The sequence below is a fragment of the Faecalimicrobium dakarense genome (genome assembly GCF_000499525.1).
Lineage (GTDB): Bacteria > Bacillota > Clostridia > Peptostreptococcales > Peptostreptococcaceae > Faecalimicrobium > Faecalimicrobium dakarense.
Window position 1 is genome coordinate 1 of record NZ_HG529270.1, and the last position, 57,671, is coordinate 57,671.

A 57,671-nucleotide genomic window follows, 5' to 3' on the forward strand; every position below is an offset into this window, starting at 1 on the left:
CAAGATGATTTAATAGATGCATTGACAGTAGGTGTGCTAGCATCTAAAGTAGATTCTCCAGTAGTTATAGTAGGCAATGATTTAAATGATAAGCAAGCAAGTTCATTATCTAAAAAACAGCCTAAGGAGATAACTCAGGTTGGTGGAAATGGAAATGAAAATGCATTCAATAAATTAGTGAATATGTTTAAGAAATAATCTGGAGGTACTATTATAATTGTGGGTATTATTTCTATGATTAGTTTCCATCATTGAAAGACATTGGGATAATAGTATATAGAGAGTACATTGAAGTGATATTCAATGTACTCTTTTATTTTGTTGATAAAAAATAATAAAATAAATCAAAAAAATACAAAAAATAACAATATTTATTGTGTATAATAACAGTATGTATGCAATAAGTTAATTATATTTAATTTATTATAAATAGAGGGAGAGTAATATGAAAAAATACAATAAAAATAGGGGGATTATATTATCGGTAGCAGTAATAGCAGCTAATCTACAAATCACAACGCTGTCACACGCATTAGAACCTAATATAAACCAAACTACACTAGAAAAAAACATAGAAGAACACGTTCCACAGACTTCTGATGATACAAAATCAGAAGTAGTAGCAGTAACAAATAGAATAGAACTAATATCAGCATTAGAAAATGAAAATGTAAAAATAATAGATATAAAAAATGACATAGACTTACCTGAATGGACTATTATGTATATAAAAGGAAATGGAAAAGAAATAAGAGGAAATGGGAACGAAATAAGAACAGTTAAAGATCGCGAAAATAATTTTATAGAATCATCACGTATGTATGTAGAGACAGATACGAAAATAGATAATTTAAAATTGAATAAAATACAGATAAGAGTAGAACATTATGAAATAAGTTTAGATATAGTAAATAATAGTGAAATAAATAATGGACATGTTCTTTTTTGGGGGGATATAACATTAGAAAATGTAAAGGTAAATAGTGGATCAATATATGGTTATGGAAATATAATTGTGAATTCAAATAAAATGAAAAATAGCTCAATAACATATATTGGAGAAAAAGGAAAAACACTAAAGATAATCAATACTGAAATGAATGGTAAATGGTATAGTATTGCACCAATACATTCAGAATCCGGAAATATTGAATTAGAGAATGTAAAAATAATAAACCCGGGAAATCACGCAATATATACAATGGGAAGTAAAGACTTAGGGACCAGTATAAGAATAAAAGGAACATTAGAGATAGATGATGCAAAAAAAGACGCAATAGTTTTGACTAGAGATTATGATTGGAACACAGAAAATCCACCAGAATTAAATAAAAATCCATTAGAACTGTATATAGACGGAGATATAAAGCAAAAAGGAGATACATACACAATAAAGGCAGAAGAAGGACCATATACTAAGATATATTATGATGAGAGTAAAATAAAAAAAGTAATTGATAAATGGTCACATGTGTATTATAGCACGAAAAATAGAGAAGGAAATGAACCACAATCTACTGTACATACAAATAAATTAGTGGGAGAGGATAGATATCAAACAGCTATAAAAATAAGCAATGAAAAATCTGGAGAGGCAACGCATGAAGGATGGATGGGAGCACGAAATGTAATAATAGTAAACTCAAATTCAATAGTAGATGCACTTAGTGCAACACCATTTGCAAATCTTAATAGTGCACCAATACTTCTAACAGAAAAAAACAAATTAAATAGTGAAACTAAAAAAGAAATATCAAGACTTGGAGCTGAAAATGTCTATGTAATAGGTGGGGAGAGTGTTGTATCAAATTCAGTTATAAATGAGTTAAAAGCTATGGATATTACTGTAGAGAGAATAAGCGGAAAAGATAGATATGAGACATCTTTAGAAATAGCTAAAATACTAAGTGATTATATAAGACCTATATCAAACATAGCAGTTGTAAATGGAGTAACAGGACTTCCTGATGCAGTAAGTATTGCACCAATTGCAGCTAATAAAAATATGCCAATAATATTGGCATCACCAAGTGAAGGAACTAAGTTATTTGATCAATACATAAAAGAGAATAATATAAAAAAATCTTACGTTATAGGAAATAAAGCAGCTATATCAAATGAAATAGCTAATAAACTCCCAAATCCAGAAAGATTAGGTGGAATAGATAGAAATGAGACTAATGCAGTTATATTAGAAAAGTTCTATACAGATGATAAATTAGAGAATATATTCATTGTTAAAGATGGAATGAAGAAGCAAGATGATTTAATAGATGCACTGGCAGTAGGTACGTTAACATTTAGAGGGAATTCTCCTGTAGTTATAGTAGGAAATGATTTAAATAATCAGCAAGAAAATTTTTTATCTAAAAAACAGCCTAAGGAGATAACTCAAGTTGGTGGAAATGGAAATGAAAATGTATTTAATAAGTTAGTAAATATGTTTAAGAATTAATTTGGATATACTATTATAATCGTGGGTATTATTCCTATGATTCGTCTCCACCATTGAAATCCACGAATACTCATATCCATTGGATATGAGTATTTTTAATGTGTTTAAAATTTATTAAAAATTAAAGTACAATACATAAAATTAGAAACATTAAATCGAATTATATTTTACATTTTGGAAATAATAAAATAGATATTTATTAAGGAGGAAAATAAAATGCAAAGAGGGAATTTAAAATGTAATGCAACTGATTGTGCGCATAACCTAGATTATGACTGTAAAGCAGGTGCCATACATGTAAGTGGACTTGGTGCAGTATCGATTGAAGGGACTAGTTGTACAAGTTTTGTAGATAGAGATAGTAGCAGTCTTGTAAATAGTCTAGCGGGAAGTCCTGAAGAGAAAGAATCATTCTTTAATAGTTCTAATAGCAGTTTTGTAAATAGTGTAGGTGATTCAACTACAAAACCATGCGATATAAAATGTGAGGCTCATAATTGTATATATAATGAAAATAAAGAATGTCATGCAGAAAATGTTGAAATAGATGCAGACAATGCATATTGCGAGTCTTTTAATTATGAAGAACATGTTTAATACTATAACAAAATACGCTTCTTAAAAATATTGATGGAAGCGTATTTGAATACTTGTATTTAATTTATTTAAATAAGTTTATCTTGAACAAAGGTACGTCCGTTGTCATATTTGTAGCTGCGTATAGATAAAGTTATAATTTTATCATCTGTTGTTACTTTTATATCTGATTTAATTAGAAAAAAGAATTAATGATTTAGAAAATAAATAGTTCTAAATTTTGATATATCATAAGCTAATATACATAAAATTCGAAAATAACTATATATAAGTATTAATATTACTTATATATAGTTATTTTTTATAATATATTTATCATAATATTATATAACATAGTATCAAATTATATAATATTTTAATAGCCCAACAAGCAAAATCACAATTATGATATTAAGTAGGTAGCTATAATAATTAGCTGAATATTTAAGTATGATAATAAATGAGAAGTTATACTAAAAAGAATATTAGTGAAGAAATGTTAAATAATATTAGAAATAAAATTGCAAAAGTTAATAAGGAAATATAAAATAGATTAAATACTGTTATGAATAGTATAGTAAATAATTTGCTAAAAGAGACGTTAGATGAATTGGAGCAAGATAAATTAAACCATAAGTGAGTTATCAATAGAAAGAACAGATGTAGAAGAAGTAATTGTAATAGAAGAATAGACAATTACATTAGGTCTTAGAAGATTTATCGGATCAAGTGTGTGTAGCAAATTATATTCTTTAATAAATATATAATTTAAGCATTAGTTAATCGTGGTTATGATTGTAGTGAATCGTCTCCACCATTGAAATCCACGAAAACTCATATCTAATAGCAGATATGAGTTTTTTACTTGTCAAAAAAAATATATTGACAAAAACAAAATAGTAGGATTATAATAAAATAACAATTTAAAGAATGGAGGAAATATTATGAAAATTACAAATTCGAAAACAACAATAACATCACAATTTAATAGAGTACTCTTGTTAGTAGCCGACTTAATTTAGCAATTGTGTTTATTGATATATAAATTTATATTTATTACTGTCATAGATGCAATTGCTACATTAGATAATTGTATCTATGACGGCTAATTTTTATTTTACATAAAGTAAGCCTCATAGAATTATTATGAGGCTATTATTATATTATTTTTGATAAAATAAGCCTCATAGATTAATATGGGGCTTTAATTATATCCTAGGTGTAAAGCTCTATATATAACTATGGGGCTTTTATTTTATATTATAGCAAAACTTTAGCAATGGACCTATATAGGCTGTTGACCAAATAGTTATGCTAAATGAATAAATTTAACTTAGGAGGAAATAAAATGCAAGAAGATAGAGAACAATGGGGAACTAAAATTGGATTTATACTTGCTGCAATTGGATCAGCAGTAGGTTTAGGTAATATATGGAGATTTCCTTATGTAGTATATTCAAATGGAGGAGGCGCATTCTTAATACCGTATTTATGTGCCATATTTACAGCAGGAATACCACTTTTAATATTAGAATACGGAATGGGACATAAGTTTAAAGGTTCAACACCACTTTCTTTAGCAAGAGCAAACAAAAAATTTGAATGGATAGGATGGTGGCCGATAATTAGTTCGTCGGTTATATTATGCTATTACTCAATGATACTAAGTTGGGCAATTAAATACATGACTATGAGCTTTACTAAAGCTTGGGGTCAAGATTCTAATTCATTTTTTTATAATGATTTCTTAAACTTATCAGATTCACCGCTTAATTTTGAAGGAATAGTTTGGCCGATATTAATAGGTATTGCGATAATATGGATTATAAATTGGTTTATATGTTACAAAGGAATAAAATCAGGGATAGAAAAAACTAGCAAGATATTATTGCCATCTCTATTAGCAATAATGATAATAATTGTTATAAGAGGTGTTACTTTAGAAGGTGCAAGTGTTGGGTTAAATACATTATTTACACCAGATTGGGATAAGGTAAAAAATCCTCAAGTTTGGATAGTTGCATATGGACAAGTATTTTTCTCATTAAGTATAGGTACTGGTATAATGATGACATATTCAAGTTACTTACCTAATAAGACTGATATAAATAACAGTGCATTTATGACTGCATTTGCTAACTGTGGATTTGAGTTTTTATCGGCTATAGGAGTATTTGCAATACTTGGAGTAATGGCTACAAGCCAAGGTTTACCTATGGAAGAAGTTGTTACAGGTGGAATAGGGCTAGCATTTATAGCTTTTCCTAAGGTATTTACAATGATGGGGATATGGGGAAATATATTAGGAGTTTTATTTTTTTCTTGTCTAGTGTTTGCAGGTATAACATCATCAGTTTCCTTAGTAGAAGCAATATCATCAGCTATAATGGATAAGTTTGGTGGGGAGCGTAAAAAAGTTGTTACATGTATGTGTTTAATAGGATTTACTGCAAGTATAGTATTTGCAAGTAATGCAGGTTTATATTTACTAGATATTATGGATAACTTTATAAATAATTATGGAATAGTTGTAGTTGGATTATTAGAAGCTTTTGTTATCGGATGGATAATTAAGCCTAAGGTTATAAGAGAACATACAAATAAGATATCTTATTTTAAAATCGGTAAGTGGTGGGATATAATTATAAAATATGTAACACCTACTTTATTAACAATAACCTTAGTTCAAAGTCTTATAAATGAGTTTAAAAGTCCTTATGAAGGTTATGATTTAATATCTTTATTATTATATGGCTGGGCTGTTATAGCCCTTGGAATTATAGGTGGATTATTAATTAGTAAAAAACCTTGGAAGAATAGTAAGTTAGAGAATATAAGTAGTAAGGAGATAGTGTAAATGACAAGTGTATCAATAGGATTTTTTATATTAGGAGCAACAATTCTTTGGGGTGGATTTATGGTAACTTTAGCTATAACTATTAAGAATGAGAGAAAAACAAATTAAGTAATATACTAAGATATAGTAGTATTTTTTTATTTTATTTATATACAAAAATATAGAATTTCATGAGTATATAGATTTTAAATATTTGTATAATTATGAAGTATATAATAAATAAAAATTAAATAGAAGGAAAATCAAGCTTTGCAGATTCCTGCAAAGCTTGATTTTTTATTATTCAGCAAATTCTTTTACTTCTTCATAGCATTTTAAATCTGTATAAAGCTCACCTTTATATGGATTGATTTTTGTTTTTCTTACTTTGTAGATCATATAAACAAATAATGCTACATTAGCAAGAAGTGCAATTAAACTTACAATAAATAATGCAGTTGGATTTTGTGTTGATTTAACAGCAAATTGTGATTCATCAATAAATGCAGGGTATGTCATTGCAAACATACACCAAAGAGCAAGTGTTTGTGCACGATGTTGTAACCAAGCACCTTTCTTAAGTGTAAAAGCAGTTACAGTTGGTGCGATTAGTAATGCAATACCACAGTACCAAGCATGGTCACCTAAACAGTTATAAGTATATGCAAAGTTCCAAAGATCATAAGCGATAATCCAGAACCAGCACATATCTGGCCATAACATATCCTTGCTCTTATCTTTACTAATACAGATTCCTACCCAACCTGTGATTGTAATTATATTTAAGATACCTGCAATACCATTTAAGTAGTTCCAAGAACCACTATACAACATTATTCCTTCAAATACTTCTTTTGTAAGGCCTAGTGAGCCAATTTGGAAATCACGAGAAACAGCCTCGAGAATATTAATTGCAAGAATTAATGGAGGAAAATATAAAACCCATTTATGACTAGTAGCATCTTTTAAGTGACGCATTAGCCAAAAACCAATACATCCTGCTAAAGCAGAATAAACTTTTGCGTAGTGGAACCAGTCATTTACACTAGTACCCTTAGTGGTATTAGGCCATACAAATAATGTGAGAATGATTGGTAATATTATAAATAGTGCAACCCCACCCCATTTATAACGGCGTCCAATTTCGTTTAATATAATTAATAAAATGAAAATTAAAAATAACATAAGCCAATTAGTAATTGGTTGTGATTCAAATAAAAACATAGTGTTACCCCCCTAATTAAATATATAAAGTATTGAATCAGGATTATTGTAGCATTATTAGTTAGAAAACGAAACATATTGTTAAAAATTTGATATTTATTGAAAAGTGTGAATTTTTAGTGTTTATCATGTTCAGATAAATATTTGAATATTCAAGGATAGGGGGATAAATAGTAAGAGAATTTATGTATCTTTTAATTTGATGTATTAATATAGATTTGGTGGTATGCGCCATACTATAATTAATAATACTTTGATAAAAATTAAAAAAGTCGCCTCATTAGCGACTCTTTCCATCTAGTTTTGAGTTTTGAAATTAGAAAGAACTAAGTTTAATTCAAATTCCATTCTAGATTTAAGATTATAACTTCCCTCATGAAGACACCAGTCAAATATGGTACCTCTAGATATTCTCATAATTATCATAGTCAAATCTAATGAAGAAATAGAGCCATTCAATTCACCATTTTTTAGTGAATCTTCCACAATAGATTTAACTTCTAGTGCTATATAACGGTCAGGTTTAGTAGAGTACTTTCCTTCTATTGAAAGTAAGTTTTTATATATTTCACTTACAAATACCCAGCCAAGCTCTTCCATCATATTAGCACCTTCACCTAATAAAAATAATAATTTATCAAGGTTTGAACAAAAATTTCTTGTTTCAAGTCTATCCATTACCAGAATATCAACTTGCTCATAAGCTGTATTAATTATTTCTGCTTTTGATTTGAAATGATGATAAAAAGCTCCTATTGAAATTTCTGCAACTTGACAGATATCTTGAATTTTCACACTATCAAAGCCATTTAATTTAAAAAGTTCAGTGGCTACTTGTGTAATTCTAAGTTTGGTTGCAATAGCTTGTTTTTGTCTACTAGTTAATTTTTTCATGACAAATACCTTTCTATAGCACTGCAATGTTAATACAGTAAATTATATAATTATTTAGTATAGCATAAAAAGGCAAATATATAATGAAAAGTTGTGAAAGAAAATAAATGAAAACTGTAAGTATATATTTACAAAATATGCTAAAACTGCTATATTTTAATTACAGAATAAGATTCGGTGAAATTAATTCTGTATAAAAATGTTATAAAATTAACAAATAGATGATGTAAAATTAAGCAAAATCGAATGGTCCATTAGAAATATTAAGGGGGGAATTTTATGGAAAAATATAAAGTGATTGAGATAAAGGAAAGCGTTTTTGAAAACAATGATAAACAAGCAGATTTGCTTAGAGCAGATTTAAAGAAAGATAATACTTTTTTATTAAATTTAATGTCTTCTCCAGGTTCGGGTAAGACTACAACAGTTTTAAGAACTATTGAAGCATTAAAAGATGAAATAAAAATAGGAGTTATGGAAGCTGATATAGATTCAGATGTTGATGCCAATACCGTTTCAAAAACAGGAGCAAAAGTAATACAGCTACATACAGGTGGAATGTGTCATTTAGATGCAGATATGACCAAGCAAGGTTTAGTAGAACTTGGAACAGAGGATGTAGACTTTGTAATATTAGAAAATGTGGGGAATTTAGTATGTCCAGCAGAATTTGATACTGGTTCTTCAAAAAACGCTATGATACTTAGTATACCGGAGGGGCATGATAAGCCTCTCAAATATCCACTAATGTTTTCCATAGTGGATGTGGTTTTAATAAATAAAATTGATGCTATGGAGTATTTTGATTTTGATTTAGGTTTAGTTAAAGAATATATTAAAAAACTAAATCCAAATATAAAAGTTATAGAAATATCAGCCAAAACTGGCGAAGGTATGGATGAATGGGCAAATTGGATAAGAAAAGAAATAAATGTATGGAATCAGTAATATAATATAAAATTTTTTGGGGGGAGATTACGATGGGAGTTAAAGAAAAGGTTCTTCAATTTGCAAATCAAGTTAGCGGAAAAAAACCAGGATCTAGAGGGTACTTTGATGAAAATGATGCACGTTATAGAGTTTTAGAGCCAGTTGTAACAGATGAAATGGCAGAAGTTTTACTTTGTATGAAGATTAGACAAAAAACAACAGCTGAGAAAGTGGCACCTTTATGTGGAAAAAGTGTTGATAGGTGCACAGAGTTATTATTAGAACTATCAGAAATAGGGGTAGTTTTTGTTAATGAAATAGATGGTATAGATACTTTCTGGTATGAAACTTGGGTACCAGGAATTATGGAAATGATGGTTAATAATAAGGAGCAGGCTAAAAAATATCCCCAAATTCCTAAGGCATTTCATGATTATGGTGTGGAAAATGGACCAAAATCTACAGGAAGTTTTCCTCCAGGTGTAGGACTTATGCGTGTTATTCCAATAGAAACTGCCATAGATGGTGAAACAAGAAGAGCCTCATATGAGGAAATATCAAAATATCTAAATGATAGTGATAAATTCTCTGTATCAGATTGTTCATGTCGTACAGCAAGAGAAAGTATGGGAGAAGGATGTGGTCATTTAAAAGAGGATATGTGTATTCAATTAGGCCATGCAGCTGAGTACTACATAAGAACAGGAAGAGGTAGAGAAATAACTAGAGAAGAGGCTTTTGAAATAATAAAAAGAGCTGAAGAAAATGGGTTAATGCACCAAATACCAAACTTAGATGGTTCAGGAAAAACTCATGCCATATGCAATTGCTGTGGATGTTCTTGTTTAGCGCTAAAGGGTGGAAATATGTTTGCAAATACAGACATGGTACGTTCTAATTATGTATCTAAAGTAGATAAAGATAAGTGTGTTGCTTGTGGTGAATGTGTAGTAAATTGCCCAACTAATGCTTTGAAACTAGGACAAAAACTATGTTCCAATAAACCTATTGTAGATAAAATAGAAAGAAAAGAGACACCAAGAAATACTAATTGGGGACCAGATAAATGGAATGAAGATTATAGAACTAATAGAGAAGACGTGGTAGAAAGTGGAACAAGTCCATGTAAGACTGCATGCCCTGCTCATATAGCTGTTCAAGGATATATTAAACTTGCATCACAAGGGAGATACAAAGAAGCTTTACAACTTATAAAACAAGAAAATCCATTCCCAGCTATATGTGGTCGTATTTGTCCTAGAAAGTGTGAATCAGCATGTACAAGAGGAGATATAGATTCACCAATTGCCATAGATGAAATCAAAAAGTTTATAGCTGAACAAGATTTAAAAGAAGAGCATCGATTCATTCCTAAAAAGAGACATAATTATGGTAAGAAGATTGCCATAATAGGTGGTGGACCTGCTGGACTTTCATGTGCTTATTATTTATCAATAGATGGATACAAGGTAACAGTGTTTGAAAAACAAAAAGCTCTTGGTGGTATGCTAACTTTAGGAATTCCTTCTTTCAGATTGGAAAAAGAAGTAGTTAATGCTGAAATAGAAATACTAAGACAAATGGGAGTTGAGTTTAAAACAGGTATAGATGTAGGTAATGATATTACTTTAGATGAATTAAGAAAAGAGGGGTATAAAGCTTTCTATTTGGCAATCGGTGCACAGGCTGGTAGAAGATTGAATATAGAAGGTGAAAATGCAAAAGGTGTTATCTCAGGAATAGAATTTGTACGTGATGTCAATTTAGGAAAAGATATAAAACTAAGTGGAAAAGTAGTAGTTATTGGTGGAGGTAATGTTGCTATAGATGTGGCAAGAAATGCAACGAGAGTAGGTGCAGATAGTGTAGATATGTTCTGTTTGGAAAATCGTGAACAAATGCCTGCTTTAGAAGAAGAAATAAAAGAAGCTTTAGAAGAAGAAATAGTAATAAACAACTCTTGGGGACCTAAGAGAATAATTGTAGAAAATGAAAAAGTAATAGGCGTAGAATTTAAAAAATGTATTTCTGTATTTGATGAAAATGGAAAATTCTCTCCAACGTTTGATGAAAATGATGTAAAAGTGGTAGATGCTGATTACGTTTTAATTTCAGTTGGTCAAAGTATTGACTGGGGTAATTTACTTAAAGGAAGTAAGGTAGAGTTAAATCCTAACAATACAATAAAAGCTGATGGATTTACTTATCAAACAAATGAGTCAGATATATTTACTGGAGGAGATTCATATACTGGTCCTAGATTTGCCATAGATGCCATAGCAGCAGGTAAACAAGGAGCTATATCAATTCATCGTTTTGTTCAACCAGGACAAAGTTTAGTAAATGGACGTGACAGAAGAGATTATCATGAATTTGATAAGGAAAGCTTGCAATTAGAAGGATATGACAATATGCCAAGACAAAAACCAAATCATAAATCTGATGTAGAGACAAAAGAATCTTTCAAAGATATGCGTCTTACTTTTACAGAAAAACAAATGAAAAAAGAGACAGAAAGATGTTTAGGTTGTGGAGCTACTATTGTAGATGAATATATGTGCGTAGGTTGTGGTCAATGTACCACAAAATGTAAGTTTGATGCCATATCATTAGTAAGAAAATATGATGCAGAAGGTTTAGCTTATGAAGATATGAAACCAGCAGTAGTTAAAACAATTATAAGACGAAAAGGTAGAATAATAACAAAGAAAGTTAAGGATGTATTTGTAAAATAAAAATATAATAGATACGAGGTGCATTATGGGAATTTTATATGAAAAAATGACCTTTGAAGGATGGGGAATTTTCCTATTTGTATTACTTGCATTGATGGCATTCAATGAATTTGGAAGATCAACAAAATGGGCAGGTATATTATTATTTTTAATAGTACCTACATTTTTAACTATTTATGTCTGGCCAACTACAGCAGCACCAGGCAATGAATATGGAACGGGAACTTGGTTTAACTGGGTGAAAACTTATTCAGCACTGGCTGGGTGTATTTGGTTTATGGCTCTTAGATATATTCCATCATTACAAAAGAAAAAATGGGCATTAATTCTTCCAGCAGTGATTTTAGCATTAAATATATTTGAAGCATCTATTAGGGACTTCCAAATTTTTACTTATGGGTTAACTGATGGTGGAGTTGTAGATAATCTTTGGACAATATCTGGACCTTGGAATATTATGAATGGTATAGCAGGAATATTAAATATAATTACAATTTGTGGTTGTTATGGAATATTTATATCGAAAGATAAGACAAAGGATATGATATGGCCAGATATGATATGGACATGGATTATAGCTTATGATGTATGGAACTTTGCTTATACTTATAACTGTATATCAGATCATTCAATTTATTGTGGTGCAGCTTTATTACTTTCATGTACTATACCAACTTTCTTTATAAAAAGAGGAGCATGGTTACAACATCGTGCTCAAACATTGGCTCTTTGGATTATGTTTGTTATGACTGTGCCTCAATTTGCTGATAGAATAGCGCCAGTTGCCACAACGCATAACAAGACAGCGTTCTTTGTAGTAAGTTTAATATCTTTAATTGCAAATGCAGCTTTAGCGATTTATCAATTTAGTAAAATAAGAAAAAATAAACTTAATCTAATAAAAGATGAAATTTACACAGATACTAATGCTTATAGAAATGTGCTTGCTGAAAATAAGTAGATGTAAAACAGGAGTAGGTGAAAATAGTGCACGAGCTAGGGGTAGTTATAGAAGTTGTAAAAACAGTGGAAAAAGTAGCGTTAGAAAATAATTTAACAAAAATAGATAGCGTGGTATTACAGATAGGAGAGTTATCTTCTATGATACCTAAATATATAAAAAGCTGTTTTCCAGTAGCAGTAGATAATACAAGTTTGCAAGACACGAAGCTGAAAATAGAAGTTATACCTGCAAATGGTATGTGTAAAAGTTGCAATAAAGTATTTAATGTAAAAGAAAATAATGGGCAATGTATTCATTGTAGCAGTAAAAGGTGGGATTTACTCAGTGGAAAAGAGTTTATAATTAAGGAAATAGTAGCCTATTAAATAAAATGTAGTTATTAAGTATAAAAACTTAGTAACTACATTTTTTAATAGGAAGATATAAAGTCAATATTGAAATCCACGAAAAGGATATTGATTAATCAATATCCTTTTTTGTATTTTTTTAGTAATAGATTGATTAAATAACAATAGCGAGAATAATAAAAATATATACAATATACGGTAATATTATGATAAAATATGTAATAAAAAGGGGCTAAAATAAATCATTTATAAGTTGGTAAGAAGGGAATAAAAATGTTATCTATATATAATAAAATTAGTGACTATATAATAGTATTAAATTGTACGGGGGAAATAATTTTTTGTAATGAAAGCTTTTTAAAGCGATTAAACTATAATCACGAGGAAATATTAAATTTAAATATAGTTAAAATAATAAGCGAAAATAATAATATTAATAATATAGTAAAAGAATCTGGGGAAAAAAACGAAACTTTAGAGTTTTATTCAAAGTCAAATGAACTAGTCAAAATCAATTCAAATATAATCATAGAAGATTTTAATAATGATAAAAGTATTTTTATTATAGGTAAAGAAGTACAGTCAAAACAATATACGATGGAAATGTTAGAGGATCTTTTAGATAATATTGATACTTGTGCATTTGTTGTAGATGATTCTGGAAAGTATTTATATGCAAATAAGGTTCTTACTAATTTACTAGGCAAAAAAAGAGAAGATATTATTGGAAGTTATAATAGTGATAATTGGCATTATGATATTTATAAGGAATTTGAAAAAAATGATAGAGAAGTATTTAAGAATAAAAGCCCAAAGATATTTAATGAAAAATTATTATATGATGATATTATTCATTGGTATAAAAGCTACAAAGCTCCAATATTTGATGAAAATGAAAGGCCTAAATATATTGTAGCAACATCTAAAAATATTGATCTATCAAAAGCCATATCAGAAGAGTTATATAAAAACTATAATAAAGTAACAATTGAAAATGACTTTAATGAAAATAGTAAAAAGAATGTGGATTTAAATAAAATATTAAAAAATATTGGAGAACATATACTTGATTATACAAAAGCAGATGGTCTTTCTATATTACTTTATGATAGTGATAAAGAAGGATTAGTACCTGTTATAAAATTAAAAAATGCTAATATAAATTTTAAAAATATAGAATTTATTTCATTTAAAAAAAATGATTTATATTCACATATATATAGAAGATATTTTAATTGTATGTTTAAAAAAGCTAAAATGCCTAATTTAGCAAGAACAAATAATAACCGTATGGATAGATTAGATTATGCTGGTAATTATGTAATGGAGTTAAATAATGAGCTTATTGGATTTATAGGTTTAAGCTATAGCAATGGCAATGCTCCTAAATTTAATAGCGATGAGTATATGAAATATGTATGTAATAAAATAGCCATGATGATTAAAAATATCAGACTTTCAAATGAGGTATCTATTGAAAATAAAAAACGTAAATATACAGAAAAAGAGCTAGAACGGTATTTAAATGTTTCAGTTGATTTAATAGCTGTAGTAGGAAAGGATGGATATTTTAAAAAACTAAGTTGTAATTGGTGTAATGTTTTAGGATGGACAGAAGAAGAATTATTATCAATGCTAGTTGTAGATATTATTCATCCTAAAGACTTAGAAATCTTTAGGAGCAGAAAGCAATCAGAGTATATAGAAGGTAAAACTGCTAGAGATATTATTCGATATAGGCATAAGAATGGAAACTATATTTTTCTTGAATGGAGTGGTGAGTATATAGTTGATGAAGAAGTATATGTAGCAACAGCAAGAGATATTACAAGAAAGTTAGAAATAGAAAAAGAAAAAAGAACATTAGAAGAAGCAGTCCAGCTAGAGGTTGTAAAAAATGAATTCTTTTCAAATATATCTCATGAATTTAGAACTCCAATAAATATTATATTAGGTACTATGCAAGTGATTAACAAAAATATAGAAAAAAATAATATACAAATAAATAGCTTAAAGAAACATACTAACTACATAAAACAAAACTCATACAGATTATTAAGGTTAGTAAATAATCTAATAGATATAAGTAAAATGGATATAGGAATGTATGAGCTTAGATGTTCTAATCAAAATATTATAAATATTATTGAAGATATAACTCTATCTGTAGCAGATTATACAAAAAATAATAAAATAAATCTTATATTTGATACAAATAAAGAAGAAGTTATTACATACTGTGATCCAGATAAAATAGAAAGAATAATGTTAAATATTTTATCTAATGCGATAAAATATACACAAGAGAATGGTTTTATAAAAGTTAAAATTAACTCTACACAAGATGAAATAATAGTTTCTGTAAAAGACAGCGGAGTAGGGATATCAAAGGATAAATTAGATATTATATTTGATAGATTTGGACAAGTAGATAGTTCGTTTAATAGAAAATGTGAAGGTAGTGGCATTGGACTATCACTAGTGAAAAACTTAGTAGAAATGCATGGAGGGGAAATACATGCAAATAGTGAAGTTAATGAAGGCTCAGAATTTATATTTAGTATTCCGATTAAGCTAAAAGAAGAAGATAATGATAATGAATATGATGTTGATAGAAAATGTAAACATGTAGAACGATGTGATATAGAGTTTTCAGATATATATAGTATGTAAAAATTAAGAAATTATATAGTAAAGGTAAAATTGTGGGTATGATTGTTGTGAATCGTCTTCCCATTGGAATCCACGAAAAAGTATTGATGCTTTTATCAATACTTTTTTTAGTTATCAGATACTGAATTGATAATATTATTAGGATAGTATTATACTATTGAGATAAAAATAAATCATAAATGGGGAAATAAATACATGTTTATGATAATGATAATAGATGATAATGAACATTTCAAAGCCTTGAAATTTAGTCAGATTGTACTGATATATATCCATCTAGGTGCAAAAAATAACCATTGAGACAACAAGTATTGCTCATTTTTATCATTAATGTTATCTTATTTGTAAAATCTAGACAAATTTTTATGACCATTTTAAACTATCTTATTTATTTAAATACTAAAGGGATACGAAATATATTTTTATATAGGAGGAAGTTATGAAAATAGGATATTATGCTGTTTTTAATTATGAGGAATATGATAAACATGAGAAAGAATATGGAATAGCCATAGAATTTCCTGATATACCAGAGTGTATAAGTTGTGCCAGGTCAGAAAAAGAAGGCCTTTTTATGGCAAAAGAGGTATTAGAGCTTGTAACCGTTAATATGAAAGTTTATGAACTACCAAAGATGAGTGAGCTTTCTGATATAAGTTTGAAAGAACAGGAGAAAGCTTTTTATATATCATATAATACGGAAGATATAGACTTATCAGAATTTACATTCTACGATGATTAAAAATTAAAAAACAACATCGAAGAATAAATATTTATATGCTGGGGTTAAAATATGATTATAGATTTTATAAGGAGAATACTTGACAGTGTCAATTATTATAGATATAATTGACACTATCAAATATTAAAGGAGTGACTTTCATGAACAAATTAGAAATATTTATAAATGAATTATGTGGGGTTTTTAATAATGAAGATCAAATAAAACAAGAGTTAGAATCAGGACATCAAGTTCACCCTAAAGCAAAGCATATAAATGGTATTTGTAATAGTAAAATAACTAACTTGCCTGATAATTTTGATGGATATTTTGTTATAGAAGAAAGTTATTATGAACAAGGAAAATTTAAAAACATTCTTCCTCATCTATTCTTATTTACACTTAATGAGAATAATGATATCGTGTTAACTTCTTATGAAATTCCAAATAATATTTCAAAAGAAGACTTTAGAAATGATAATGAAAATTTAATTATGGACTATAAAGAACTTAAAACTTCTTCTAAGTTTACACCTATGGTATATAAAGAAAATAATGGTGTATATGAAGGTGAAAGTATAAGTCATTTTACTGCTGAAACAGAATTTACTTTAAAAGAAAAGATAGAAAGTGGTAAAATGTATGTGAGTGAAGTATTTAGAAAAAATGGTAAAATAACATTTGGATTTGTTGATCCTATAATTTATCAAAAAATAGATTAAGTTAGAAAAGAGGAATTTGATTGTCATATAAAATACTAGGTAAATATTTATCAGATTTAAACAGAGACTTTATAAAACATCTTGATTTAAAGTTACAAGAATATAAATTAACTCTTAACATGTGGCGTTGTATGATAGTAATAGAAAAAATAAAAGTTGCAATTTAAAGGATATAGCTGAAGCATTAAATGTAGATAATGCAATCATTACTCGAAATATAAAAAAGCTTGAAAGCTTGAATTATATTATAAAAGTAAAAGGAAATAATGATAATAGATTTTTTGATTTATGTATTACAGAGGAAGGTCTATCTATTCTTAAATCACTTAACAAATATCAGGATAGATGGTATGAAAAAATAACTAAAAATTTTAGTAGTGAAGAGTCTGAATATTTAATTAGTTTACTCCAAAAGCTTTGTAATAATATCTAAGTAAATAATATTTTATTAAATATTATTTACTTACTTTGTTTTTTTATGTGTAACTGTAAAGTAATAAAATAAATAAAAATAATCTCATTTCAGACTCTTCTTCATCTTCAAAATTATTTTAATCCTAGATCTGAAAGCATCTGAGATATTCCATATATCTCATCATATTTAGAATAGTAGTCCTTAAATACATCTTCCACAGATGAATCTTGATATACTTCAAATTCGATACCTTTAAATTCAGCTCTAATACACTTTAGAGTAGTATCATTTAAATAGTTTTTTAATCTTAATATATAGTCTTTTATATCATCCTGGGGTAAAACTTTTAATTCATCAATATTTTGAGCAACTATATATGCAGATTGGTTTATTTCTTCTAAAGAAATACTTTCATTTAATTGAGCCTTTAAATGCTTTAGCTCTTCTTCAGTAAATTCTAAATCATCTATGTTTTTGCCTTCTAAAATCTCCTGTATTTTATCTAAAATCATAGAATCATTCCATGCATACTTACTAGAATTATCTTTATTGTTAAATTCATCGTTCATTTTACAAATCTCCTAAGTTTAATTTAATGATATTATATCAAAATTATAGCATTTTATCATCATTATAAATATATAATAAGCTTGTTATGACTTAGGTTATGTGTTAACATTAGAAATAATTAATATCAAGCTCTTATACTTCTGAGTATATGAGCTTTTAAACTATGGAGGAAGAATGAATAATAAGCCAAAGATAGAGATCGGATTAAAATACAATAAAGCAAAAAAAATGGACAAAAACTTTATGTATCAAGACTTAAGAAGAAGTAACTGCTATAACACTGATTTTTCAAATTCAAACTTTAATTTTACAAGTTTAAGAGGAGCGCACTTTAAGTCTTGTAACTTTTACGGGTGTACATTCAAATCAGCAGAAATAATAGGGGCGAACCTGAAAAGAAGTAAATTTAAAAATGCAAAACTTGAAAATACTATATTTGAAGGAGTTAATTTAGAAGAAGTAGATTTTTCTGGTGCTAAGTTTAAAAACGTAATATTTTTAAATACAGATATAACTAAAGCTAAGAACCTTGATATAAATTCACCTCAGATAAAAGTATTTAAGGAAATGCCTGTTATAGATATGAGTGAAAGACTAGAAAATGCAATAAAATTTGCAATGGAAAATAAGTACGTTAAAAAATCAAGAACTTTAGATACTAAAGATGGTGGCATTAACTTTGTAAGTATAATGATACTTTTAGAAAACTTTAAAGAAAAGCAATTAATAGATGGATTGATGTTAATTGGAGAAAGAATAGATAAGGAATTTTGTACATTAAGTTATATAATAAAAAATTTAGAAGTTTATAAATCTGAAGGTCTATTATAATTTATATTAAAATATAATCATTGATATTATTACTGTGGTTTGTCTTAACCATTGGAATCTACGAAAAACTCATATCGAAAGGATATGAGTTTTTTTTTAGTTGAAAATTGCAAAATAAAAATGAGAAAACGTTGACATGAAAAAATAAATTTGATACTATATAAGAAAGAACAGGATAAAAAACTGAATGTAAACGGATAGTGATTGTTTAAGTACAAGCTAAACCTATTTATTACCCAGGGCTCATGGGAGTCTGTTTAATGTGTAATGAATAGGTTTTTTTTAATGCAACAAATCATATTGTGATAGAATAAATACGGATTATAGTTAATATTAAGAAATGAGGAATAATGATGGTTATTGAAAAAATACTTAATAACAATGTAGTTATTACAACTGACGAAAATAATAAAGAAATAGTAGTTATGGGAAGAGGTATAGCTTTTAAAAAGCGTACAGGAGATCATATTCCGAAGGATATGATAGATAAGGTATTTAAACTATCTGACCCAAATATGTCAGACAAGTTTAAAGAATTAATAGCTGAAATTCCTTTAGAGTATATGAAGTTATCAGATGGAATAATTCTACATGCAAAGAAAGAACTAGGAAAAAGATTAAATGATAGTATTTATATTTCTTTAACTGATCACATGCACACAGCAATAGAAAGATCTCGTGAAGGAGTAAATGTAAAAAATGCCCTACTTTGGGATATAAAAAGATTTTATAAAAAAGAATTTGAAATAGGATTATTAGCTTTAGATTATATAGAAGAAAAATTTGAAGTAAGACTACCAGAAGATGAAGCTGGATTTATAGCACTACATATTGTAAATGCACAAATGGATCAGGATATAAAAATTATTTATGAAATAACACAAATAATGCAAGATATCACAAATGTTGTTAAGTACCATTATGGAGTAACATTTGATGAGGAATCAGTATATTACTATAGATTTATTACACATCTAAAGTATTTTGCCCAAAGATTTCTTAGCAATAAATTACATGAGGAAAATGAAGATGATTTATTAGATGTAATAAAAGTCAAATATAAAAATGCATATAATTGCATAGAAAAAGTAGCTGAATTTATAAATAAAAAGTACAACTATAAGTTAACAGATGAAGAAAAATTATATTTAACTATTCACGTTGAAAGAGTAGTAAGCAAAAGTATTAAGTAAGATATAAATCCTAAAATTAGGTTTATATATATTGGATGGTGACATTTAGTTGGCCAAACCTTCATATTTCAAAAAGAAAATGGAGGATAAAAACATGAGAAAGTATGAACAATTAGCAAAAGACATTATAGCTAATGTGGGAGGAAAGGAAAACATCAATAGTTTAGCGCATTGTGTAACTAGACTACGTTTTAAACTAAAAGATGAATCAAAAGCAAATGATGATGTATTAAAAAATATGGATGGTGTTGTAACTGTAATGAAAAGTGGTGGACAATACCAAGTAGTAATAGGAAATCATGTACCAGATGTTTATGCAGTTGTATGTGATTTAGCTGGACTTGGAGGAGATTCACAAGAAGAATCTGATTCACCAAAAGGATTACTTAATAAGTTTATAGACTTAATATCAGGAGTTTTCCAACCAGTTTTAGGTGTAATGTGTGCAGCAGGTATGATAAAAGGATTTAATGCACTTTTTATAGCATTTGGATTATACTCAATGACTGACGGCACATACATGATGTTAAACTCAATTGGAGATTCAATATTTAAGTTTATGCCTGTAATATTAGGTTATACAGCAGCTAAGAAGTTTGGAGCTAAGCCGTTTTTAGGACTAATTATAGGGGCAGCTTTATGCTATCCAGATATTCAATTAAGTACATTATCAAATGCAGGAGATCCTTTATACACTTTATTTAGTGGTACGATTTTTGAATCACCAGTATATATGACATTCTTAGGATTACCAGTAATAGCAATGGATTATACTTCAACAGTAGTTCCAGTAATATTAATTGCATTTGTAGCTTCTAAGTTTGAAAAATTCTTTGCAAAAGTTGTACCAGATGTAGTAAAAAATTTCTTTGTACCAATGTTAGTTTTACTAGTGTCTTTACCACTTGGATTTATAGTTATAGGTCCAATAGCAACATTTGCATCTAACTTTGTTGGAAATGCATTTTTAGGATTATTTAAATTTTCACCAATAGTATGTGGTATATTACTAGGTTTATTATGGCAATGTCTAGTTATATTTGGTCTACATTGGGGATTAATACCAATAGCTATGGTAAATATGATGACAACGGGTTCTGATCCAATACTTGCAGGTATGTTTGGAGCATCTTTTGCTCAAACAGCAGTAGTAGGGGCGATGTATTTTAAATTAAAAGATAAGAAAGCTAAAGCGTTGTGTATTCCAGCATTTGTATCAGGTATGTGTGGGATTACAGAACCAGCAATATATGGAATAACTTTACCTAGAAAAAAACCATTTATACTTAGTTGTATAGGTGGAGCAGCAGGTGGAGCTGTAATGGGTCTTATGGAAGTTCAAAGTTACACTATGGGTGGATTTGGAATATTTGGTGTTGCTAACTATATAAATACAGCAACAGGAGACTCTAGTGGAGCTATTGTCTCACTTGTATGTATAGCAGTATCAATGGTAGTAGGATTTTTATTAACATTATTATTCTGGAAAGATGATACTGTAGCAGAAGATGTTAAAGCAAATAATACACAAAATAATGATAAAAAAACTCAAAGAGAAGTGATATACAGCCCAATAAAAGGTGATGTAAAGCCTTTAGAACAAATAGAAGATGCAGCATTTTCATCAGGAGTATTAGGTAAAGGAGTTGCAATAGTACCTAAGGAAGGAAAAGTAGTTGCACCATTTGATGGAACAGTAATGACTTTATTCCCTACAAAACACGCTATTGGAATAGTATCTGAAAATGGATGTGAATTATTAGTTCACATAGGATTAAATACAGTTCAATTAGATGGAAAATATTTTGAGACTTTTGTAAGCCAAGGTGACAAAATCAAAAAAGGTCAAACTCTAATTACCTTTGATATAGAAAATATATTAAAAGAAGGATATTCTTTAGACACTCCAGTAGTTGTTACAAACTATTTAGACTATGTAGATGTAGTAGAAAAAATGAGCAAATCTATAAATAATAATCAAGAATTAATAACAGTTTTAGCTTAAATAAAAATTCATATTTGAAGATAAAAGTATGTAATTACTTTTATCTTCAATAATTTAATATACAAGATATTATTGGAGGTAAAGTTATGGGACTTAGAAAAGATTTTTTATGGGGTGGAGCAACTGCTGCAAACCAATGTGAAGGTGGATACAAAGAAGGTGGTAGAGGTTTAGCAAATGTTGATGTAGCGCCACATGGAAAAGATAGATTTCCAGTTTTAGCTGGTAAAATGAAGATGTTTGAATGTGATGATGAGCATTATTATCCAGCACATGAAGCTATAGATATGTATCATAATTATAAAGAAGATATAAAATTATTCGCTGAAATGGGATTTAAATGCTATCGTTTATCAATAGCTTGGACTAGAATATTCCCAACAGGAGAGGAAACTACTCCAAACGAAGAAGGATTAAAATTTTATGAAGATTTATTTAACGAATGCTTAAAGTATGGTATAGAGCCATTAGTTACAATATGTCACTTTGATGTTCCTATGCATTTAGTTGAAAAATATGGAGCATGGAGAGATCGTAAGTTAGTAGATTTATATGTAAAATATTGTGAAGCAATATTTAATAGATACAAAGATAAGGTAAAATACTGGTTAACATTTAATGAAATAAATATGATACTTCATTTACCATTCATAGGTGCGGGGCTATACATTGAAGAAGGTGAAAATGAAGAACAAATAAAATACCAAGCAGCACATCATCAATTAGTTGCAAGTGCATTAGTTACGGAATTAGCTCGTGAAATAAATCCTGATTTTAAAATAGGATGTATGTTAGCTGCTGGAAATACATATGCAAATACTTGTCATCCAGAAGATGTATTTAAGTCAATGGAAAAGGATAGAGAAAATTACTTCTTTATAGATATACAATCTCGTGGAGAATATCCAGCATATGCAATAAAAGAATTAGAACGTAAAGGAATAAATATAGTAATGGAAGAAGATGATAAAAAGATACTTAAAGAAAATACAGTAGATTTTATATCATTCTCATACTATTCATCAAGATTAACAAGTGCAGACCCTGAGGTTAATGCTCAAACAGAAGGAAATGTTTTTGCAACTCTTAGAAATCCACACTTAAAGGCAAGCGAATGGGGATGGCAAATAGATCCATTAGGTCTTAGAATAACAATGAACTCTTTATATGACCGTTATCAAAAACCATTATTTATAGTTGAAAATGGATTGGGAGCAGTAGATACTCCGGATGAAAATGGTAATGTATATGATGACTACAGAATAGATTACTTACGTGAACATATAAAAACTATGATAGATGCTGTTGAATTAGATGGAGTAGACTTATTAGGATATACTTCTTGGGGATGTATAGATTTAGTAAGTGCAAGTACTGGAGAAATGAAAAAGAGATATGGATTTATATATGTAGATAAAGACAATGACGGAAGTGGAACTTTAAAGCGTAGTAAAAGAAAGTTTTGATTGGTATAAAAAAGTAATTTCATCAAATGGTAAAGATTTAGCTTAGGGGGATAAAAATATGGTATTTAAAAAAGATTTCTTATGGGGTGGAGCAACTGCTGCCAATCAATTTGAAGGAGCATGGAATGTAGATGGAAAAGGTCCATCTTGTTCAGATATGTGTACTGGAGGTTCTCATACAGTAAGTAAAAGAATAACTAGAAAAATAGAAGAAAATACATTTTATCCAAGTCACGAGGCGATAGATTTTTATCATAGATATAAAGAAGATATAGCTTTATTTGCCCAGATGGGATTTAAAGTATTTAGATTCTCAATAGCGTGGAGTAGAATATTCCCAACTGGAATGGAAAGCACACCAAATGAAGCAGGTCTAAAGTTTTATGAAAATGTAATAGATGAATGTTTAAAATATAATATAGAGCCTTTAATAACAATATCTCACTATGAAGTACCATTTGGAATAACTAAAAAGTACAATGGATGGGCTTCAAGAGAAGTAATAGATTTATATATGAATTACTGCAAAGCAATATTTAATAGATACAAAGGGAAAGTAAAATATTGGTTAACATTTAATGAAATAAACTCAGCTACTATGCCTATGGGAGGATATTTATCTCAAGGGATATTGAATGAAGGAACTACAGATTTTATGACTCAAGTAGATATACCAAATCTTAGATTCCAGGGATTACATCATCAATTTTTAGCAAGTGCCAAAGCTGTTAAGCTTGCTCATGAAATAGATTCAAACTATCAAGTTGGATGTATGCAAATATATGCAACGATGTATCCTTATACTTGTAATCCAGATGACATGGTAAAAACTCAAAGAGATAGTAGAGTAATGAATTACTTCTGTGGGGATGTTCAAGTTCGTGGAGAATATCCAACTTATATGAACAGATATTTCAAAGAAAATAATATTGATGTAAAAATAGAAGATGGAGATTTAGAAATCCTAAAAGAAGGTTGTGTAGATTTCTATACATTTAGTTACTATATGTCTATATGCGTAAGTAGTGACCCTGAAAAAGAGAATACGAGTGGAAATATATTAGGTGGAGTAAAAAATCCATATTTAAAAGCTAGTGATTGGGGATGGCAAATAGATCCTAAAGGACTTAGATATACATTAAACGAAATTTATGATAGATATCAAATACCTATGATGATAGTTGAAAATGGTCTTGGTGCTTACGATAAAAAAGAAGCTGATAAAAGTGTAAATGATGATTATCGTATAGAATACTTAAAAGAGCATATAGAACAAATGAAAGAAGCCGTAGAAGATGGAGTAGATTTAATAGGTTATACTCCATGGGGATGTATAGACTTAGTAAGTGCATCTACTGGTGAAATGGCTAAAAGATACGGTTTTATATATGTAGATAAATATGATGATGGAAGTGGAGATTTATCTAGAAGTAAGAAGAAGAGTTTTTATTGGTATAAGCAAGTAATAGAATCTAATGGTGAAAATTTAGATAATATAGAAACTGTTCTTGCTTAGAAAAGTAGCAATTTAGATAGCTGTCCATTTATATGGTTAATATAATCATATAAATGGACAGCTTTTTTTATAAAATATATTTTTATTGTAAAGCGATGTAGTGGTTTATAAATTATAGTATAATTATTTTACTTATTGGCGAAAAATTTAAAAGTAGACATAAGGGGAGGTGACTTATATTGAATAGTGTACAAGATTTATCTGTAGAATTCTCCGTTTTAGCTAAAAATAAAAAGTATGAATGGATATATAGTAATAATTTAGATTTAGAAGAGATGGATTATCTATATAATAAATTAAAATATATAGATTTAGACAAATTGGTAGATGAAGATGCTAAGAAAGCTTTTTATATAAATATATATAACGGATTAGTTAATTATTTTATTATAAAAATGAGGTTAAAAGATTTTATACCTAAGGGTAAATCATTTTTTAGAAATCAAAAGGCTAACATAGGCGGTTACATGTGGTCATTAGATGATATTGAACATGGTATTTTAAGAAAAAATAAAAGGCCATTAAATTCATTTAGGTTATTAATAAAAGATGATGACCCTCGTAAGAAGTATATATTAGATAATGAAGATTGTCGTATTCATTTTGCACTTAACTGTGGTGGGAAATCTTGTCCAGCAATTAGAGCTTATACTAGCGATAATATTAATAATGAACTAAATATTTCAGAAGAAGTGTTTATTAATTCTGAAATAGAAATTGATGATGTAAATCGTACTATAGTTACTTCTAAACTATTTAAATGGTATAGGAAAGATTTTAAGAATAGATATATATTTATTGACGAGTATAAGGGTTATAGAATTATTTATAGAGATTATAGTTGGAGTTTAATATAATAATCTCTTATAAACTAAGTAATTAATAGAGAAATATTTTATTGAAGGTATTATCAGAATTTGTGATAATACCTTTTTTATGTTTGCCCATAATAGGCAACAACTTGACTGTTAAAGTCTACAAACTACATTAAAGAATTTCAGAAGTGGACGAATTTGCCTAATAAAATAAAGTGTGACGCTATACGAATTTATAGCAGTAAATGTAGCAGATATATGAGATTTAGTCTATTTTAAAATATAAATATAAAAAATACTTAATATATCAGAAAAAAAGCCGATAATATAAGTTATAAATTTAAAAGGCAAAGCTTTAAAAGATATGACAGTAGAAGGAGGAGCAATAAATTATGTCTGGTTTAATTTTTTTAGTACTAAGTTTCGTTTTTTTAATACTAGGTTTTTTAGGTGAAGGTGGCCATGCAGCATCACTTATTTCATGGACTTCGTTTGTAATTGTTTTTGGAGGAACGATTGGTTCTCTAGGTACATCTTTCACTATGAAACAAATAAAAAATATAGGTAGAGTTTTAAGTGTAGCTTTTACTGGAAAGTCAACAGATTTAGTAGAGCTAATTTTTTATCTTGATCATGTACTAGGTAAAGTAAGAAAAGAGGGTTTTTTAAGTCTTGAAGGTGAATTACAGGAAGATGAAAGTATGAATCCTTTTATGAAAAAAGGACTTCAATCGGCAGTTGATGGAGTGAATCCTGATGATATTAGAAATATGTTAGAAATCGAATTAGAAATGAGTTCAAAGAGACATAAAGTTGGTGCGGCTATGTTTGATTCTGCTGGAGGAACAGCGCCTACTATGGGTATCGTTGGTACTGTATTAGGATTAGTGCATGTTCTTGGAGGACTAGCTAAAGCAGATATGAATGCATTAGGTGGGAGCATATCAGCTGCATTCTTAGCTACACTTTATGGGCTTAGTAGTGCCAACTTAATATTTCTTCCAATAGCAACTAGACTTAAAAATTTAGCTAAGCAAGAACAATTAGAAAAAGAAATTATAATAGAAGCTATATCGTTAATTCAAGAAAATGTAAGTCCAACTATTTTAAGAGATACACTTAAAGGTTTTTTAGATAAAAAAGATCAAACTAAATTAGAATCTAGATATTTTGGGGACCTAAACAAGGAGGAATCAAACAAGGAGGAGACAAAGATTGCATAAAAGAAAAAAGCATGTAGAAGAAGAAGAACATGAAAATAATGAACGTTGGTTACTTTCTTATGCAGACTTTATAACACTGTTAATGATTTTCTTTATAATAATGTATGCAATGAGTAATTTAGATAAAGGAAAGTATGAAACTCTTACAACAGCTCTAAATCAAGCAATGGGTGATGGTAGTGCTATTGCAGATACTGGAAGTAAAATGGGTGGAGAAATAGGTAATGGATTATCTGAAGACGAAAAATTAAAAAAAAGTAAAAGAGAATTTAGATAAATATTTAAAGGATAACGACCTTTCTGGTAGTGTTAGCACTACTATAGAAAAAAGGGGATTAGTTGTTAGTTTTAAAGACTCTTTATTTTTCGATAGTGGTAAGGCACAAGTAAGACCGGAACAAGTTGATAAACTTATTAAGATATGTGAAATTATAAATCAGTCTATAATAAGTGATAGCTATATAAGAGTTGAAGGGCATACCGATACTGTTCCTATGCATAATGAAGTATATAAATCAAACTGGGATTTATCAGTAATGAGAGCTAGTAATGTATTACAAATTTTAATTGATAAAGCAGGGATGAAACCAGAAAGAGTATCAGCAACAGGTTATGGAGAATATAGACCAAAAGTTGACAACAGTACAGCAGAAGGTAAGTCAATTAATAGAAGAGTAGATATATTAATTATGAATTCACAGTTTAATGAAGTTGAAAACAATAAAAAATAAAATATATATAAAATACCATGTTGAAATAAAACTTAACAAAGAATTGATAGTGATGAATTACTTAAATAAGTGTCTGTACAAATATGTATAGATACTTATTTTTATGTCAAAAAACACTTAAAAAGTTTATTGACTAATTTAGTCACAAGCAATACAATGACAATATGACCAATATAGTCATAAAAGTGAACAAGGAGGAGTCGTATTGAATAAGACATTTGAAAACCTCAACAAGGAGAAAAAACAAAGAATAATAAACTCAGCAATAGAAGAATTTGCAAACAAAGGATATAAAAATGCAACAATAGATAATATAGTATCAAAAGCAGATATCTCAAAAGGTTCTATATTTCAATACTTTAAAAATAAGGAAAGTTTATACATATATATTTGTGACTACCAAATAAATATTATTAAAGATGAAATATTTAATCAAAAAGAAATTAATGAAACTGATTTTTTTGAATTATACAGACATGCAGCACACATTAAGTTTGAAATACTGAAGAAAAGTCCATATATTTTTAAATTTTTTAAAAATTTATACTCAGACGATTCAGAAGTAGCAAAAAAATGGCTAAATAATATATTTCAAAATAAAAATCAGTTAATGCTAAATTTTATGGGGGACTATGACAAAACAAAATTTAGAGATGATATAGATATTGATATGGCAGTAAAAGCTATCGAACTTACCTTTGATGGATTGTCAATGAAATGGATGGAAAAACTATCGTATGAAAATTATGAAGAAGATTTAAAAAGTTTATTTGATGAAGTAGAAGATTATATAAACTTTTATCAAAAACTATACTACAAGGGGGAAAATAATGTTTATTGAAATCAATAACTTATGTAAGTCATATAAGACAGAGGATATAGAAACTATAGCGCTAAAAAATGCAAATATTTCAATTAACAAAGGAGAGATAGGTGTAATACTAGGTCCATCAGGAAGTGGTAAATCTACTTTAATGAATATACTTGGAGGATTAGATAGTGCTGATAGTGGTGAGGTGATTGTAGATGGTATTGATATTGCTAAATTATCAGATGATGAATTAGTTGAATATAGACGTGAAAAGACTGGTTTTATATTTCAGTCATATAATCTTATGCCACATTTAACAGTATTAGAAAATATAGAAATAATACAAAATATTAGCAAATCGCCTCTTGAGATAAATGAAGTATTAGAAGCAGTAGGACTACTTGATAAGAAAAATAGATTCCCAAGAGAATTATCTGGTGGTCAACAACAACGTGTGGCAATTGCAAGAGCTGTAATAAAAAATCCGGCAATATTACTTTGCGATGAATTAACAGGTGCCCTAGATTATAAGTCTGCTATTGATGTACTTTCTCTTGTACAAGAAATAAATAGAAAGTTTAATACTACAATTTTAATAATTACACATAATGCAGCCATAGGTGAAATGGCAAATAGAATATACAAATTTAGAAGTGGAGAGGTTAAAGATTCCATCATTAATAATAACCCTATTGATGCAAGGGGAGTGGAGTGGTAATGAGACTAAATAAAAGTATACTACGTGTAATGAAAGAAAACTGGGGGCAATACATAGGAATGTTATATATGCTGATACTATCAGTATTTCTGTTTGTTGCTTTAACTATTACAGCTCAAAACTTAAAATACAATAAAGATATGTATGTAAAAAATAATGTTCAAGAAGATTTAGAGTTTTATACTACTAATAAAATTGATAATATAAGTAAAATAGAAGATAAATTTGATTTAAAGTTGCAAGAAACACTTGTAAAAGAACATGAATATGGTGATAAAACATTAAGACTATTTACTCCAAATGAAAAAGTAAATATTACAGCAGTACTAGAAGGTAGTATGCCACGTGTTGGAGAAATCGCACTAGATCCTCAGTTTGCTAAAGTTAACAAGTTAAATATTGGTGAAATATATCATATTGGAAATTCTTCTTATAAAATATCAGGATATATTGGTATGCCAAATTACGCTTATATACTTGAAAAAGATGGAGATATGGTTAATAACCCAAAGACATTCGGTATAGGTATCTTAAATAAAGAAGATATGGTAAGTGGAACTTATCTGTATTCAGTGAAATATAATAACGAAAATAAAGATGTATATGAACAGTCAAAAACTCTTAAAAGCTACTTAAACAACAATGGAGTAAATATAATTAACTGGATTTACGCTAAGAACAATATGAAAATATCAATATTAGATGTTGAAGTAATGGCAATAAGCGCTTATTCAATTATTTTACCTACAGTGATACTTTTAATAACAGTTGTACTAATAAGTATCGTTTTAGGAAGAATGATAAAAAATGAAATGGCCAATATAGGTACTTTATATGCCTTAGGTTATAGAAAAAAGAAATAATGAGGCACTACATGAACTATCCTATAATACTCTCAGGTGCTTCAGGAGTAATTGGTGGGATAATCGGTATTATAGTACAGAAATATATATTTGATTTATTCCTTTCATTTTTCCCAATACCAGTAGAAAAAATATCATACAGCCCTATTTACTTTATATTAGGTATAGTTTTATGTATGATATTTTCAATTATTGGAAGTTACTTATCAATTAATAAGGTACTAAAATCATCACCAGTATCACTAATGAAAAATGAAGAAAAGAAACAGAAAGTAAATATAATTGAGAGAAAACTAAGTTTAAATAATCTTAAATTTAAAAATAAATTTGCTATAAGAGAACAGTTAAGATCAATGTCTCGTTTAGCATTTTTGGTGATAGGAGTTTCTATAGCTACAGTATTTTTAATGTATGGATTTATTGCTAAATGTTCTATGGATTATATGATAAATCAAGAAGGAAATGATGTATTTAGCTATAAATACGAATATATATTAAAGCAATTAAGCACAGAAAAACCACCTACAGGTGGAGAAGGAGTATCAGGAGCTAAGTTTGTACTTGATAGTGAAATGAATAATGACTTTGAGTTAATAGGTGCAAATAAAAATTCACAGATGATTAGCTTAAAGGATAAAAGTGAAAATAAAATAAGTATAGGTGATGATAAATTTATTGTTACCTCTACAATGGCAAAAAAGTATAAACTGAGTATAGGTGATGAATTATCTTTTATTAATATAGTTGATGATAAAGAACATTCTATAAAAATCACTGATATTGCAGAGTCTAATGCAGGAGATTATGTATTTACGTCCTTAGATAGCTTTAATCAAATAATGGGACTTAAAAAGGGTGCATATAATGCAATTATGTCAAAAACATCTATTGAAGTTAATAAAGACTTAGTATATATGATAAACACACCAAGTAACATAACTAATATGTTAGAAGACTATATGCAATTAATGTCAGCATTTATATACGGAATAGCATTTGTAGCATTTATTATAGGGGTAATTATAATATATGTAATTGCATCTATAAGTATAGATGAAAATAAAAATCATATAGCTCTTATGAAGGTGTTTGGATATAAAAAGAAAGAAATAAACTCAATGATGCTAAATGGTTCAAGAATTTATGTAGTACTTGGATATATTATTGGAGTTCCTATTGGATATTCTATAATAAAACTAATATTTAAAATCTTTGAATCATTAGATATAGCTTTAGAAGCAAAACTTAATTTATCTTATGTACTAATAGGTTTTGTTATAATAGTTCTTACCTTTGAAGTATCTAAATTTATGTGTGCAAGGAAAATTGATAAAATAGCTTTAAGTGAAGCTCTTAAAACACAAAAAGAATAGTAAAATAAATAAAATAACCTCTTTTGAAATATACCATATGCATGATTTCAAAAGAGGTTATTTTAATAATTAAGCGATAAAAGAGATAAATAGAAGAGCGTAGATTTTTCTACGCTCTTTTATTAATTAAATATAGTTAAGAATTGATATAAATCAGTTTGATTTTTTTTCGCTATAACCCGAATTAGTTATATCACGTAATATTTTAGAAACTTTTGCTAATAAAAACTTTTCTTTAAAATTATTTGTTGTCTTTATAGCTTTTGCTATTTTAGATTCCATAACATCTACACTACTAGAAGTATCTGCACTTTTCTTTATAATAGCTAGTGCATTATTATAATCTACACTGTATTTTTCTAACAAATAGATTTGATATAAGTCATTCACTAAAATTTTATTCCTATTTATAAAAGCCTTATCCATATTTAAACCATTTTGCTTTAGGTAGTCTATTCTTAAATCTATTAAAGATGGAACTAAAGATAAAATTCCTATTACACTTGCATTTTTGTTACCTTCATTAAATAGAACTTCTTCTATCATATTTTTAGAAGCTTGCTCTTGAATATTGTTTAAGTTTTCTTTTTCATCTGAAAGTTTACGAGAAAATACGAATTTATTAGCTATTAAAGATATAGCTATACCTATAACAACAAATACTACTCTATTTATTATAATAAAGTTAGGGTTTACAACATATAATGCAGCTGAAGCTATAGAAGATATCGTAACAAATATTACTAAATCTCTATAATCAGACATATATGACATTAAGTAACCTGCAGCGATTAACATTATAGTTCTTATTTCAGTATCAGTTATTAGATTAAATAATATAGCTATTATTACTGCTCCTATTACAGTACCTATAATTCTTTTCTTAGATTTATATATAGTGTATTCTGAGTGTGGTTGTGACAATGCGAATACTGTATAGACTGCCCACTCTCCATACTGTATGTTAAAAAAGTCGACAAAAAAGAATGTTAATGCAACTACTAATCCTAATCGTATACCATAAGCGACTCTAGTAGACTTAAGATTTATAAGTCTCTTTTGAACATGTAGGCTTTTAAATTCTTGGGGAATAGATAGTTCATTTTGTATATCTTTTTGCTTATTAGGTACCTCATCATACCCTCTCATTTCTATATTTAAAACCTTAATTGTGTTAATAAAATCATATTTATCTATAACATCTTCAATATCTAATAAATATAGATTACTTTCTTTATACTTATCCTCTAAGTAAGATACATTGATATCATGATTTTTATCTTTTATATCTTTTATAACTTTAGATATGGAATCTAAAAATTCTGAGTCTATATCTTTATCTTTCATGTTGCTTAATATCACATTTATTTTTTCTAAACAAGACAATATACTGATTGTATTTCTTCCGCACTCTGTAAGGTGAGATTCACTTTTCCCGCTATCAAATATAGTTGATTTTAGTTGGTTTATATACATAGTTAAAGCATCATCTACTTGTATAGTGTCTTTATTTGATTTTAACAAATCTACTTTCAGTAAAATAGCATCTAATATACCGTTAATCATTTTCTTTCTTGATTTAATTAACTTATTTTTATTAGCTAATAATTGCACAGCCATTATCATAAAGACTCCTGCAACTAAAGATAAAAGTCTCAGCGGTAATTGTGATAGTGTTATTGGATTTGCTATCATCAATATATAGTGTAAGCCTATCATCATATTAATAGGATTTTTTAGCTCATAACTAAAATAGTATCCTATGAATGCCATTATAGCAAAGTTAAGTATTAATCCTAATAATACATTTTGTGAAACTAAGAAAGCTGATAATCCAAGTATTAAGTTGAGTCCTATTAATCCAAATAAGTTTTTAATAGGATTTATGGTTAAATCCATTTGTAGTAATACTAACATTAATACGATACTTGTAACCCCTATTAGTGAGTTTTCTGGTTTAAATATACTTTTGAATATACTTACTAGTAAAACAATAACCATAAATATTAAAGTTTTAGATAAAATAAGTGATACAAGTTCTTTTTTGCTTCTCTTCATTGTCATTTAATCCCCTTTATTTTTTTAGATATTTATAAATACTATCATATGTTTTTTATTAACTCAAATTTTTAATACGGGATTTAATTGAATGATATTTATTTTAAAACGATGATAGTTCGAATTTTGATGTAGTATATGCATGTTTTTAATTTTTATATTTCGATTGATTGTGTACAAATATTGTAAAAAATAAAAAAACATAATATATAAAAAATATTTTAATATAAAACAATTTGACATTTAAGCTTTCTAAGCGTAAAATTCCTCAATGCAAATTAAATTTGCAATTTTAACTAATTCATATTATTTGCAAAAATAAGATAACTTGATACGTTACGATTATTATTTTAAAGGAAATATAAAAATTTTACGTATATGAAAGGAAGTGTTAAATATAGGAAATAGACTTAAAAACTTAATGAAATCAGAGATGTTTACCAGGCGGATTACTCATAATCTCAACATTGATATCTTTAGCAATAGCAAATAGCCAATATGGAGAGGAATATCATCATTTATTAAGTTCAATTCCAATAATAGGAAAATTTAATATACATATGATAATAAATGAGTTTTTGATGGCCATTTTCTTCTTATCTGTAGGACTTGAAATCAAACATGAAATATTGCATGGTAATCTTTCTAGCTTTAAAAAAGCTTCATTCCCTATAATAGGGGCTATCGGTGGAGTGTTAGTACCGGCAATTATATTTTTAATATTTAATGCTAATATAGAATTTTCAAATGGAGTAGGAGTATCTATATCAACAGATATAGCTTTTGCTATAGGTATATTTATGATATTAAAGAATAAGCTTAATCCTTCATTAAAAATATTCCTATTATCTTTAGCTGTAGTAGATGATTTAATATCAATACTAGTAATAGGAGTATTATATTCCTCAGGGATAAAGGTGGAATTTTTATTACTTTCAGCTATTACATTAAGTGTACTAGTTCTTATGAATAAAAAGAAAGTAGACAATATTGCTTCATATATTATACTGGGGATAGCATTATGGTTTTTTGTGTACTCTAGTGGAGTACATGCTACTATAAGTGGTGTATTGGTTGCAATAGTAATACCATCTAAAAAATTAAATAACTCAAAAGAAGCGATGCTAGAAAGGTTAGTGAACAAATTAGCACCTTTATGTAATCTAGTTATATTGCCTTTATTTGCTTTAGCTAACACAGCTATAAATTTAAATTTAGATATAGATTTTAATTCGGCTAATACGCTAATAACAGGTATAGTAATAGGATTAGTAGTAGGTAAGCCACTTGGAATAATGTTATTTACTTGGCTAGGAACTAAGCTTCAAATAACAGAAAAGCCAGATAATATAGACTGGTTATCTATATTATCAGTTTCATTACTAGCAGGTATAGGGTTTACAATGTCTATATTTGTAGCAGAAATAGCATTTGAATATAGTGCTACACTTGTTAATATATCTAAGATATCTATATTATTAGCATCTGTAATATCTATTGTTGCTACTTACATTGTAGCCGTTACAGTTAATACTTATAAACAAAGAACTCTTAATTTAGATGAAGTTAGTGTTTACAAAAAAGGTATTTTTATGAAATAGAAATGTCAAAGTATAATAATACACGTTAAATAAAAATACATCCTTAATATTAGGATGTATTTTATATTAATAGTATACCAGTAGCTCTACCGATAGATTTCTTGGGAGAAGGTTGTTGATTGATATCTTCATTTATAGAAACAATTTTCGTACTATGTGGACTTCTGAAAAGCTCCTTTTTATTATTTACATAAGTGAGTATCAAATTTTAAATCAACTAATTTATTATAAGCATCCCAAACATTATCTGGAATATTTTGCTCAATTTGAAAACCATTTTTAGAATATAAATCAATTCTTTGCAAGTCTCCAACCATAATACTTATAAATTCATTTTTAGATATTTCACTCTTAGAATAAAACTCACAGTATTCTTCATAAGAATACATAGGTGATGTTATAACAAAATCTATCTCGGGCCATTGCTTCTTTAAAGTAGCATAAGTTCTTCTTTCTTTATAGGGTTTATCAACTATAATAAAAGATGAAGGATGAAAATTCATATTTTCCAATAGTTCCTTAGTTTTGCTAATATTTTCACCTGTGTTACTAGCTTTATTTTCAAGGATAATTTTACCTTTAGGAACACCCATATTAATAGCTATTTGTGCAAATTTATCACACTCAGCCATATTCCATAAATTCTTAGTGACTCTACCAAATCCACCAGTAAAAATAATTTTATCACCATATCCATCTAAAAAAAGTTGAGCGCATCTTTTGGCAACGTTTATATCATGACTGCCAAACCCTAAGATAACTTCAGCTTTTTCAATTTTTTCATTTAGTCTACTGTAAGACCATAAGGTTTTTGCGTAGTAATCTATATTCATAATATCTCCTTATTATTGTATATCTATTTTTATTTCCTTATCTAGTATATAAAAAACGATATGAAGATATCAATTATATTTTTTATAAGTGGTGTAGTGATTTATAAATTATAGTGTAATTATTTTATTATAAAAATGAGGTTAAAACATTTTATTGAGTGTAATATAAATACCATGTTGAAGGATTATTTAACGTGGTATTTTATTTTGTTGAAAATAACTTAGCTATAGTGTAAATATAAAAAAATAGAATTGAATTAGTATTATTTAAACTATTGATAAGAACACATATAAAATTTATTTTTATTTTTGTCAGTTTTTTATGATAAAATTCGTATTAATTGTTGTAAAAGCTTTTACAAGGAGGTATCAAGTTGAAAGATAAATTAATAATTAAATATATTAAAAAGTGCAATCAAAAGGGGATGGAGATGTTAATAGATAATTACAATGGATTAATAACATCAGTGATTCGTACACATCTTAATCCACTGCTAAATTATGAAGAAGAGTGTATAAGCGATGTATTATTTTTAATATGGGAAAATATTGAAGGGTTCAATGGTAGGGAAAATACTTTTAAAAATTGGATCTGTGCAATTGCAAAATATAAAGCAATTGATTACAAAAGAAAATATATATCTAAAATAAACTTAGAAATAGATTCTAACATTTCTTATATAGATGAAAATTTATTAAGATTAGAGATAGAAGAAGAAATAAATGAGATTTTAAACTTTCTAAATGATAAGGACAAAGAACTTTTTACTAGATACTACTTAGATGGATATAAGTTAGAAGAAATAGCTATTGATACTAAAACTAATGTATCAAATTTACATAGCAGGCTATCTAGAGGTAGGAAGAAAATTAGAAAAATATTTTCAAAATAGGAGAGTGAAATTATGATGGACAAGTTTAAAGTTTTTAATAAGGTAAAAATAGATACAGATAAATATATGGAAATAGAAACTAATAATGATGAAAATTTAAAAATAAAAATGCAAGAAAGATTAAATTCATCAAAAAGAATGAAGAAAAAAGAAAACAACTAATATATTAATATCAACAGCTGCATCTATAATAGTTATAGTAGTAGGAATTGGAGTAAGTAATCCTTCTCTAGCTGATAATATTATAAAAAATATCTTTGAATTTCAAACTATGTTAGACAAAATAAAGGAATCTGTTAATAATGATTCTGATATTGAGTATGATCCAGAGCATTATCCTGAAAGAGAAGAAGAAAAGAAAGAAAATCAAAAAAATAAATTAATAGCAACTCCTGTTAATGTATCAAGTAAAAGCAACGGTTTAAAAATCACTATAGATAAAGCAATGTATGATAAAAAGAAAATATACTTAGATATGAAATTAAAAACAGATAAGCCATTCAAAAAAAGTGAGTTTATAAAAGCAGTATCAGATTCTCCTTATGGAGATGGTGAGAAAAATATGTATGTAGATGATTTAGAAATGTATATAAATGAAGTTAAGCTAGACAATTATTCATATAGTGCTGGAGTTATTGAATTTATTGATGAATATACAGTTAATCTTAGCTACTTAATAGAGCTAGACCCTAATAATGATATAGATGATGCTAACTTTAAAATAAATTTTGGTATCAAAGAATATAATCAGAGTGATTTCGATGGTAAGATTGAAGGTAAATGGTCTTTTGATTTTAATATAAAATCTATAGATGATGGTAAAAAGCATGTAGAGGTTAATAAAAAAGATGGAGATTATACATTAAAAAGTTTAGATGTATCTAAAACTTATGTTGAACTAAAAATGGAACTTCCTTTTCAACCTTCCCTAGGTAATCCTCATAATAACTTTATAATAGTTAAAGATGACAAAGGAAGAGAACTAGAAATGTCTGTAGGTACTGATGGAGAAAATAAAATCTATACTCAAATAAATGAATTAATTAATATAGGAGAAATTCCAAAATATATTGACGTTTTAGTATTTGAAAATTTTCCTGTTGAAGGGGAAAATTCTAAGGCTTTATCTAGCTTTAGAGTTAACTTAGAATAAATTATTTTATATATAAAGACCATGTCGAGGTAGTGATTGATATGGTCTTTTTGTATAAAGGCAAGTAAGGTAGATTTGAATTAGTAACTATAAAGAAAGTGATATGAGATATTACGAAATAAATATGCTAAGAACAGCTCCTAAGTTATTAACATATATTATAACATTATATGTAGTTTTATAATATATGGTTAGTAAGGTTGGAGGAAATCAATATGATAGAGGGATTAACGGGACTTGTTATAACTAAAGAAGATAAAAGTTATAATATTGCTCGGAGAACTGCAAATTTATATTTTAGTTACTAACCAAAGGTAATTGTATATCCTAATAATATAACAGATGTAGTTAATGCAGTAAATTGGGCAAGAAAGCAAGGAATAAATGTACGTTGTAGAAGTGGTGGTCATAACTATGAAGCATTTTCTGTGGCAGATGATGCTGTTGTTATAGATGTTTCTAATCTACTTGATTTTGAAATAGATACTAGCGAAGGGTATATAAGAATAGGATCAGGATATACTCAAGAACAACTTTATCCTAAGATAACTGAACATGGATTTGCATTTGTTGGAGGAAGCTGTTTATCTATTGGTGTTACAGGAGTTACATTAGGAGGAGTTGGATTTTTACAAAGGGAATATGGTCTAGCATGTGATAACTTAGTAGAAGCAAAAATAGTAGATGCTTTTGGTAGAATAATAACTGCTAATTCATATGAAAATCAAGATTTATTTGCTGCATTAAGAGGAGCAGGTAGTAATAATTTTGGAGTAGTAGTGTCACTTACTTTAAAAGTACACCCAGTTGATAAAGTAACAGTATTGACTGCCCAGTGGCCTAAAAATAGTAGATATGAAGTAATTCAAGCATTTCAAGAGGTAGGAGATCATTTAGATAATAGGTATACCATTAAGGTTTCTATGACTAAAGACAATATTGGACTATATGGAGTAGGTTTAAGAAGTACAGAAAAAGAAATGGAAGAAGCTTTAGGTGCTTTATTAAAAGTTCCTAACAAAATGAATTATACAACAAAGCACATTAGTTTTAAGGAATATGTACAGAAGCGTCCAGGTTTTGTGCCTAAACCAACGGGATTTAAGATTACAGGATTACTTGCATATAAGCCACTTAGGAAAGAACCTTGTCAAATAATGTTTGACTATTTAGATAATTCACCGCCTATACAGCCACCTATAGATATATCATTACTTCTATTGGGAGGAAAGATTAAAGAAAATGAAGGTTTACCTAGTGCCTTTCCTCATAGACATGCTAAAGTATTAGTACAAATTGATGCCCAGTGGGATCTTAAGTATAGTATGTATGCTAATGATACAATTAGATGGGTAAATAATTTAAGAAGATCCTTACTCCCATATGCAGGATTTGGATATCTTAACTATTGTGATATTAATATACCTAATTATTTATATAATTATTTTGGTAATAATGTATTTTGGTTAAAAATTGTAAAAGAAAAATATGATCTATATAACTTATTTTATTATCCTCAAGGAATATAATATTTTCTAAAAATACTTGGAATCACTATGTTTTGATATATAGTGATTCCTTTTTTATTATGTAATTTATATAGTCTTATTCTTCAATAATAGGAATTAAAAAAGAACTAACATATAAATTGCTATCTGAACGTAAAGAATGCATTTCTCCTGCAGGAACAATAAAAGCTTTACCTATTGTTAATTCAACTTCTTTATCTTCTAGAACACCAAAACCTTCACCTTTAATGCAGTAGAAAATTTCATCATGCTTTGGATGTTGGTGTAAAGGCACCTTCTTATCCGAAGGAATGTGATATACCTTAGTTACAATTGACTCTTTAATATTTTCTAAATTCATTATTACTTCTCCTTTGATTAAAAATTTACTTTTTAAAATAATATTTATTTATTATGTGAGTTTATATTTTCAGCTATTTCATCGATTACTTTTTTCCATAAAGTTATTTTTTCTTCAGAAATGTCTTTAAATACGATTTTCATAATCTCTGACTCAACTAGCATTATTTTTTTATTCATTTCCTTTCCATCTTCTGTTAGATATGCTAGAAAGGATCTCTTATCTTCATTATTAGTTCCTCTTATTACAAGTCCCTTTTTCTCCAGTTGATTTAATAATCTGGTTATATTTGTCTGGTCTTTCTTCATTCGTATAGATAATTCCTTTTGACTTATGCCCTCTTGTTCTCCTAATCTTCGAATAATCCCTGCCTGCTCTGGTGTTAAGCCATAAGGTTTAAAAAAACTCATTGCGAACTGATTAAATTTTCGCGAAGAATTATTAAAGATAAATCCTATATAATCATTAAGTTGCATTTGAACTCTCCTTTTTAAAAGTACTTGCTATAGCAATTATAATCACTGCATGTATATTTGTCAACATATGGTAAGGTTTAATACTTTTAATATATTGATATCATGGATAATAGGACAAATTTGGTACACTCCAAGACCATTCATAAATAATAGTAATACACATTTATTATATCAACATAAAGCAGATTCTTCTTTCCCTAGTGATCATACACTAGCTAGTATGAGTATAGCATTGGGATTAAATAAATATAGTAGAATTATTGGAATAATATCTATGGCTATATCTATATTAATTGGAATATCTAGAGTATATGTAGGGCATCACTACCCACAACATGTAGTAGGATCGTATATTATGGCAATTGTTTTACATACAAAGATTTTATATCATATTTTCTCTAAGGCTATTATGATTTTAGAGATATTGATATAATTATTATGTTTAAATTAGTTAAAAAAGTATATTAATTATAATAAGTAATAATTATATTTAAATGAGAATCAAAAATAGTAGAAAGAAAGGCACATTATGGAAGAATTAAAACTTATTGAAATTATAAAGAGTAATCCTAATATTATAAAAACTATAAATAATCCTACAGATGAGATGAAGTTATTGGCTGTTAAAAAAAATGGACTTGTATTAGAATATATAGATAATCCAACTGTAGAGATGCAAGAGTTAGCTATAGATAATAATGCTAGAGCAATTAAATATATAGAAAACCCAACAGAAGATATGATGATAAAAGCTGTAAGTGCTGGGTGGAGTATCTTAGAATATATTAAAAATCCAACAGATAAGGTAATCAAATTAGCAATAAATAAATCGGGATGGGCTATTCAATATGTAAAAAATCCAAGTGAAGAATTACAATTTTTATCAGTAAGAAAAAATTACGACTCAATAAAGTATATAAAAGAGCCTTATGAAAGTGTACAAGAAGAAGCTGTGAAAATAAGCTATGATGCATTAAGATATATAAAGTCACCAAGCCACAGTGCAGAACTTGCAGCTATTAAGAATAATGAGGCGGCTATTAGCTTTATACGTAATTTGGATAAAAATAAAAAGTTAGAATTTTTAAAGGTAAATATTTTAGTAATCAAATATATTGCAAGAGATATATCTAAAGATGAATTAGAAGAAGTATTAAAAGAAACTCTATCAAAAGAAGATACACCAGAAAAATATATTAGAGATTTCTTAAACTGCGCTACTATAGATAGAAATAGTGACACAATGCCAATGGACAAAATAATGTTTATTTATAAATATGGAAGTAAAAAGGCGAAAAAAATAGCTGTAGATGAAAAACTAAAGATGATATAGGAGAGATACAAATGAATTTTATAGAGACATTAAAAAGCGCTGACTTAGTACTAGCAACAAAAGAAGTACCTTTAGTAGTTGGTGAAAGTGGAATAGGAAAAACAGCTTTAGCAAAGAAGTTAGCTTATGAAAATAACTGGAGCTTAATTGTTATTGATGGAAACTTACTTAAAGAAGGTGAAATAGGTGGTCTTCCAACTGTTGAATCTTATACAGTAACTAATGCTAATGGAGATAAAATAGAAAAGAAAACTACAGTATATGCTGTTCATAATAAGTTAAGAGAAATTGATGAAGAAATATCTAAAGGTAAAACAGTACTTTTATTTATAGATGAGATAAACCGTTGCGAACATACTGTACAACAAGAACTTATGAACCTAATATTAAATAGAGAAATAAATGGATATAAGTTAAGTGAAGATGTAAAAATCTTAGCAGCAATGAACCCATCAAGTAAATATGGCTCAGATTTTGACTATCAAGTTGTAGATATGGATGCTGCTCAAGAAAATAGATTTGTTTGGTTAAATATGGAACCGGATTATACACAGTGGCTAAATTGGGCAATAGGTGCAGGGATTGAACAAAAGGTTATAGAGTTTATTTCAACATTCCCAGAATATTTAAACAAAATAAATGATGGAGACGTAAGAGCAACTCCTAGAAGTTATGAAAGAGTTTCTAAAAGTTATAAAGTTTATAAAGAGCAAAAAGATAGAATACCAAAAGCTGTATTTTTAAATGTTATAAAAGGTAATATAGGAAAAGTTATTGCCCAGGAATTTATAAGTTTTGTTGAAGCAGATTCTAGTCCATTAATATCTTATGAAGATGTTTTTTTAGGTGATACTTTAAGCTTAGATGTTGTAGATAAAGTAAAAAATGAAAGTCATACAAGACTTTATTTATCAGCAATGAACATTTTAAAAGTATTAGAATCTAATATTAAAAATGGCAATGATGATTCAAATGATTATATTAATAGATTTATTGAATTTTTAAAATTATATCCTATAGATTTAATGGTAGGCATTATGAAGGATATTAAAAATAGTTATTTAGAAGTATACAAAATAGCTATAGAAAATGAAGAATTTGTAGAAGCTTACTTTAAATCTTATAGTTTAATAAGGGGATAAGCTATGGAAACTTATTTTGATAAACAAACAAAAGACCTTTATGAAAAAGCAAATGAGATTATTAATACTTACTCTGTGTTAAAAGCAAATCGTAAAGGTGAGAAATTTGAGATAGATATACCAAAAGATTTTAAGGATGAGTTTTTTAGTCTTGTAGATAAAGTTAATTTAAGTCTTATGGAAGAAAAAGATAATTTCTATGGATATTTTCTATTTCAAATGGCAAGGGATATAAAATTTGATATAAGTAGCCCTACAGGGATAAATTTTAAAGGAGCTAAATATGTTATATATTTTAATCCATTAATATTCTTAAATCTTAATATGAAACAAATGGAAACTACAATTAAGCACGAAATTCTTCATGTAGTATCTATGCATTTAGTAAGAGCAAAAGAGTTAAAAGGCAAGTATAGTACACTAGCTATTAATATGGCTATGGATATAGTAGTAAATAAATATTTAAATAATCTACCACCGTATTCTACTACTTTAGAATGGGTAAATAATAAGTATCCTTCTTTAAAACTTGAACCCTACGAGCCTTTTGAATACTATGTAGAAAAAATTCAAACTGAGTTAGATTTACAAGAAGTAGATGAAGATGGCGAAGAGGTTGATAACCATGAAAATGAAAATATAGAAACTGATTATAACCCAGAACATACTCATGATATTTGGGAAGATTCAGATGATATAGATGAAAAGACTATTAAAGAATTTACAGAGAAATTTGTTAATACTTCTCAAAAAGGTAAAATACCAGAATATTTAGAAGGCATGATATCAGCACTTAAAAATAGTAAGAGTGAATTGCCTTGGAATTTATATCTTAAAAAATTAATGGGAACAATTGAAAGTAATAAGAAGAAAACTATAACAAGAAGAAATAGAAGACAGCCTAACAGATTAGATTTAAGAGGTGAACTTAGAGGGCATAAAGCAGAAATAGCTGTTGCACTTGACATAAGTGGAAGTATTAGTGATGAAGAATTTAAACAAGCTATTAAAGAAGTTCTTAATATAGTTAAAAATTATAATCATGAAATTACCATTATAGAATGTGATGATGAAATTAGGCGTGTATATAAAGTTAAATCTGTAAAGGACATAAAAGATAGACTTAATATACGCGGAGGAACTAAGTTTACACCAGTTTTTGAATATGCTAATAATAAAAAGAGTAATTTATTAGTTTATTTTACGGATGGAAAAGGTGAAGATAGACTGAAAGTAATACCTAGAGGGTATAAAATTTTATGGGTTATTTCTGGAAGAGGAGATAATCTTTCATTAAGAGAAAGTTATGGAGCAGTTAAAAAGCTTAGCAAAGTTGAAGTAAAAGAAAATGCATTAGATATTAGTGATGTTAGAGATGATGGATATTCAATGGCTAATCAGTCTCCACTTTTATAAATATTATTATTTAATAAAAAACTCATATCAATAAGATATGAGTTTTTTATGGTTACAAAAAAGTAACTGATTGACAAGTTAAAGGATAATCTATTATAGTAATTATATAAAGGTAAGAAATCTTATCAATAGAATATATATCTAAATTGATAATGAAAATCAATATATAATAAAAATAAAAATGGATATAGGAGAAATAATAAATGAGTACTTTAAAAGATATAAAAAATGGTGAAAGTGCTAAAGTAAAAAAAATTCTAGGTCAAGGGGCAATACGTAGAAGAATTATGGATATGGGAATCACTAGAGGATGTGAAGTGAATATCTGTAATATTGCTCCTCTAGGAGATCCTATTGTTATAAATGTAAGAGGATATGAATTATCACTTCGTAAATCAGATGCAGAAATGATAGTTGTAGAAGACTAAGTAATCATAATACTTGAAATAGGGGGAGATTTGATGGGATATAAAATAGGATTAGTTGGAAACCCTAATAGTGGTAAAACAACTATATTTAATGAATTAACAGGTTCTAGACAGTATGTAGGAAACTGGGCAGGAGTAACAGTGGAAAAGAAAGGTGGTCAATTACGAAATCATAAAGATGTTGAAATTATAGACTTACCGGGGATTTATTCACTTTCTCCATATACAATAGAGGAAGTTGTAACTCGTAAATTTATGTTAGAGGATAAACCGGATGCAATTATAAATATAGTTGATGCTTCGAATATAGAAAGAAACTTATACTTAACTACACAAATATTAGAACTTAATATACCAACTATAGTAGCTCTTAATATGATGGATATAGTTGAAAAAAGAGGATATAAAATAGATATAGATAAGCTATCAAAAGAACTTGGTTGTAGGGTTGTTGAAACTAAAGCACTTAAAGGTGATGGAGTTAAACAATTGGGAGACGAGGCTGTAAAGATAGCCAAAGAAAAGAAAATTAGTAATTTTAAAGTTAATTTTTCAAAGGAAGTAAATAGTGCACTTAAGTCAATTGAATCTTTAATAGAAAAAGAGAATGTATTAAAAGAAGATATTGATAAAAGATGGTTTGCTATTAAGACTTTTGAAAAAGATGAAGCTGCCTTTAAGGAAGTAAATTTATCAGAAGAAGGTACAGAAGAATTAGACAATATAATTAGTAGATGCGAAAAAGAATTAGATGACGATGGAGAAAGTATTATAATATCAAATAGATATGATTTTATTGAAGGAATAATATCTAGAATTGTTAAAAACAGAAAAAAGAAAGAAAATACATTTTCAGATAAAATAGATAAGATTTTATTAAATCGTATTTTCGCTTTACCAATATTTGCATTTGTCATGTGGTTTGTATATTATATATCAGTATCTAAAATAGGGCTTATTGGAACAGACTGGATTAATGATGTATTATTTGCAGAAATTATTATGGGTAATGTAGAAACATTACTTAATGGTCTACATGTTTCTCAATGGTTAATAAGTTTAATTAATGACGGAATACTTGCTGGTGTTGGTACAGTAATTAGTTTTATACCTCAGGTTGCGTTATTATTCTTTTTCCTTTCAATATTAGAAGATTGTGGATATATGGCAAGAGTAGCACTTTTTATGGATAAAATATTACATAAATTTGGTCTTTCAGGTAAATCATTTATACCAGTTTTAATGAGTTCTGGTTGTGGAGTTCCCGGTATAATGTCAACTCGTACTATGGAAAGTGAAAGAGAAAGAAAGATAACAATAATGGTATCTACATTTGTTCCATGCTCTGCTAAATTACCTATTATAGCTTTATTTGCAGGGGCTATTTTTAAAGGTTCATCATTAGTAGCACCATTGGTATATTTTTCAGGGATTATAATGATTATAGTTTCGGCGTTTATAATAAATAAAAGTAAACTATTTAAAGGGGGGAGATCTCCATTTGTTATGGAGCTTCCTCAATATCATGTTCCAAACTTTAAAAATGTATTATTAAATGTTTGGGAAAAGGTAGTGTCATTTATTAAAAAAGCATTTACAGTAATAGTATTAGCATCAGCGTTTATATGGTTTACAAGTTCATTTAACTGGACTCTACAAATGGTTGATGCTAGAGAAAGTATATTAGCGGATATGGGTAAAATAATTGCACCAATATTTGCACCACTAGGATTTGGGAACTGGCAATCTGCAGTTGCTTCAATAACTGGATTTGTTGCTAAAGAAAATATAGTAAGTACTTTTGGAGTATTATTTGGTATTAGTAATGCTGCAGAAACTGATGTTGCACTACTTCATAATTTAGCAGGAATGTATACTGGTGCTAGTGCATTTGCATTTATAGCATTTAATATGTTTAATCCTCCTTGCTTTGCAGCGATGGGTGCAATAAGAAGAGAGATGGGTAATTGGAAGTGGACATTTATAACAATTGGAATACAAACATTTGGTGCGTATCTTATTGCTCTTTTAATAAATCAAGTTGGTAGTTTCATAATGGGATATGGAAGCTTAACTGGTGCTATAGCGTCAATAGCAGTAGTTGGTACAATAATTGGAGCTATTATAATGAATTCAAAAAAAGTAAGTGAAAAAGAAGCTATTAGTGAAGTAGCTTAATAATATATTTACAAGGGTGTGATGTTAAAATGGCAACATTTATTATAGGTGCTATTGTTATAGGATGGTTAGCATTTACTGCAATAAACTTAATAAAAAAGATTAAAAGAGGCGAGAGCTCTTGTGGATCTGGTTGTTCGGGTTGTAGCTCATCAAGATCTTGTAACAGTGGAGTTAAGTCGAAAAAATAGATAAAATACAAAAAGAACTGATAAGAAATCAGTTCTTTTTTATATATTAAGAGATTATAAAGTAATTCTCCAACATGTGGCTAAAATTATCTGATTTGTGAATAAGTTATAATCCCAATATCTAAACTTGAGCAACGGACGCAGTCGTTGGCGACATTAGCGAAGCGAATTTTATTATTGGCATTTAAAAATAATTAACAACGGTGCTACTATTTAATTAGCATATGCTAATAATAAAAATTAAATTTTAAGGGGGATGTTAAAATGAAAATAGCAGTTTCAAGTGAAAAAATTATGTAAGTGGTCATTTTGGTCACTGTGAAGGATTTGAAATATATGAAACAGAAGGAAATAAAATATTAAAAAATGAATTTATAGAAAATCCAGGCTATAGACCAGGATATTTACCAGTATTTTTAAAAGAATTAAATACAAATGTTATAATTTCTGGTGGTATGGGAGATAAAGCACAACAATTATTTGCTAATAACAATATAGAAGTAGTAGTTGGAGCAAAAGGACCTAGTGATGATGTTGTAAAAATGGATATAGATGGTAAATTAAAGTCAACAGGAAGTGTTTGCAAAGAACATGCACATGAAGGTCATTGTAACGACTAAGTTTTTTAGATATTAATAAAATAATAGAGGAATTGCTACAATACATATATAACTTTATATGTATAACTTTAAAGTTATATACACAACTGGAAATAGTAAATGAAATAAACATAAATTGAAAATCAATTTTATATTTATTTTAAATGTTTTAGATGTAATAGTATAATTTATATATTATGTTTATAGAACTATGTACCAGGTGTAAGGAGGAATCAAGGTGGCAAGACCAACAAAGGTTAGAACAGTAGATTTTTTCCAAAAAGATACATACTTTGCTCCTATAGGAAAGCCAAAGTGTGAAATAGAGGAAATAAATTTAAAGTTAGAAGAACTTGAAGCAATGAGACTTAAAGATATTGAAGGACTTAATCAAGAGGAATGTGCAAAGAAGATGAAGGTATCTAGACAAACCTTTCAAAATATTATAGATGCTGCTAGGCAAAAAGTAGCAATTGACCTAACTCAGGGGAAGGCTATAAAAATAAATGGAGGGAATTATAGAGCAAAATTCTGTAAGTTTAAGTGCCTTGATTGTAGAAATATTTATGAAATAAATTATGAACAAGATAAAGAAAAGTGCCCTTCTTGTAGTTCAGAGAATGTACTTTGTAGTAAAAAATCAGATATTTGTAAAAAATGGTGCGATAAAAAGAAATAATTCAATATAGATAAGATATAAAAGCAATAAAAAGGTATTACTATAATTCAATAGTGATATCTTTTTATTGCTTTTACATAAATCATTTCAATGTAAAAATAAAAACTTTACTAAATATATTACATATTAATTTTTTATAATGTTTATTTACATATATTAACTATTTTAAGGATTATTTAAGATTTATGTTAGCAAGAGTTAAAACTTAAGGATTATTATATGAGATGTAGAAAATAAAAAATAGGGGGAGAACAAATGAAAAGAAGATATTTAATTACAGGTTTTTTAATAGCAACATTAGCTTTAGGTGGTTGCACTAATACAGGAAATAAAACTGAAAACAATAAAAATGTAGAACAAACGCAAAGTAATACTAAGTCAGACCCTAAGGAAGTTTATATATCAGATTTAGGTGTTAAATATATTATGCCTAAAACTTGGGAGAAAGCGGGAATTCAAGAAACTATATTTGAGGAAAATGAGATGGCATTTCAATTTATAAGTTCCCAAGACCTTAAATCAGTATCTGAAATGACTAAGAAAATAGAAAGTAAAAAGGTTGAAGATGAAGGGGTAATAGATGAAGAAGCTGAAGGAAAATTAATGGATCAATATATGAAGAAGATGAAGAACATAGGATATATAGCTAAACTAGACAAAAATAAAGCTAGTGATTTATTAAAGTCTGAAGAATATTCAAAGTATAGTAAAAAAGATAAAATAGGTGAAATGAATAATTATGAATACTACTTTATATATAACGATAAGGTGGATGACAGTAATTTATCAGATGCTTCTAAAGCTGAATTAAAAAATATTGAATCTTCTATAAATGAATTTAAAGAAAGTATAAAGATAGTTGACCCAGCAAAAGAAAAGCCTAATAAAACTGTTGAAAAGGCAGAAGAACAAACATTAAACGGAACTGTAGAGTTTAAATCAAAAACTATACAAGGTAAAAATATAGATAGTTCTATATTTAAAAATAATAAGCTTACAATGATAAATATATGGGGAACATACTGTGGGCCATGTATAGATGAAATGCCAGAACTTCAAGAATTATATAAAGAAGTGAAAGCTAATAATGTTAATGTTATCGGAATTGTATCAGATACTCCAGATGAAGAAAATGAATTATTGGCTAAATCTATACTAGATAAAACAGGAGCTAAATTTGATAATGTAATACCAGATAAAGGTTTATATGAATGGATAAGTAAAAATGTTAAAGGAACTCCGACTACAATATTTGTAGATAAAGATGGTAAAATAGTAGGCTCTGCTTTAGTAGGATCAGCAAGTAAGGATGATTATAAAGCTAAGATAGATGAAGTGTTAAAATCTATTAAATAAATTTGTATATTGAAGAAGGTAATTTCTATGAAAGAAAAATCAGTAAGATATATTGTATTAGTTATTAGCATTTGTTTTATAGTAGCTGGGTTATATAGAGGTGAGGTTAAAACAGTTTTTAAAAAGGCTGTTAATATATGCTTGGAGTGTATAGGAATTGGATAAGAGAAATTTAACACAATTAATTGCTACTATACTAACTAATGCTAATTTTAAAGGTTTTATAGAAAAAGGTATATACAAAGGAGATACTAAAAGACTATGTGTACCAGGGCTTAACTGTTATTCATGTCCTGGTTCATTAGGATCATGTCCTATTGGGTCATTGCAAGCTGTTGTTGGAAGTATAAAATATAGCTTTTCTTATTATGTAGTTGGGATTATGACTTTATTTGGAGTGATATTTGGTAGATTTATATGTGGATGGTTATGTCCATTTGGATTTTTCCAGGATTTACTTTATAAAATTAAGATAAAAAAGATAAAGGTAAATAAAAAACTAGATAATAAATTAAAATATCTAAAGTATTTAATTTTACTGTTATTTGTAATAATACTGCCAATGTTTTTAACAAATGAATTCGGAATATCCAAACCATATTTTTGTGAATTTATATGTCCAGCAGGTACATTAGAAGGAGGTATACCTTTAGTACTTCTAAATGAATCTTTAAGAAGAACTATTGGATTTTTATATGCTTGGAAGCTATTTATACTTATATTTATTGTAGTATTATCAATATTTGTATATAGACCGTTTTGTAGATATCTTTGTCCATTGGGAGCATTTTACTCAGTATTTAATAAATTTAGTTTTTATAAATATAAGGTTGATGAAGAAAAATGCACAGGATGTAAGGCTTGTTCTAGAAAATGTCATATGAATATAGAAATTTATAAAAATCCTAATAATATAGATTGTATAAGATGTGGTGAGTGCGTTAAGGCATGTCCAAGTAATGCAATTGACAAAGGATTTATTATAAGAGATAAGGCCACTAATAAATAATAATTATTATAAAGACTACGTTGAAGTGATATTCAATGTAGTCTTTTATAGTTATAAAAATATAATGATATAGGAAAAATATGGTATATTGTTAAGTGTATAATATAAAAGTAAATAAAACAATAAATAGCACATTAGGAGCATAACAAAAGATGATTAATAATATAAATAAAAATTCATATAATATGAATCCATATAACACAGATACTATAAAACCTAACAATGAAACTAAACAAACGCAAAATAGTTTTAATGAAATAGAAAATAGTGACTTTTTAAATAAAATCAAAGAACAAATTAAAGATGCAGAATTAATAGCTATAAAAATGATTAAAGGTGAAAGACTGACTTCAAAGGAACAAGGTTTTATAACTGAGAAATATCCTGATTTGAAACAATTAGCAGAACAATCATTAAAAGAAAGTAAAGATTTGAAAGAGCAACTAAAAAATCTTAATACAGATGAAGAAAGAACTGAAATTTTATCTAAGGCAGTTAGTGATTTAAAAACTATGGCTAAAAAAGGATTATTATCAGAAGTTCAAGTTAAAATTAAAATGTCATCACTAGAAGAAGTTGAAAAGTTTTTAAAGACAAGTAAATTAGAAAATAAAAAAGCAGAACTAATAGCTACAAAGATGGTTAAAGGAGAAAAACTAACTACAAAAGAACAGCAATTTATAAATGAAAAATACCCTGATATAAAACAACTAGTAGAACAATCATTAAAAGAAAGTAAAGGTTTAAAAGAGCAACTAAAAAACTTTAAAACAGATGAAGAAAGAACCGAAGTTTTATCTAAGGCAATTAGTGATATAAAAACTATGGCTAAAAAAGGAGTATTATCAGAAACTCAAGTTAAAATTAAACTTTCATCATTAGAAGAAGTTGAGAAGTTTATAAAGACAAGCAAATTAGAAAATAAAAAAGCAGAATTAATAGCTGTAAAGATAGTTAAAGGAGAAAAATTAACTACAAAAGAACAGCAATTTATAAATGAGAAATATCCTGAGATAAAAGAATTAGCAGAAAAATCACTAAAAGAGACTAAAGACTTAAAAGGACAACTAAAAAACTTAAAAACAGATGAAGAAAAAAATCAATTATTATCTAAGGAAATTAGTGATATAGAGGTTATGGCTAAAAAAGGATTAATTTCAGAATTTCAATTTAAAATTAAGATGCTATCTATAGAAAAAATAAAAAAAGATAATGAAAAAGATAAAGAATCAATTTTTAATATAAATCCATATATATTTGCAAATTTAGAATATTCATTAGGAAATTTGACTGGTGTATTAATTTTTATAGTAGTAATAATAGCTTTTTTATATATTATTTAATAGAAATACTCTAGATTTATTAAGAGCGTCCGTATATAAGCATAAGTAATAATATTTTGATAGTTATAAAATTTATAATATAGAAGTTTATAATATAGGAGGCCGTTTATGAGTTTTTCAGAAAATACAAGTCAGACAAAAATACTTTTAGAATCAGGAACTAATGAACTTGAAATTATGGAGTTCACTATTTCAGGAGAATTATTTGGTATAAATGTAGCAAAAGTTCGTGAGATTATGATGGTTCAAGAGGTAAAGCAAATGCCAAATGCACATGATGTTGTGGAAGGTGTATTTAGATCAAGAGATGAAATTATCACTGTAATAGATTTGGGAAAATATTTAAATATTCCTAAATCTGATGATTCAAGTAAGGACATATTTATAGTTACTTACTTTAATAAGTTAAATGTTGCTTTCCATGTTGATTCAGTTGTTGGTATTAACAGAGTTTCTTGGGAGGAAATAAATAAACCAGATAGAGTTATTTATGGTGGAGATGAAGGTGTTGCAACAGGTATTGCACAATATAAAGATAGACTTATAACTATTTTAGATTTTGAAAAAATAGTTGCAGAAATTAGTCCTGAATCTAGTATTCAATTTGAATCTATAGAAAAATTAGGTGAACGTGAAAGTAGTGATAAAACTATATTAATTGTAGAAGATTCAATGTTACTTTCTAAACTAATAGTTGAGTGTTTACATAAAGCAGGATATAAAAATACTGTTAAAGTAGATAATGGTCAAGAAGCATGGGATTATTTAGAAGAATGTAAAACTTCAGGTGATCCAATTGAAAAGCATGTTTCATGTATAGTATCGGATATTGAAATGCCGTTAATGGATGGACATCGATTAACAAAACTTGTTAAAGAAGACAGTGCTCTTAAAAAAATTCCACTAATATTATTCTCTTCTTTAATAAGTGAAGAAATACATATTAAAGGTAAAGCACTTGGAGCAGATGAGCAAATAACTAAGCCTGAAATAGCTAATCTTGTTAGCATTATTGATAGATTAACAGAGGCAGTATAATAAAGCAATAACACCAAATGATATTGTAATTAAATAAAAAAATGACTTATATAAAAGGTATTGACTAAAAAGTTAATACCTTTTTTAGTTAGATATATTACTTAAATTTAAATTATTTACTTTTTTATGCTTGAAATATGAACTATATAAGTGTACTATTAATATAATAACGTGGAGGTGATTAGATAAAATGAAGTGTTAATCTTATTCAAAATAATTAAAGATAGTTCAGATAGGTTTAAAAAGCATTTTTTACATGCTTTATTAATAGAACCTAAAACTACTTTAGATTAAGAATAGGATTACATGTTATAGATATCACCACGTGGAAATAGCTAAATATAGCTTTATTTCAGTGTTTTTGAATACTTATAATCATATCTTTCTTAATATTAAAGTAGTTAACAATTACTTAAATTTAAGGGAGTTTTTTTATGCCTAAAACTTCCTTATGATAGGAGATGATTATTATAGCACAGATTAATATAAATAACTTAAGCTTTCAATATGATACCCACGGTGAAGATATATTTAAAGATGTATCATTTTTAATAGATACAAATTGGAAATTAGGACTAATTGGCCGTAATGGAAGAGGAAAAACAACTTTTTTAAAACTTCTTATGGGAGAATATGAATATAGGGGACATATTTCAAGTACAGTAAAATTTGAATATTTTCCTATTAAAGTTGAAGATAAAAACCAGACAGCTTTAGAAGTTGTAAGACAAAGTATTGCACCTTTTAGTATTTGGGAAAAACAAATGGATGAATATATTAAAATTCCTGAAAAAATTGATATGTATGGAGAAGTTTTAGAAAAATTTATAGATAATGATGGTTATACAATTAATGAAATAATAGAAAAAGAAGTACGAAAAATTGGATTAGAAGCAGATATTCTTAAAAGAAATTTTGAAACTTTAAGTAGTGGAGAACAAACCAAATTACTTTTAGTAAGTTTATTTTTAAGGAAAAATCATTTCCTTTTAATTGATGAGCCTACAAATCACTTAGATAGTGAAGGAAGAGAAATTGTAGCAAAGTATTTATCTAGTAAAAAAGGGTTTATAATTGTATCCCATGATAGAACTTTTTTAGATAATATTATTGACCATGTACTTTCTATTAATAAATCTAATATAGAAATTCAAAAGGGAAATTTTTCAACATGGCAGCTTAATAAAGATAGACAAGATGAATTTGAAAAAAATGAAAATGAAAAATTACAAAAAGATATTAAAAGACTTAGTGAAACTGCAAAACAGAAATCATCATGGTCTAATAAACTAGAAGCTACTAAGACAGGAAATGGTCCATGTGATAGAGGATTTATTGGACATAAAGCAGCTAAAATGATGAAGCGTGCTAAGTGTATTGAAGCTAGACAAAACAAAGCAATTGAAGAAAAATCTAAGCTTTTAAAGAACTTAGATATAGCTGATAAACTAGATTTTTCAACCTTAAAAAGTGAAGATGATGTATTAGAAATTAAAAGTCTTAAGATAAATTATGATGAAAAAGTAATTTTAGATTCTTTAAGTTTCAATATAAAACAAGGAGAAAGAGTTTGGCTTAAAGGTAAAAATGGATGTGGAAAGTCTAGCATAATAAAATTATTAATAGGTGAAGATATTTCTTATACTGGATATATTAAAAAGACAGATAAAATATCATATATTTCCCAAGAAACATCTTTTTTAAAGGGTAGATTAGATGATTTTATTAAAGAAGAAAAATTAAATAGCCAACATTTAAAAAGTACACTTCACAAACTTGGATTTGAAAATATTCAATTTGAAAAAGATATAAAAGAGTGGAGTGAAGGGCAAAAGAAGAAATTACTTATAGCTAAAAGCTTATGCGAAAAAGCTAGCCTTTATATTTGGGATGAACCACTTAATTTTATAGATGTTATATCAAGAATACAAATAGAAGAACTTATACTTAGCGAAAAACCTACAATGCTATTTGTAGAACATGATAATTATTTTGGAGAAAAAATAGCTACAAAAACAATAAAACTTTAAATAAGTAATAGAAAATAAAACCGTATTGTAAAAAATCAATACGGTTTTTTATTATTAATATCTATAAAATACTGTAAAATACTTACTTACAAAACTTTTATAGTTGGTGTTAATAAAATATCAAAGTATTCTTTATGACCAAAACTTATTTTAAATTTCCATAATATTTTAATGTATTTAGTTTGCTGATATTATCTAACTATAGTAAATAATTATCAAAGAGGAAGGGTGAAATTAATGAATTATTTTGAAGAAAGCTTAAAGTTACATGAGGAAAAAGTTGGGAAGATTGAAGTAATAAGTAAGATAAAAGTTGAAACAAGAGATGACTTAAGTTTAGCTTATACACCAGGTGTTGCAGAGCCTTGTAGAAAAATTCATGAAAATGAGGAAAACGTATACAAATATACTTCTAAAGGAAATTTAGTTGCAGTTGTAACAGATGGTTCAGCAGTTCTTGGATTAGGAAATATAGGACCAAAGGCTGGACTTCCTGTAATGGAAGGGAAAGCGATACTATTTAAAGAATTCGCAGGAGTAGATGCATTCCCAATATGTCTAGATACAAATGATGTAGATGAAATAGTAAAAACTGTTAAGCTTATAGCTCCTGGATTTGGAGGAATTAATTTAGAAGACATAGGAGCTCCTAGATGCTTTGAAATTGAAGAAAGATTAAAGAAAGAACTTGATATACCTGTATTTCACGATGACCAACATGGGACTGCAATAGTTGTTTTAGCAGGCCTTATAAATGCTTTAAAAGTTGTTGAAAAGAAAATGGAAGATATTAAAGTAGTAGTAAATGGTCCTGGAGCAGCAGGAACTGCAATAACAAAACTATTATTATCTTCTGGAGTTAAAAACTTAATTGTTTGTGATAAAGTAGGTATTCTTTATAGAGGAATTGAAAACGTTGATAGTGCTAAAAAAGAACTAGCTAAGATTACCAATCCAGATAATATTCAAGGTACTTTAGCTGATGCATTAGTAGATGCTGACGTATTTATAGGAGTATCTGCTCCAGGGATTGTGACTAAGGATATGGTAAAAGCAATGAATAAAGATTCAATATTCTTTGCAATGGCAAATCCAACTCCAGAAATTATGCCTGATGAAGCTAAAGCAGCTGGAGCAAGAGTAGTAGGAACAGGGCGTTCAGATTTTCCAAACCAAGTTAATAATGTGTTAGCTTTCCCAGGAATATTTAGAGGTGCTTTAGATGTTAGAGCAAAAGAAATAAATGAAGAAATGAAAATAGCAGCAGCTTATGCTATAGCTTCTATGATAAAAGATGAAGATTTAAATGAAGATAATGTAATTCCATATGCATTAGATAAAACTGTTGCAGATAATGTAGCTGAAGCAATAAAAAAAGCGGCAATAGAAAGTGGAGCAGCAAAATTATAAAATAAAAAATGGGAGGGAATTAATATGCAAATTCCAATTAAGAAAACACTTGATAAAATTCCAGGCGGTATGATGGTTGTTCCACTTTTTTTAGGGGTATTAGTTAATACATTTTTCCCAGAAGTTTTAAAAATTGGTGGTTTTACAACTGCATTATTTGGGCCAAAAGCATCATCAACAATTTTAGCATGTTTTATGTTTTTAATTGGTTCACAAATCAATTTTAAATTAGCTCCAAAGGCATTAAAAAAAGGTGCATTATTAATAGTAGGAAAATTTGTAGTAGGTGCTGGAATTGGTATATTTGTAGGTAGAGTCTTTGGACCTGCTGGAGTATTAGGTTTATCACCATTAGCAATTCTTGCTGCATTAACAAATTGTAACGGTGGGCTATATGCATCTCTTGCTTCACAATATGGTGATGAAACTGATGTAGGTGCTTATGCTTTACTTTCTTTAAAAGATGGACCATTCTTTACATTAGTTGCATTAGGTGCATCAGGACTTGCTCAAATTCCTATGATGTCACTTGTAGCAGTAATGATTCCAATAGTAATAGGTATGATTTTAGGTAATCTTGATTCTGATATGAGAGCTTTCCTTGGAAGTAGTAAGTTATTATTAATACCATTTTTCTCATTCCCACTAGGGGCAGGAATGAATCTTGAAACTATTGTAACAGCTGGTGGACCTGGTATATTATTAGGAATAATAGCATCTTTAACTGGAATAGGTGCTTATGTATTATTAAAAATATTTAAAGAAGAACCTATAATTGGTTTGGCAACAGGATCAACTGCAGGAAATGCTGTAGCAACTCCAGCAGCAGTTGCATCAATAGATCCAACAGTAGCGACTATAGCAGCAACAGCAACAGCACAAGTTGCAGCAGCATGTGTAGTATCTGCCATTGTTTGTCCATTTATTGTCTCTTACGCATTTAAAGTGCTTAGAAATAATAAAATGAAAAAAATGAATAATGAAACCACTGCATGATAAAAAATAAAGTGAATTAATAGATATTAAATT

At 27.9% G+C, this 57,671-nt stretch carries 54 protein-coding genes and 2 pseudogenes; 49 read left to right on the forward strand and 7 right to left on the reverse strand.

What is annotated here, in order from left to right; genetic code table 11:
• The 5 genes from BN899_RS19195 to BN899_RS18930 all read left to right on the forward strand — a co-directional run.
• On the forward strand, positions 1–198 hold a 198-nt coding region (locus BN899_RS19195), incomplete at its 5' end, for a cell wall-binding repeat-containing protein (protein WP_042273326.1).
• 247 nt (positions 199–445) lie between these two features.
• The gene (locus BN899_RS04530; protein WP_052356601.1) at positions 446–2,455 is read left to right on the forward strand and encodes a cell wall-binding repeat-containing protein; all 2,010 of its coding nucleotides are present in this window, start codon (positions 446–448) and stop codon (positions 2,453–2,455) included.
• A gap of 216 nt (positions 2,456–2,671) precedes the next feature.
• Positions 2,672–3,052 (forward strand): DUF1540 domain-containing protein, encoded by a 381-nt coding sequence (locus BN899_RS04535; protein ID WP_052356603.1) that lies wholly within the window; start codon positions 2,672–2,674, stop codon positions 3,050–3,052.
• A 1,327-nt stretch (positions 3,053–4,379) separates the two neighbouring features.
• Complete coding sequence (locus BN899_RS04540) at positions 4,380–5,888, forward strand: sodium-dependent transporter (protein ID WP_042273327.1); 1,509 nt, start codon at positions 4,380–4,382, stop codon at positions 5,886–5,888.
• Positions 5,889–5,996 carry a MetS family NSS transporter small subunit gene (locus tag BN899_RS18930; RefSeq protein ID WP_147568495.1) on the forward strand — a complete coding sequence of 36 codons (108 nt, stop codon included), beginning with the start codon at positions 5,889–5,891 and terminating at the stop codon, positions 5,994–5,996.
• A gap of 171 nt (positions 5,997–6,167) precedes the next feature.
• Here BN899_RS18930 and BN899_RS04545 read toward each other — a convergent pair whose 3' ends face one another.
• Positions 6,168–7,091 carry a DUF5692 family protein gene (locus BN899_RS04545; protein WP_042273328.1) on the reverse strand — a complete coding sequence of 308 codons (924 nt, stop codon included), beginning with the start codon at positions 7,089–7,091 and terminating at the stop codon, positions 6,168–6,170.
• A gap of 297 nt (positions 7,092–7,388) precedes the next feature.
• A complete protein-coding gene (locus BN899_RS04550; protein WP_147568496.1) occupies positions 7,389–8,012 on the reverse strand; it encodes a TetR/AcrR family transcriptional regulator in 624 nt (207 codons plus the stop codon).
• A 252-nt stretch (positions 8,013–8,264) separates the two neighbouring features.
• Between BN899_RS04550 and hypB the strand changes: the two genes are divergently transcribed.
• The 9 genes from hypB to BN899_RS20940 all read left to right on the forward strand — a co-directional run bounded on the left by hypB (position 8,265) and on the right by BN899_RS20940 (position 17,510).
• The gene (hypB, locus tag BN899_RS04555; RefSeq protein ID WP_042273331.1) at positions 8,265–8,933 is read left to right on the forward strand and encodes a hydrogenase nickel incorporation protein HypB; all 669 of its coding nucleotides are present in this window, start codon (positions 8,265–8,267) and stop codon (positions 8,931–8,933) included.
• A 32-nt stretch (positions 8,934–8,965) separates the two neighbouring features.
• On the forward strand, positions 8,966–11,650 hold the full coding sequence (locus BN899_RS04560) for an FAD-dependent oxidoreductase (RefSeq protein ID WP_042273332.1): 2,685 nt from the start codon (positions 8,966–8,968) through the stop codon (positions 11,648–11,650).
• A gap of 25 nt (positions 11,651–11,675) precedes the next feature.
• Positions 11,676–12,611: a DUF5692 family protein gene (locus BN899_RS04565; protein ID WP_042273333.1), complete on the forward strand. Its 936-nt coding sequence runs from the start codon at positions 11,676–11,678 to the stop codon at positions 12,609–12,611.
• Positions 12,612–12,628: 17 nt separating this feature from the next.
• The gene (locus BN899_RS04570; RefSeq protein WP_330362445.1) at positions 12,629–12,979 is read left to right on the forward strand and encodes a hydrogenase maturation nickel metallochaperone HypA/HybF; all 351 of its coding nucleotides are present in this window, start codon (positions 12,629–12,631) and stop codon (positions 12,977–12,979) included.
• A gap of 255 nt (positions 12,980–13,234) precedes the next feature.
• Positions 13,235–15,634, forward strand: a complete 2,400-nt coding sequence (locus BN899_RS04575) for an ATP-binding protein (protein WP_052356605.1) — start codon at positions 13,235–13,237, stop codon at positions 15,632–15,634.
• A 439-nt stretch (positions 15,635–16,073) separates the two neighbouring features.
• Entirely contained in the window at positions 16,074–16,376 is a 303-nt protein-coding gene (locus BN899_RS04580; protein WP_052356607.1) for a type II toxin-antitoxin system HicB family antitoxin, read from the forward strand.
• A 140-nt stretch (positions 16,377–16,516) separates the two neighbouring features.
• The gene (locus BN899_RS04585; RefSeq protein ID WP_042273335.1) at positions 16,517–17,077 is read left to right on the forward strand and encodes a hypothetical protein; all 561 of its coding nucleotides are present in this window, start codon (positions 16,517–16,519) and stop codon (positions 17,075–17,077) included.
• Positions 17,078–17,097: 20 nt separating this feature from the next.
• Complete coding sequence (locus BN899_RS18935; protein ID WP_154658880.1) at positions 17,098–17,244, forward strand: hypothetical protein; 147 nt, start codon at positions 17,098–17,100, stop codon at positions 17,242–17,244.
• Complete coding sequence (locus tag BN899_RS20940) at positions 17,199–17,510, forward strand: MarR family winged helix-turn-helix transcriptional regulator (protein ID WP_081712158.1); 312 nt, start codon at positions 17,199–17,201, stop codon at positions 17,508–17,510. Before BN899_RS18935 ends, BN899_RS20940 begins: the two co-directional genes overlap by 46 nt.
• 113 nt (positions 17,511–17,623) lie before the next feature.
• Here the strand turns inward: BN899_RS20940 and BN899_RS04595 are convergent, their stop codons facing one another.
• Complete coding sequence (locus BN899_RS04595; protein WP_042273338.1) at positions 17,624–18,061, reverse strand: hypothetical protein; 438 nt, start codon at positions 18,059–18,061, stop codon at positions 17,624–17,626.
• 175 nt (positions 18,062–18,236) lie between these two features.
• Between BN899_RS04595 and BN899_RS04600 the strand changes: the two genes are divergently transcribed.
• The 13 genes and pseudogenes from BN899_RS04600 to BN899_RS04655 all read left to right on the forward strand — a co-directional run bounded on the left by BN899_RS04600 (position 18,237) and on the right by BN899_RS04655 (position 31,607).
• Entirely contained in the window at positions 18,237–18,893 is a 657-nt protein-coding gene (locus BN899_RS04600) for a pentapeptide repeat-containing protein (RefSeq protein WP_042273339.1), read from the forward strand.
• 350 nt (positions 18,894–19,243) lie between these two features.
• Entirely contained in the window at positions 19,244–20,086 is an 843-nt protein-coding gene (gene licT, locus BN899_RS04605; RefSeq protein WP_330362446.1) for a BglG family transcription antiterminator LicT, read from the forward strand.
• Between the two features lie 94 nt (positions 20,087–20,180).
• The gene (locus tag BN899_RS04610; RefSeq protein WP_042273342.1) at positions 20,181–22,091 is read left to right on the forward strand and encodes a beta-glucoside-specific PTS transporter subunit IIABC; all 1,911 of its coding nucleotides are present in this window, start codon (positions 20,181–20,183) and stop codon (positions 22,089–22,091) included.
• An 86-nt stretch (positions 22,092–22,177) separates the two neighbouring features.
• Positions 22,178–23,603 (forward strand): annotated as a pseudogene (locus tag BN899_RS04615) (6-phospho-beta-glucosidase).
• A 12-nt stretch (positions 23,604–23,615) separates the two neighbouring features.
• Positions 23,616–25,073 (forward strand): glycoside hydrolase family 1 protein, encoded by a 1,458-nt coding sequence (locus tag BN899_RS04620; RefSeq protein WP_042273344.1) that lies wholly within the window; start codon positions 23,616–23,618, stop codon positions 25,071–25,073.
• A 179-nt stretch (positions 25,074–25,252) separates the two neighbouring features.
• On the forward strand, positions 25,253–25,930 hold the full coding sequence (locus tag BN899_RS04625; protein WP_052356609.1) for a DUF547 domain-containing protein: 678 nt from the start codon (positions 25,253–25,255) through the stop codon (positions 25,928–25,930).
• 350 nt (positions 25,931–26,280) lie between these two features.
• The gene (locus BN899_RS04630; RefSeq protein ID WP_042273345.1) at positions 26,281–27,111 is read left to right on the forward strand and encodes a motility protein A; all 831 of its coding nucleotides are present in this window, start codon (positions 26,281–26,283) and stop codon (positions 27,109–27,111) included.
• Complete coding sequence (locus BN899_RS19580; RefSeq protein WP_242824076.1) at positions 27,104–27,388, forward strand: flagellar motor protein MotB; 285 nt, start codon at positions 27,104–27,106, stop codon at positions 27,386–27,388. Before BN899_RS04630 ends, BN899_RS19580 begins: the two co-directional genes overlap by 8 nt.
• Positions 27,389–27,530: 142 nt before the next feature.
• Positions 27,531–27,842, forward strand: coding sequence for an OmpA/MotB family protein (locus BN899_RS19585; protein WP_242824079.1), 312 nt, complete (start codon positions 27,531–27,533; stop codon positions 27,840–27,842).
• Positions 27,843–28,047: 205 nt separating this feature from the next.
• The gene (locus BN899_RS04640) at positions 28,048–28,683 is read left to right on the forward strand and encodes a TetR/AcrR family transcriptional regulator (RefSeq protein WP_042273346.1); all 636 of its coding nucleotides are present in this window, start codon (positions 28,048–28,050) and stop codon (positions 28,681–28,683) included.
• Positions 28,673–29,371, forward strand: a complete 699-nt coding sequence (locus BN899_RS04645) for an ABC transporter ATP-binding protein (protein ID WP_042273347.1) — start codon at positions 28,673–28,675, stop codon at positions 29,369–29,371. The genes BN899_RS04640 and BN899_RS04645 overlap by 11 nt, the downstream gene beginning before the upstream one ends.
• The gene (locus BN899_RS04650; RefSeq protein WP_042273348.1) at positions 29,371–30,234 is read left to right on the forward strand and encodes an ABC transporter permease family protein; all 864 of its coding nucleotides are present in this window, start codon (positions 29,371–29,373) and stop codon (positions 30,232–30,234) included. Before BN899_RS04645 ends, BN899_RS04650 begins: the two co-directional genes overlap by 1 nt.
• A gap of 11 nt (positions 30,235–30,245) precedes the next feature.
• A complete protein-coding gene (locus BN899_RS04655; protein ID WP_042273349.1) occupies positions 30,246–31,607 on the forward strand; it encodes an ABC transporter permease in 1,362 nt (453 codons plus the stop codon).
• A gap of 153 nt (positions 31,608–31,760) precedes the next feature.
• Here the strand turns inward: BN899_RS04655 and BN899_RS04660 are convergent, their stop codons facing one another.
• Entirely contained in the window at positions 31,761–33,665 is a 1,905-nt protein-coding gene (locus tag BN899_RS04660; protein WP_161628735.1) for an FUSC family protein, read from the reverse strand.
• A gap of 452 nt (positions 33,666–34,117) precedes the next feature.
• Between BN899_RS04660 and nhaA the strand changes: the two are divergent.
• Positions 34,118–35,266, forward strand: a pseudogene (gene nhaA, locus BN899_RS04665) (Na+/H+ antiporter NhaA); the annotation flags it as partial.
• A gap of 182 nt (positions 35,267–35,448) precedes the next feature.
• On the opposite strand, the gene BN899_RS04670 reads toward nhaA, so the two are convergent.
• Positions 35,449–36,099, reverse strand: a complete 651-nt coding sequence (locus BN899_RS04670; RefSeq protein ID WP_042273351.1) for a YdcF family protein — start codon at positions 36,097–36,099, stop codon at positions 35,449–35,451.
• A gap of 374 nt (positions 36,100–36,473) precedes the next feature.
• Between BN899_RS04670 and BN899_RS04675 the strand changes: the two genes are divergently transcribed.
• The 4 genes from BN899_RS04675 to BN899_RS04685 all read left to right on the forward strand — a co-directional run bounded on the left by BN899_RS04675 (position 36,474) and on the right by BN899_RS04685 (position 39,674).
• On the forward strand, positions 36,474–36,992 hold the full coding sequence (locus BN899_RS04675; protein WP_042273353.1) for a sigma-70 family RNA polymerase sigma factor: 519 nt from the start codon (positions 36,474–36,476) through the stop codon (positions 36,990–36,992).
• A 12-nt stretch (positions 36,993–37,004) separates the two neighbouring features.
• Positions 37,005–37,154, forward strand: coding sequence for a hypothetical protein (locus BN899_RS18940; RefSeq protein ID WP_154658881.1), 150 nt, complete (start codon positions 37,005–37,007; stop codon positions 37,152–37,154).
• Between the two features lie 34 nt (positions 37,155–37,188).
• A complete protein-coding gene (locus tag BN899_RS04680; protein WP_330362450.1) occupies positions 37,189–38,145 on the forward strand; it encodes a DUF4179 domain-containing protein in 957 nt (318 codons plus the stop codon).
• 317 nt (positions 38,146–38,462) lie between these two features.
• Entirely contained in the window at positions 38,463–39,674 is a 1,212-nt protein-coding gene (locus tag BN899_RS04685; protein WP_330362451.1) for an FAD-dependent oxidoreductase, read from the forward strand.
• Positions 39,675–39,750: 76 nt separating this feature from the next.
• Here BN899_RS04685 and BN899_RS04690 read toward each other — a convergent pair whose 3' ends face one another.
• Together BN899_RS04690 and BN899_RS04695 are read right to left on the reverse strand one after the other, a co-directional pair.
• The gene (locus BN899_RS04690; RefSeq protein WP_042273355.1) at positions 39,751–40,014 is read right to left on the reverse strand and encodes a cupin domain-containing protein; all 264 of its coding nucleotides are present in this window, start codon (positions 40,012–40,014) and stop codon (positions 39,751–39,753) included.
• A 44-nt stretch (positions 40,015–40,058) separates the two neighbouring features.
• The gene (locus BN899_RS04695; RefSeq protein ID WP_042273356.1) at positions 40,059–40,490 is read right to left on the reverse strand and encodes a MarR family winged helix-turn-helix transcriptional regulator; all 432 of its coding nucleotides are present in this window, start codon (positions 40,488–40,490) and stop codon (positions 40,059–40,061) included.
• A 67-nt stretch (positions 40,491–40,557) separates the two neighbouring features.
• Between BN899_RS04695 and BN899_RS04700 the strand changes: the two genes are divergently transcribed.
• The 17 genes from BN899_RS04700 (at position 40,558) to BN899_RS04770 (ending at position 57,638) form a co-directional block, all read left to right on the forward strand.
• Positions 40,558–40,923: a phosphatase PAP2 family protein gene (locus BN899_RS04700; protein WP_052356614.1), complete on the forward strand. Its 366-nt coding sequence runs from the start codon at positions 40,558–40,560 to the stop codon at positions 40,921–40,923.
• Positions 40,924–41,019: 96 nt separating this feature from the next.
• Positions 41,020–41,823: a hypothetical protein gene (locus BN899_RS04705; RefSeq protein ID WP_042273357.1), complete on the forward strand. Its 804-nt coding sequence runs from the start codon at positions 41,020–41,022 to the stop codon at positions 41,821–41,823.
• An 11-nt stretch (positions 41,824–41,834) separates the two neighbouring features.
• Positions 41,835–42,965: an ATP-binding protein gene (locus tag BN899_RS04710; protein ID WP_042273359.1), complete on the forward strand. Its 1,131-nt coding sequence runs from the start codon at positions 41,835–41,837 to the stop codon at positions 42,963–42,965.
• Between the two features lie 3 nt (positions 42,966–42,968).
• Positions 42,969–44,381, forward strand: coding sequence for a vWA domain-containing protein (locus BN899_RS04715; RefSeq protein ID WP_042273360.1), 1,413 nt, complete (start codon positions 42,969–42,971; stop codon positions 44,379–44,381).
• 203 nt (positions 44,382–44,584) lie between these two features.
• Positions 44,585–44,809 (forward strand): FeoA family protein, encoded by a 225-nt coding sequence (locus BN899_RS04720; protein WP_042273362.1) that lies wholly within the window; start codon positions 44,585–44,587, stop codon positions 44,807–44,809.
• A gap of 33 nt (positions 44,810–44,842) precedes the next feature.
• On the forward strand, positions 44,843–46,987 hold the full coding sequence (gene feoB / locus BN899_RS04725) for a ferrous iron transport protein B (protein ID WP_042273363.1): 2,145 nt from the start codon (positions 44,843–44,845) through the stop codon (positions 46,985–46,987).
• 29 nt (positions 46,988–47,016) lie between these two features.
• Positions 47,017–47,178 (forward strand): FeoB-associated Cys-rich membrane protein, encoded by a 162-nt coding sequence (locus BN899_RS18545; protein ID WP_081712164.1) that lies wholly within the window; start codon positions 47,017–47,019, stop codon positions 47,176–47,178.
• 332 nt (positions 47,179–47,510) lie between these two features.
• Positions 47,511–47,798, forward strand: coding sequence for a NifB/NifX family molybdenum-iron cluster-binding protein (locus BN899_RS04730; protein WP_334291362.1), 288 nt, complete (start codon positions 47,511–47,513; stop codon positions 47,796–47,798).
• Positions 47,799–48,015: 217 nt separating this feature from the next.
• Positions 48,016–48,456, forward strand: a complete 441-nt coding sequence (locus BN899_RS04735; RefSeq protein WP_042273364.1) for a DUF134 domain-containing protein — start codon at positions 48,016–48,018, stop codon at positions 48,454–48,456.
• 255 nt (positions 48,457–48,711) lie between these two features.
• On the forward strand, positions 48,712–49,812 hold the full coding sequence (locus tag BN899_RS04740; protein ID WP_052356616.1) for a TlpA family protein disulfide reductase: 1,101 nt from the start codon (positions 48,712–48,714) through the stop codon (positions 49,810–49,812).
• A gap of 27 nt (positions 49,813–49,839) precedes the next feature.
• Positions 49,840–49,977: a CD1871A family CXXC motif-containing protein gene (locus BN899_RS19260; RefSeq protein WP_173399932.1), complete on the forward strand. Its 138-nt coding sequence runs from the start codon at positions 49,840–49,842 to the stop codon at positions 49,975–49,977.
• On the forward strand, positions 49,970–50,821 hold the full coding sequence (locus tag BN899_RS04745; protein WP_042273365.1) for a 4Fe-4S binding protein: 852 nt from the start codon (positions 49,970–49,972) through the stop codon (positions 50,819–50,821). Before BN899_RS19260 ends, BN899_RS04745 begins: the two co-directional genes overlap by 8 nt.
• 152 nt (positions 50,822–50,973) lie before the next feature.
• Positions 50,974–52,164, forward strand: a complete 1,191-nt coding sequence (locus BN899_RS04750) for a V-type ATP synthase subunit I domain-containing protein (RefSeq protein WP_042273366.1) — start codon at positions 50,974–50,976, stop codon at positions 52,162–52,164.
• Between the two features lie 108 nt (positions 52,165–52,272).
• On the forward strand, positions 52,273–53,202 hold the full coding sequence (locus tag BN899_RS04755; protein WP_042273367.1) for a chemotaxis protein: 930 nt from the start codon (positions 52,273–52,275) through the stop codon (positions 53,200–53,202).
• Between the two features lie 461 nt (positions 53,203–53,663).
• A complete protein-coding gene (abc-f, locus tag BN899_RS04760; protein ID WP_330362448.1) occupies positions 53,664–55,232 on the forward strand; it encodes a ribosomal protection-like ABC-F family protein in 1,569 nt (522 codons plus the stop codon).
• 237 nt (positions 55,233–55,469) lie between these two features.
• A complete protein-coding gene (locus BN899_RS04765; RefSeq protein WP_042273368.1) occupies positions 55,470–56,642 on the forward strand; it encodes an NAD(P)-dependent malic enzyme in 1,173 nt (390 codons plus the stop codon).
• 24 nt (positions 56,643–56,666) lie between these two features.
• Entirely contained in the window at positions 56,667–57,638 is a 972-nt protein-coding gene (locus BN899_RS04770; protein WP_042273369.1) for a 2-keto-3-deoxygluconate permease, read from the forward strand.
• The last annotated feature ends 33 nt before the right edge of the window (positions 57,639–57,671 follow it).

Coding starts and splice junctions, on each gene's coding strand:
- BN899_RS04530 (WP_052356601.1), top strand. CDS start 446: ATGAAAAAATACAATAAAAATAGGGGGATTATATTATCGGTAGCAGTA.
- BN899_RS04535 (WP_052356603.1), top strand. CDS start 2,672: ATGCAAAGAGGGAATTTAAAATGTAATGCAACTGATTGTGCGCATAAC.
- BN899_RS04540 (WP_042273327.1), top strand. CDS start 4,380: ATGCAAGAAGATAGAGAACAATGGGGAACTAAAATTGGATTTATACTT.
- BN899_RS18930 (WP_147568495.1), top strand. CDS start 5,889: ATGACAAGTGTATCAATAGGATTTTTTATATTAGGAGCAACAATTCTT.
- BN899_RS04545 (WP_042273328.1), bottom strand. CDS start 7,091: ATGTTTTTATTTGAATCACAACCAATTACTAATTGGCTTATGTTATTT.
- hypB (WP_042273331.1), top strand. CDS start 8,265: ATGGAAAAATATAAAGTGATTGAGATAAAGGAAAGCGTTTTTGAAAAC.
- BN899_RS04560 (WP_042273332.1), top strand. CDS start 8,966: ATGGGAGTTAAAGAAAAGGTTCTTCAATTTGCAAATCAAGTTAGCGGA.
- BN899_RS04565 (WP_042273333.1), top strand. CDS start 11,676: ATGGGAATTTTATATGAAAAAATGACCTTTGAAGGATGGGGAATTTTC.
- BN899_RS04575 (WP_052356605.1), top strand. CDS start 13,235: ATGTTATCTATATATAATAAAATTAGTGACTATATAATAGTATTAAAT.
- BN899_RS04580 (WP_052356607.1), top strand. CDS start 16,074: ATGAAAATAGGATATTATGCTGTTTTTAATTATGAGGAATATGATAAA.
- BN899_RS04585 (WP_042273335.1), top strand. CDS start 16,517: ATGAACAAATTAGAAATATTTATAAATGAATTATGTGGGGTTTTTAAT.
- BN899_RS04595 (WP_042273338.1), bottom strand. CDS start 18,061: ATGAACGATGAATTTAACAATAAAGATAATTCTAGTAAGTATGCATGG.
- BN899_RS04600 (WP_042273339.1), top strand. CDS start 18,237: ATGAATAATAAGCCAAAGATAGAGATCGGATTAAAATACAATAAAGCA.
- licT (WP_330362446.1), top strand. CDS start 19,244: ATGATGGTTATTGAAAAAATACTTAATAACAATGTAGTTATTACAACT.
- BN899_RS04610 (WP_042273342.1), top strand. CDS start 20,181: ATGAGAAAGTATGAACAATTAGCAAAAGACATTATAGCTAATGTGGGA.
- BN899_RS04620 (WP_042273344.1), top strand. CDS start 23,616: ATGGTATTTAAAAAAGATTTCTTATGGGGTGGAGCAACTGCTGCCAAT.
- BN899_RS04630 (WP_042273345.1), top strand. CDS start 26,281: ATGTCTGGTTTAATTTTTTTAGTACTAAGTTTCGTTTTTTTAATACTA.
- BN899_RS04645 (WP_042273347.1), top strand. CDS start 28,673: ATGTTTATTGAAATCAATAACTTATGTAAGTCATATAAGACAGAGGAT.
- BN899_RS04650 (WP_042273348.1), top strand. CDS start 29,371: ATGAGACTAAATAAAAGTATACTACGTGTAATGAAAGAAAACTGGGGG.
- BN899_RS04655 (WP_042273349.1), top strand. CDS start 30,246: ATGAACTATCCTATAATACTCTCAGGTGCTTCAGGAGTAATTGGTGGG.
- BN899_RS04660 (WP_161628735.1), bottom strand. CDS start 33,665: ATGAAGAGAAGCAAAAAAGAACTTGTATCACTTATTTTATCTAAAACT.
- BN899_RS04670 (WP_042273351.1), bottom strand. CDS start 36,099: ATGAATATAGATTACTACGCAAAAACCTTATGGTCTTACAGTAGACTA.
- BN899_RS18940 (WP_154658881.1), top strand. CDS start 37,005: ATGATGGACAAGTTTAAAGTTTTTAATAAGGTAAAAATAGATACAGAT.
- BN899_RS04690 (WP_042273355.1), bottom strand. CDS start 40,014: ATGAATTTAGAAAATATTAAAGAGTCAATTGTAACTAAGGTATATCAC.
- BN899_RS04695 (WP_042273356.1), bottom strand. CDS start 40,490: ATGCAACTTAATGATTATATAGGATTTATCTTTAATAATTCTTCGCGA.
- BN899_RS04700 (WP_052356614.1), top strand. CDS start 40,558: ATGGTAAGGTTTAATACTTTTAATATATTGATATCATGGATAATAGGA.
- BN899_RS04705 (WP_042273357.1), top strand. CDS start 41,020: ATGGAAGAATTAAAACTTATTGAAATTATAAAGAGTAATCCTAATATT.
- BN899_RS04710 (WP_042273359.1), top strand. CDS start 41,835: ATGAATTTTATAGAGACATTAAAAAGCGCTGACTTAGTACTAGCAACA.
- BN899_RS04715 (WP_042273360.1), top strand. CDS start 42,969: ATGGAAACTTATTTTGATAAACAAACAAAAGACCTTTATGAAAAAGCA.
- BN899_RS04720 (WP_042273362.1), top strand. CDS start 44,585: ATGAGTACTTTAAAAGATATAAAAAATGGTGAAAGTGCTAAAGTAAAA.
- feoB (WP_042273363.1), top strand. CDS start 44,843: ATGGGATATAAAATAGGATTAGTTGGAAACCCTAATAGTGGTAAAACA.
- BN899_RS18545 (WP_081712164.1), top strand. CDS start 47,017: ATGGCAACATTTATTATAGGTGCTATTGTTATAGGATGGTTAGCATTT.
- BN899_RS04740 (WP_052356616.1), top strand. CDS start 48,712: ATGAAAAGAAGATATTTAATTACAGGTTTTTTAATAGCAACATTAGCT.
- BN899_RS19260 (WP_173399932.1), top strand. CDS start 49,840: ATGAAAGAAAAATCAGTAAGATATATTGTATTAGTTATTAGCATTTGT.
- BN899_RS04750 (WP_042273366.1), top strand. CDS start 50,974: ATGATTAATAATATAAATAAAAATTCATATAATATGAATCCATATAAC.
- BN899_RS04755 (WP_042273367.1), top strand. CDS start 52,273: ATGAGTTTTTCAGAAAATACAAGTCAGACAAAAATACTTTTAGAATCA.
- abc-f (WP_330362448.1), top strand. CDS start 53,664: ATGATTATTATAGCACAGATTAATATAAATAACTTAAGCTTTCAATAT.
- BN899_RS04765 (WP_042273368.1), top strand. CDS start 55,470: ATGAATTATTTTGAAGAAAGCTTAAAGTTACATGAGGAAAAAGTTGGG.
- BN899_RS04770 (WP_042273369.1), top strand. CDS start 56,667: ATGCAAATTCCAATTAAGAAAACACTTGATAAAATTCCAGGCGGTATG.